We start from the raw sequence: 56,698 nt of genomic DNA, 5'->3' as shown, positions 1-56,698 counted from the left end.
TGATCTCCTCCACCGGCACGATATCCTTGAGCCCGCCGAGCTTGGCGAGATCAAGCGAAAGCTGCACGGCGGGGGGCACGTTCGCGGCACCCATGTTGCCGTCGGTCTCCAGCTTCAGAATCGTGTTCTCATATTCCAGCGCGGCGATCTCGGCCGGCATCTCGTAAAGCTCGGCGATCAGCTTCACCGTTGTGTCGCGGTTGGCGCGCATGAATTGCAGCGCGCCGTAGAGCGCGTTGACGGCCTTCTGCACCACCTCGGGCTTGGCATCGGCATATTTGTCGAGCACGATCCAGCCGGCGCTCAGATTCGGCGGCACTTCCTTGGCGTAGTCGAGGATGGTGCGGGCCTCGCCCGACTTCGCAATCTGGAAGCTGAGCGGCGAATAGACCACGGCGGCATCGACATTGCCCGCGAGCAGGTTCGGCACCAGGCCGCCACCGCCGACCGGCACGCGGGTGAATTCGAGCTTCTTGTCCTGCGCCGTCCACAGCGCGAGCAGGTCGGAGCCGGAGCCGGCCGAGGTGATCGCGACCTTCTTGCCGTTCAGATCCTTCACCTCGAGCGTCGACTTGACCGGCACCATCAGTTGCCAGCCGAAGCTGCCCATCGCGGCATTGGCGACGAGCTTCGACATCACGCCCTTCTTGCGCCCGGCCGACACCAGGGACGGCGGATCGAGAATGATGTCGGCAGCACCTGCCGCCATCGCCTCGAAGGTCTCGGCGCCGCCGCGGTAGATGGTCAGCTCGGCATTGATGCCTTCCTTTTCGAACAGCTTCTGCCGCACGGCGGTCTCGGCGATCGTCGTCGGCCAATAGGTCTTGGTCGGCAGCCCGACGCGAATCGTCTCGGCCGCGGAGGCGGCGATGGGCGCTGCGAGCACGGTGACGGCGACGAGCGACGCCAGGGCATGGCGGCGGGACATGGGCATAGTTCTGTTTCCTCCAGGATGGCTGTTTGTTTCCGGGAACTGCTCCCGGCTTTCAGTTCGTGCCGCTCACCTCCGAGATCCGGGGCGCGGCGAACTCGACGAATTCCATGGTGATCGTGAAGTGCTTGGACAGCGCGATGACGGCGGCATCCGCATCGCGCCTGCGTACGGCTTCGACGATCGCGGCATGCTCGGCTCCGACATCGCGCGGCTTGCCGACCTCGCGTCGGATCGACAGCCGGCGATAGCGCTCGCTCTGCTCGTGCAGTTCGTCGCGAAAGCCGAGCAGCCATCGCGAGCCGCAGGCATTGACGAGCGCGCGATGAAAGACGCGGTGGCGCACCACCCATTCCTCGTAGTGCACGCCCGGCTGATCGGGATAGCGGTAGGGCACCGCCTTGAGCGCCTCCCAGGCGGCCTCGACGGCGGCGAGCCAGGCTGCGTCGCCGCGTTCGATCGAACGCCGCAGCGCCAATCCTTCGATGTCGATCCGCGTCTGCGTGACGTCGGCGAGATCGGCGAGCGAGACCGGGCTGACGCGAAAGCCGCGCTGGTCGGAGGCCTGCACCAACCCGTCCGCCACCAGTCGCGACAGTGCCTCGCGCACCGCGGCGAGGCTGACGGAAAACTGTTTGGCCAGCCCCGCGATGTGGAGCTTCTGCCCGGGCAAGAGCCGGGTCGAAAGGATGTCCGAGCGCAGCCGCTCCTGCACCGCAGACGTGAGGCTTCGCGGCCGTTCGTCGCCAAATCCCTCACGAAAACTCAACTCGATGCCGTTCATGGCGGCGGAGATTGACGGGCCCGACCACTGCCGTCAATCGAAAATCGATTTTTCCTTTTCTCGAGTTCCGCGATGCGACGAGTGCCTCGCGGTGTTCGAGGTGACTGGCCCTGGTATCGCGGATGCCATTTCGCAGTCGCAAAAAATCTGACCGCCTGAAGATGGAGCAGGGCGACGCAGTGCGGAGGAGCAAGTCGAAACGGTTCGGCGTCTAGTCTAGGCCGCGTGGATCGAGCGCTGCATCTTGTCGAGCAGAGCAGGGATCTGTTCGGCCGGAACCGGGCGGCCAATGAAATAGCCCTGGGCCTCGTCGCAATTGGTCTGGCGCAGATATTCAAGCTGGTCAGCCGTTTCCACGCCTTCCGCCACCACGCCGATGCGCAGCTCCTGCGCAAGCCCGATCACGGACTTGACGATCGCAGCGCAGTCGGGCTGCACCAGCATGTCGCGGATGAAGGATTGGTCGATCTTGATGCGGCTAAAGGGCAGTTTGCGCAAGTATGTCAGCGACGAGAAACCGGTGCCGAAATCGTCAAGCGCAACCGTCACCCCCAAATCCAACAGCGAGTTCAGGATCGACAAGGCTGATCCATACTTTGCGATCAGCATCGATTCCGTGATCTCGATCTCGAGCCGTTCGGGGCGCACGCCGGCTCGCGCAAGCGCCTGCACGATCGTCTGCAGGATGCCGGCATTGTTGAACTGCACCGCGGAGAAGTTCACGGCCACGCGGATGTCGTCGGGCCATTCCGCAAGCGCCAGGCAGGCGCGGTCGACCACCCATTCGCCGATCTGGTGAATCAGCCCGGTCTCTTCCGCGATCGGGATGAAGTCACCAGGCGACCCAGCCCACGCTCGGGATGCTGCCAGCGCAGCAGCGCTTCAAACCCGGTGATGCGGTTTTCGCCGATCTCGATGAACGGCTGATAGACCAGGAACAACTCGTTCCGCTCGATTGCCCCTTCCAGATCCCGCCGCAATGCCAGGCGATCGCGCGCCGACTTGTCGTCGCCGGGTTCGAAGAAACAGATCGTGCCGGGTCCCGTCTTCTTGGCGCGATACAGCGCGATGTCGACGTGTTTCATGAGGTCGTGGGGCGTGTTGCCGTCGCGCGGCGCCAGCACGATGCCGACGCTGGTTGTCCCGAACGCTTCGCGTCCATCGATCACCAACGGATCGTCGAAGGAGGCAACGAAACACTCGGCGATCTCGAAGGCCTCTTTCGGCCTGGTCAGATTGGCCATGATCAGCGCGAACTCGTCGCCACCGATGCGCGCGACGTGTTCGGTGGCGCGGGTGCAGCGCTGCAATCGCGCAGCCGCCTGGATCAGAAACTCGTCGCCGGCGGGATGGCCGAACTTGTCGTTCACTTCCTTGAAGCGGTCGAGATCGAGCAGCAGGACGGCAAACTCCTCGCCGGTGCGTGCCAGCCGGTCAAGCGCGGCTTCCAGGTTTTCGTTGAAGGCTATGCGGTTCGGCAGCCCCGTCAGCAGATCGCGCCGCACGGTCCGCTCCGCCTCAAGCTGGGTGATGATGCGCCGTGTGAATTCGAAGGAATTGACGAACACGGCGCGGAGCAGCACGGAGCCATAGATCGCGAGCAGGATTGCAACCAGCAGGTAGACGAAGTCGCCAATCCTGTACAGGCAGATCGTGGAGCCGATGAAGATCGGCGTGGTGAAGGCGATGGCGGCGATCGGGATGGTGGCGAAGGCGAGCGCACCGCCCGCAAGCATTCCGGCGCAAAGACAGGTGATCACCAGTTGGCCGCCATTCGAGGCGTTAGCAAAGAACGCCACCGGAACGATCGCCCACGCGGACCCTAGAACGACTGCATTTAGCACCAATCGATGCATGGTGCGGCGAGAGACGAATTGCGGCTTCGCGATCCGTCGCGACGAGCGTGACTGCCATCCGAGCCATGCTGCGCCGCCGGCCACGGCCGCGGTCCAGATGCTGGCACGAAGCCAGTCCGCCGAGTGCCAGAGCGCGATCGCAAGTATGATCGCATTGCAGATGTTGGCCAGCATGAAGCCGACGGCATGGCCGAGCACAAGCGACATCTGCTCGGAGCGGATATAGCCGGCGCGGGTCTCGTCGGTTGCCGGTCCGCCGAAAGCGGCGAGATCGCCGGCGAACAGTTTTGAGAGATATGAGCTCAGATATGTCCGCATCCCTCGCCCTGCAGGCCTGGCCCCAAGGCGGGCGCCGATTGCGGAACCTCGCTGCAAAGCTTTGACAAACTATGAATTATGGATCGGGCGGACATTGCAACAAGACGTTGTGATAACCGTGTGCGCGTGCATCGCTAACAAATCGATACAAATGCGCTTGACCGCGATTGAGCGCGGCGCCGGCGGAGCCGCCAATTGAGCGTGGCAGTCAGGGCTCTCAGGCGAAGGCGCATGGCCATAAGTCTTTTCAAATTGTAGCTTTGTCTGTACGACCACGGAAAATAAAAACCTGGGGGAAACAAAATGAACAATAACAATGACAGCTTGGAATTTGATTACGTCATCGTCGGCGCCGGTTCCGCCGGTTGCGTGCTCGCCAATCGCTTGAGCGCCGACGGCAAGAACTCGGTGCTGCTGCTCGAAGCGGGACCCAGGGACACCAACGTCTGGATCCATGTACCGCTCGGCTACGGCAAGCTGTTCAAGGAAAAAACCGTCAACTGGATGTACCAGACCGAGCCCGAGCCGGAACTGCACGGGCGCCAGGTCTTTCAGCCACGCGGAAAAGTGCTGGGCGGTTCGAGCTCGATCAATGGTCTGCTCTATGTGCGCGGCCAGCACGAGGATTACGACCGCTGGCGTCAGCACGGCAATGCCGGTTGGGGCTATGACGACGTGCTGCCTTATTTCAAGCGGGCGGAAGACCAGCAGCGCGGCGCGAATAAGTATCACGGCGCCGGCGGTCCGCTGCCGGTCTCGGACTGGCGGCATCACGATCCGCTGTCGGAAGCCTTCGTGAAGGCGGCGGCCGAGGTCGGCATTCCCACCAATCCCGATTTCAATGGCGCGACGCAGGAAGGCGCCGGCTTCTTCCAGACCACGACGCGGCGCGGGCGCCGCGCCAGCAGCGCGTTCTCCTATCTGCGCCCGGCGATGAAGCGCGGCAATCTGCATGTCGAGACCTCGGCGCTGGCGCAGCGCATCGTCTTCGAAGGCCGCCGCGCTCGTGCGGTCGAATTCAAGCAGGAGGGGCGGGTCCGCACGGCGCGTGCGCGGCGCGAGATCCTGGTCGCCAGCGGCGCCTACAACTCACCGCAACTGCTGCAGCTCTCCGGCGTCGGTCCGGCGGCGCTCTTGAAGAAGCACGGCATCGAGGTTGTGCTCGACCAGGCGGGCGTCGGCAATGATCTGCAGGATCATCTGCAGGTGCGGCTGATCACGCGCTGCCTGCAGCGCGTCACGCTCAACGACGTCGTCAATCATCCGCTGCGACGCCTTTGGGCGGGCGCGCATTATGCGGCCTTGCGGCGCGGCCCGCTGACGATCGCCGCCGGCACTTCGGGCGCATTCTTCAAGACCGATCCGCGACTGGCGACGCCTGACATCCAGATCCACTTCATCCCGTTCTCGACCGACAAGATGGGCGAGAACCTGCACACGTTTTCAGGCTTCACCGCCTCCGTCTGTCAGCTCCGCCCCGAAAGCCGCGGCTCGCTCCGCATCAAAAGTGCGGACGCTTCCGTGCCGCCGGAAATCCGCATCAATTATCTGTCGACCGAAACCGACCGTCGCGCCTTCATCGACGGCCTCCGCATCCTGCGCAAGATCCTCGCAGCGCCGGCGCTGAAGACCTATTGCGCGGAAGAGATCGAGCCGGGTCCGAAGACGATCAGCGATGAGGACCTGCTCGATTTCTGCCGCCGCACCGGCTCAACGGTCTATCACCCGACCTCGACCTGCCGCATGGGCAACGACGCGCTGGCCGTCGTCGACCAACGGCTCAAGGTGCGCGGCATCGGAGGTTTGCGCGTGGTCGATGCTTCGATCATGCCCGACCTGATGTCAGGCAACACCAACGCGCCGACGATCATGATCGCGGAAAAGGCGTCGGACATGATTTTGGAGGATGCGCGCTGATCGCCTCTCCCCGCCTGCGGGGAGAGGCCGGATCGCATCGCAAGATGCGATCCGGGTGAGGGGGAGTCTCCGCGAATCCGTCTGCCACCAATATACGCGGCGAGAGCCCCTCACCCCAACCCTCTCCCCGTAAGAACGGGGAGAGGGAGAAATAGCTAACCCCGATACGACCGCACCCGCTGCACCATCTGCTCGACATGGGCGATCGGCGTCTCCGGCTGGATGCCGTGGCCGAGATTGAAGATCAGCCGGCCCTTGCCGTAATTCTCCAGCACATCGTCGACCGCGCGATCGAGCGCGTCGCCGCCGGCGATCAGCGCGAGCGGATCGAGATTGCCCTGCACCGCGACGCGGCTCTGTACCCGTTCGCAGATCATCGCCGGCTCCGCCGTCCAGTCGATGCTGACGGCGTTGACGCCGGTCGCTTCGACATAGGCTGGCAGCATGCCGGCTGCGCCACGGGGAAAGCCGATGATCTTGGCGCCCGGCACCCGCCTCCGCACGCCCTCGACGATGCGCCGCGCCGGCTCGATCGACCAGCGCTCGAATTCGCGCGGCGGCAGCACGCCCGCCCAGGTGTCGAATAGCTGCAGGCAGTCGGCACCTGCCTTCAACTGGCCGACGAGATAGTGGATCGAATTCTCCACCAGCACGTCGATGATCTTTTCGAATGCCGCGGGCTGTCGATAGGCCATCATCCGCGCCGGCGCCTGATCGGGCGTGCCCTGGCCCGCGACCATATAGGTTGCGACCGTCCATGGCGCGCCGCAGAAGCCGATCAGCGCGATCCTGTCGTCGAGCTCGCGCCGCACGCGGCGCAGCGCTTCATAGACCGGCTCGAGCTTTGTGAAGTCTGCATGCGCGGCAAGCGTCTTCACTTTTTCGGGCGTATCGAGCGGATCAAGCCGTGGGCCTTCGCCGGCCTCGAACCGCACCGAGCGTCCCAGTGCATAGGGAATGACGAGGATGTCGGAGAAGATGATCGCCGCATCGAAGTTGAAGCGGCGGATCGGCTGCAGCGTGACTTCGGCGGCATAGTCCGGTGTGAAGCACAGATCGAGGAAGCTGCCGGCCTTGGCCCGCAATTCGCGATATTCGGGCAGATAGCGGCCGGCCTGCCGCATCATCCAGATCGGCGGGATCGGCTGGCGATTGCCGGCAAGCACATCAAGGAGCGCCTTGGGAGAATCTTGGGACAAGAAAGGTTCCTGCTGAAGCGGCTGACATTTTGACGCTTCTGTACACGGCGCGCCGCGTCCGGCCAAGGCAGAACTGGAACCGTCGGAGAGCACGGTGCGTTGATCCCGCGCAAATGGAGGGAGCATATGGCTGAGAAATTCAATCCGGCGCCACATGACAAGCATGCCGATGACCCGCGCGAGGCGCTCGCCGCCGATCGCGAGACGCACGAGAAGCTCGAGGCCGGCCTGGAGCACACCTTCCCGGCCTCCGATCCCGTGAGCGCGGCCCAACCCTCGCCGACCAAGGACAAGGGCGAGCACGAAGACGCGTCGCTCTGGGAAAAAGTGAAGGCGGTGTTCCGCTAGCCGTCGTCGCGAACCAGCCTCCGTCGTCCTCGCGAAAGCGAGGACCCATAACCACAGGATCTGGTATTGGACTCGGAACGGCGTCCTGAGTTTTCTTCGAGCACCGGTGGTTATGGGTCTCGGCTCAAGGCCGGGACGACGGCTACGTTTTCAATAATGTTCAATAATGCGGCGGCCGCTCGTTGATCGGAGCGGCCCTGTTGCTTTCGGCTTCCTGCAACCGCTCGCGCAATTCCCCCATTTGCCGCGTTAGCGCATCGATCTGCTTCCATTGCGCGGTGATGGTCTCGTTCAGCGTCTCGATCGTGTCGTCCTGATAGGCGATCCGCGTTTCCAGCGCATCGATGCGCTCGGCGAGCGTCTTCACATCAGACGTCTTGGCGTCAATCATGGGCGGTCTCTTTTCCGCGCTCGCGCAAGCCGTGGCCGAGCGCGACCCGTTCGTCGAATACGAAACATTCGCCGCGCCAGCGGCTCTCCTGCTTCGGCATCTCTTCCAGATATTTCAGGATGCCGCCCTTGAGGTGGTACACTTCGCCGAAGCCGCGCGCGAGCAAAAAGCTGCTCGCCTTCTCGCAGCGGATGCCGCCGGTGCAGAACATCGCGATCTTCCTGTGCCTGGCCGGATCGAGCTCGCGCGCGGCAAAGTCCTTGAACTGTCCGAAACTCTTGATGCCGGGATCGACCGCGCCCTCGAACGTGCCCAGCGCGACCTCGAAGGCGTTGCGGGTGTCGATCACAAGCGTGTCAGGATCGGCGATCAGCGCATTCCACTCGGCGGGATCGACATAGATCCCGACCTGCCGCGTCGGATCGACGGAGGCATCGCCGAGCGTGACGATCTCCTTCTTCAGCCGCACTTTCAGCCGCTGGAACGGCATTGCCGCAGCGTCCGAGAATTTCAGCTCCAGCCTGTCGAGCCGGCCACCGAACAGCGCGCCGTCTCGCAGTTCCGAAATAAAACCGTCAACCGCCTCGGCTCGTCCCGCGACCGTGCCATTGACGCCTTCGCTCGCCAGCAGGATGCTGCCCCTCAACCCGAGACCCGCGGAGATTGCGTGCAGGGGATCGCGCAGCTCCCGGTAATCGGGCAGGCTGGCGAATTGGTAGAAGGCGGCGACTTTCAGCGGCATGGCGCGGATTTATCAGGCGGTTGGGCCAGCGAAAACCCCTAGTCGGATGTCCCGGCGCAACGCAGCTCTGGCATGCCAGCCATTGCCGAGAACGGCACGAATATGTCATGTAGCTCCCGCCCCGCCGGGAACTCCATGAACAACCAAGTGAGCTACCTTTAATGAGAAACTTCCATTTCGCCGGCCGCTCCACCGTCCACTCGCTCAACGGCATGGTGGCGACGTCGCACCCGGAGGCCGCGCTGGCGGCGATCGACGTGATGCGCGAGGGCGGCACGGCAGTGGATGCGGCGATCGCTGCGTCCGCGCTGCTGGCGGTGATCGAGCCGCAATCGACCGGCATCGGCGGGGACTGCTTTGCGCTGGTGCAGCCGCGAGGCGAGGGCAAGATCACGGCCTATAACGGCTCGGGCCGCGCCGCGATGGCGGCGACCTGCGAGTGGTATCTCGAGCGCAAGATCCATTCGGTGCCGCTCACCTCGGCGCATGCGGTGAGCATTCCCGGCGCCATCGATGCCTGGCAGACGATCCTGAACGATCACGGCAAGTTCGGCCTCGACAGACTGCTGCAGCCGGCGATCAAGGCCGCGGAAGAGGGCTATGTCGTCGCGCCCCGCATCGCCTTCGACTGGAAGAACCAGTTCGAGAAACTGAAGAACGGCACCAACACCGCGCGCTATCTGTTGCCGCACGGCAAGCCCGCGGTCGCGGGCGACGTGATCCGCCAGCCCGAGCTCGGCAAGACGCTGCGTGCGATCGCAAAGGACGGCCCGAAGGCCTTCTACACCGGTGAGATCGCCGAGGACATGGTCGCGACGCTGCGCAGCATCGGCGGCCTGCACACGCTGGACGATTTCGCTGATCATTCGACCGAGGTCACCGCGCCGATCGGCACCATCTACAAGGGCTATGACGTCTGGCAGTGCCCACCGAACGGCCCGGGCATCACGATGCTGGTGATGCTCAACATCCTCTCGCGTTTCGATCTGACCAAGTTCCCCGCGCTCAGCGTCGAACGTTTCCATCTCGAGGCGGAGGCCGCGCGCATCGCCTACATGATGCGCGAGCAGCATATAGGCGATCCCCGGCACGTGCATGTGGATGTCGCCGGCATCCTGGCCAAGGAATTCGCCGACGAATACATCAAGAACATCCGGATGGACCGGCTGCTCGAGCTGCCGAATGTCGCCCCGCCGATGAATCCGTCGACGGTCTACATCACCGTGGTCGACAAGGACCGCAACGTCTGCTCCTTCATCAATTCGATCGCGCACTCCTTCGGCTCGGCGATCGTCTCCAACAAGACCGGCATCCTCCTGCAGAACCGCGCCGGAGGCTTCCGCATCCAACCCGGCCATCCCAACTGCATCGCGCCGGGCAAGCGTCCCCTGCATACGATCATCCCAAGCCTTGCGACGAAGAACGGCCGCGCAATCATGCCGTTCGGCGTGATGGGCGGGCAGTACCAGCCGGTCGGCCAGACCCGTGTGCTGACCAACATCCTCGACTATGGCTGCGACGTGCAGGAAGCGATCGATATGCCGCGCGGCCTGCATTACGAGGGCGTCTATCAGCTCGAGGACAGCGTGCCGGCCGCGATCGTCGAGGGCCTGAAGAAGATAGGGCACAAGACCACCAGCGTGGTTGCTCCGCTCGGTGGCGGGCAGGCGATCTGGATCGACTGGGACAAGGGCACGCTGACCGGCGGTTCCGATCCGCGCAAGGACGGCTGCGCGCTCGGTTACTAGAGCATTTTCTCGGTTCTGATTGAATCAGAACCCAGGCTCTAGATTCTCCTCTCGACGCGTTTTCTTCACGCGAACCGGTATCCACTTCGCTCGAAAACGCTCCAAGCGCGTCTTCAGCATCCTGGAACTGGCGCTGCTTCACAGCGCTGTGCTTCGTCATCTCCGGAACAACGCCCCACCGCCTTTGTTAGGGCGGTGAGGCGCAGGCGTGCGCCGCAATTCCTTTCGCAAGCGGAGCCCGTCATGGATGACAAGACAAATCCGCAATCTCGTTCCAGCTTCAATCGGCGTTCGTTCCTTGCGGGAGCTGCCGGCGGCGCGATGTTCCCGCTGACGGCACGCGCGGCTGGACCGGCGACGACCACGATCCCCTCGGCACAGGATCCCACGCTTCCCGTTCCCGTGACGCTGCGCGTCAACGGCCAGGACAATTCCCTCAACATCGATGCGCGCACCACGGTGCTCGACGCGCTGCGCGAGCATATAGGGCTCACCGGCAGCAAGAAGGGCTGCGACCACGGCCAGTGTGGCGCCTGCACTGTGCTGATTGAGGGACGTCGCGTGCTGTCCTGCCTGACGCTGGCGCTGTCGGCGCAGGGTCACGAGATCACCACGATCGAAGGTCTCTCCAACGGCGTGCGGCTGCATCCGATGCAGCAGGCCTTCATCGACCAGGATGCCTTCCAGTGCGGTTATTGCACGCCAGGCCAGATCATGTCGGCGATCGCCTGCGTGAAGGAAGGCCGCGCCGGCAGCGACGAGGACATCCGCGAATATATGAGCGGCAACATCTGCCGCTGCGCCGCCTATCCGAACATCGTGGCCGCCGTGAAGCAGGCTGCGCCCGAAATCCTCTCTGGCTAGCAAGGGCATACCCATGCGATCTTTTGCCTATCAAAGAGCCGCCGATCCCTCTGCGGCCATCCAGGCGCTGGCGGCGGCAAGCGCCAGCAATAATCCCCTCACCGAAGCCGAAATCCAGCCGCTTGCCGGCGGCACCACGCTGCTCGACCTGATGAAACTCGACGTGATGCGCCCGCGCGCAATCGTCGACATCAATCCGCTGTCGCCGACGTGGGCCACGGTCAGCCTGGAGAACGGCGATCTGCGCCTCGGCGCGATGGCGCGGATGGCCGACGTCGCGGCCAATCCCGAGATTCAGCAGAACTATCCCGTCGTCGCCGACTCGCTGAAGCTTGCCGCGAGCGCGCAGCTTCGCAACATGGCCACCCTCGGCGGCAACGTGCTGCAGCGGACCCGCTGCACCTATTTCCGCGACGTCAGCTATGAGGCCTGCAACAAGCGCAATCCGGGCTCGGGCTGCGCCGCGATGGACGGCTTCAACCGCAGCCACGCGGTGCTCGGCACCTCCGACAAATGCATCGCAACCTATCCCGGCGATTTCGCGCAGGCCCTGATCGCGCTCGATGGGAGCGTGGACATCACCGGCAAGTCCGGCACCCGGACTATTCCCTTTGCGCAATTGCACAAGGCGCCTGGCGACACGCCGCAGCTCGAGACCACGCTCGAGCCGGGTGAACTGATCTCCGGTTTCACCATCCACGGCCGCTGGCCGCGCTCGGCCTATCTCAAGGTGCGGGACCGCCAGTCCTACGAATTCGCCTTGGCATCGGCTGCGATCGCGCTCGATGTTCAGGACGGCACGGTGCGAGATGCGCGCATCGCACTTGGCGGTGTCGCAACGCTGCCATGGCGGGCGCGCGACGCCGAAGCTGAGCTCAAAGGCCGGAAGTTCGACGATGCACTGGCAGAACGTGTGGCTGAAATCGCCTTCGAAGGCGCATCCGCGCGTAGCCATAATGAATTCAAGATCGAGCTCGGCAAGCGCGTCGTCGCCCGCGCGCTGCATCAGGCCATGACCATGGAGATCTGACGATGACGACAGCCGCTCCCGCTCCCAAGGCCAATATGGGCCAGCCGATCCCGCGCTATGATGCCGTCGCCAAGGTGACCGGGACGGCGCAATATGCTGCCGACATGCCACTGCGCGATCCGGCCTATGCCTATCTCGTCACCTGCGCGATCGCGAAGGGCCGTGTCGATAATTTCGACCTGTCCGAAGCGCAGAAGGTGCGCGGCGTTGTCGATATCGTGACGCATGAGAATGCGGAGCACCTCGAGCCCGCAAAGTTCTTCAGCAATGGCGGCTATGCGTCCACGACCAATCAGCCGCTGCGATCTCCTGACATTGCCGAGGAGGGCCAGATCATCGCGGTCGTGCTCGCGGATACCTATGAGGCGGCGCGCGAGGCTGCGCATCGGGTCAAGGTGAGCTATACGGCGGCGACGCCGACTGCGAGCTTTCATTCGCCCGGCACGGTTGCGGCCCGCGCCAAGGGCCAGCTTGCGATGTTCAAGGACGACCCGAAGGTCGGCGATTTCGACAAGGCGTTCGAGGAGGCGGAGGTGCAGATTTCCGCCGAGTATGAAACGCCGCCGCAGCACCACAATCCGATGGAGCTGTTCGCCACCAGCGTCGCCTGGAATGGCGACAGCCTGACCATCTACGAACCAAGCCAGTTCGTCCACGGCCTGAAGAACGGAGTTGCCACCCAGCTCGGCATTGATCCGGACCGCGTGCATGTGGTCAATCCCTATGTCGGCGGCGCCTTCGGCTCGAAGGGCTCGATGACCCCGCGCACCGCGATCATGGCAAGCATTTCCCGTCGCCTGCGTCGGCCGGTGAAACTCGTCGCGACTCGAGACCAGGGTTTCAACGTCGCGACCTACCGCGCCGAGACGCGCCACCGCGTCGAACTCGGCGCGACGAGTGACGGCAAGCTGACGGCGTTGCGGCACGAGGGCTGGGAAATTTCATCGCGCGCGGACGCCTATTGCGTCGGCGGCACCAAGACCACGACACGGCTCTATGACTGCCCGAATGTCGACAGCCTGGTCTGGATCGTGCGTGCCGACCGCAACACGCCGGGCTTCATGCGCTCGCCGCCGGAAGTGCCCTACCTCTTCGCGCTGGAAAGCGCGATGGACGAATTGGCGTATCAGTTGAAGATGGACCCGATCGAGCTGCGGCGCGTCAACGACACGAACCGGGAGCCGATCGGCGGCAAGCCTTACACGTCTCGCTCGCTGATGGCCTGTTTCGATGAGGGGGCCAAGGCGTTCGGCTGGGCGGAGCGCAACCGCGAGCCCCGATCGATGGCGGACGGCGAGTGGCTGATCGGCTATGGCTGCGCCACCACCTGCTATCCGACCCAGATGGCGCCGGCCGCGGCCCGCGTGCGGCTGCGGCGCGATGGGCGCGTGCGCGTCGAGATCGCCGGTCACGAGATCGGCAATGGCGCCTACACCGTCATCGCGCAGGCGGCCGCCACGAGGCTCGAGGTTCCCGTCGAGAAGGTCACCGTCGTGATCGGCGACAGCGACTTGCCGCCGGCGCCGGTGGCCGGCGGCTCGAACTCGACCGCGAGCACCTGCTCCACCGTGATGATGGTGTGCGACCAGGTCAGGCAGCGGCTGCTCAAGGCCCTGATGCCGAACGAAGGGCAGACCGTCGGCCAGACGCCGTCAGGCGGAGCCTCGCGCAGTGACCAGCGGCTCGATCTCGATCGTGAGGCAGCGTTCGACGCGCTCGGCGTCAGCGTGATCGAGGAGTATGGCGAGTGGAAACCCGACGGCGCGCCGGCGGACTCATTCCGCGCCATGCATAACGGCCAGGTGCGCATGGTCGGCGGCCCGGAGTTCGGCGGCAGGATCGCCTACGCTTTCGGCGCCGACTTCGTCGAGGTGCGCGTCAACCGCTTCTCGCATGAGATCCGGGTGCCGCGCGTGCTCGGCGCCTTTGCCGCCGGCCACATCATGAACCCGCGCACCGCGCGCAGCCAGCTGATGGGCGGCCTGATCTGGGGCGTGGCCTCCGCGCTGCATGAGGCGACCGAGCTCGACGAGCGCTATGCGCGCTACGTCAATGACAATCTCGCCGACTATCTCGTGCCGGTGAACGCCGATATTCCTGACGTTGAGGTGATCCTGCTCTCGGAGGAGGACACGCAGATCAATCCGGCCGGCGTGAAGGGGCTTGGCGAGCTCGGCAATGTCGGCACCAACGCGGCCGTCTGCAACGCGATCTTTCACGCCACCGGTCAGCGCATCCGGAGATTGCCGGTGCGTTTGGAAAAGATCGAGGCATAGCGCGTCGAAAAAGAGCTAGGGAATTCGCCTGCCTTGCGTTAGAGACGTGCCGCCCTACGTAAAGAAGGTAGTTGCGATGCGCTCCAGCCGACGTACCATCGTCAAGACCATCGCTGCCGTCGCGGCCGCGATCTCCGTTCCCGCCATGTCGAAGATGGCATTGGCCCAACCAGCAGGAAAGACCGTGACGACACCTTCAGGACTGCAGATCATCGATACCAAGGAGGGCACCGGTGCTTTCCCGAAACCCGGCCAGATTTGCATCATGCACTACACCGGCTGGCTCTACGAGAACGGCCAGAAGGGCAAGAAATTCGACTCGTCGGTGGATCGCAACGAGCCGTTCGAATTTCCGATCGGCCAGCGCAAGGTAATCACCGGCTGGGACGAGGGCGTCGCCACGATGAAGGTCGGCGGCAAGCGCACCCTCATCATCCCGCCCAATCTGGGCTACGGCGCGCGCGGCGCCGGCGGCGTGATCCCGCCGAATGCAACGCTGATGTTCGACGTCGAATTGCTGGCCGTGAAGTAGAGGCCGGGTTCTCTCTCCGTCATGCCCGGGCTCGTCCCGGGCATCCACGCGCTTTCGACCCGACTAGCCAAGACGTGGATGGCCGGGTCAAGCCCGGCCATGACGAGCAGAGGTGTCTGGTTTCATCTGGCCTGCGACCGCGTTTTTCTGTAGCGTTACCGCGATAGTCTTTTTGAAGGCAGCAGAGATGAGCGGCACCCACGACCACTCGCATTCCCACGATCACGACGAACGCTGGAAGCATGACGGCGTTCGCGTCATTCCCGGCAACCAGCTCGATCCGAACGTGCCGTCGACAGCCGGCATGGACCGCAAGGCCGCGATCAACTTTGCCCGCGTCGGCGCGCAAAAACTTTGGGCCGGCACCGTCACCATCAAGCCCGACGCCAAGACCGGCGCGCACCATCACGGCCATCTCGAAAGCATCATCTATGTCGTGAAAGGCAAGGCGCGGATGCGCTGGGGTGAACACCTGCAATTCACGGCGGAAGCCGGCCCCGGCGATTTCATCTTCGTGCCGCCCTATGTGCCGCATCAGGAGATCAACGCCAGCCCGGACGAAGTGCTCGAATGCGTGCTGGTCCGCAGCGACGGCGAGGCGGTCGCGATCAACCTCGACATCGAGCCGGTGGAGAAGCCGGAGACGGTGCTGTGGGTCGATCCGGTGCACCGGCATCCGGATGAGAAGAAGTGACGGAGCGGTACTCTAGAATTGCCGCGATCGATACTGCTCGTACTCCCGCCGGCACGCTTTGCTGAACCCATGCAGGAGGTCGATGGTGTGGTCTTTGACCATGCCTCGCATCTCGACGAAGCTCTTGTCGGGCTGGGCATAGGTATCGAGGATTCTCTGCGCAACCCGTTCGGCCTCGTCAACGATCTCGGCGGATGACAACACCCGCATCCGCGAGATCTTGGCATAAAGCCCGACCAGATCCGGAACGTCGGGATTCTCATGCTGGAGCGCGTCGATGTAGCATTTTGACGCGATCTCGATGAATTCGCGATAGATGTCCTGCCGGCGCAGATTTTCGCCGGCAGACCATTGCGAATGCACCATGGCGCGCTGGGTGAACCAGGCGGCCGTTGCCGACGTCAGGCCTCCGATGGCAGCACCGGCGAGTGCCGCAAAACCCGAGATCAGCGATGCATCGATCATTCGACGATCATAGCTGGACGGCGTGGTTTGAAAAGTCCAGCCTATCATTGCTGACGGCTCGGTCGGCTCAAGAAGTCCAGGAGGCGCTGATCTTCGGCGCCGCGGCGGGGCCAGTGTCAAGCCCGGTCTTCCAATGCAGGCATTTGGTGGTTCGCCCGATCCCGGGATTGAACGCATTGCAGGGGTCCAGCGCCTTGTAGTGCTCTACCAGCGCAGGCTTTGCGTGATAGAGATGGCCGACATTGTGCTCGGCCGGATATTCGGCGCCGCGCAGGTCGAGCAATTTCCACATCTGCTCCTCGATCACCTGACAATCATGGCCTTTCGCGACGATGTAGTCCTGGTGGAAGACGTGGCAGAAGAAGTGGCCGTAATAGAGCTTGTGCAGAAGCTTTGCGTCGATGTCGGGCGGCAGGCTTTCACACCACTGCTCGTCGTTGCGGCGGAGCGCGACGTCCAGGGCAACGATGTCCTCGACCTCGCGGCCGTGGACAGCGCGATAGCGCACCGCAGCGCCTGCGGCGGCGAAGCGGTGGAGCATCGCCTTGGCGCCCTCGTCGTCGGTACAGGTGAAGAAGTCGCCGTTCTCTGAGGGAAAGATCGATTTCAAATATTGAGCGGCTTCCTCGATGCCGTCATCACCCATTTGCAGGATCAGGTGATGCTCGAAGCGATTGCGATACTCCATCATCCGTTTCGGGAGGTGACGGGGAAACAGCGAGCTTGCGAATTGCATGATGCGGTCGCTGAGGTGGCTCGGCAGGAAGGACAGGCGTTCGCAGATGCCGTCAAAGCGTCCCTTGATCGCGAACAGCATCGGCAGCCGGGCGGTGCCGAGATAGTTGATCGCGAGAAAAGTGTCCTTGCCGTATTTTTCCGCGATGTCGAAGGCCGTGCGGTGCAGATATTCGCCGGAAATCGGGAGCGAGTTGAAGTTGGCCAGGATGTGCCGGCGGATCGTCTCGAGTTCGGAAGGATCGTTGGAGCCAATATAGAAGGCGCCGGTTCGCGCGGTCTTGGCGAAGGTATCGAGCCGCACCGCCATCAGCATGACCTTGCCGGCGCTGCCCGATGCCTCGAACAGCCGGTGCGGATCGGCATTGAAGCGAGCAGCGGTCGGCGCCTCGATGTCGCGGACATGCGTCGCATAATCATGGTCGGACGCCAGCCGGTTCGGATCGTTTGCGACGTCGGCTTCCGTGAAGGCTCCCTTCTCCAGCCTTTCCAGCATCGCCTCGGGATCATTGCCGAGATCGATGCCGAGATGGTTGACGAGATGAACGTCGCCGGCCTCATCCAGCCGGGCGAACAGGGCGAGCTGCGTGAAGGCGGGGCCACGATGGATCAGCGCGCCGCCTGAATTGTTGCAGATGCCGCCGAACACGGAGGCACCGATGCAGGACGAGCCGATCACGGAATGAGGGTCCCGCCCCAGCGGCCGCAACCGGTTCTCGAGCTGGTAGAGCGTCGCACCGGGCAGGCACACCACCTGCTTGCCTTCGTTGACAAGATGGATGCCGGTGATCCGCATGGTGTTGATCAACACGATGCCGCGGTCATAGTCGTCGCCGTCAGGCGTCGAACCGCCGGTGAGACCGGTATTGGCGGCCTGCATGATCACGATCTTGTTGGCGGCGGCGCAGGCCTTCAACACCCGCCACTGCTCGACGAGGGTGCCGGGACGGACCACCGCGACTACCGAACCATGTCCAAAACGGAAGCCGGTGCAGAATCTGCGGGTGCTCTCCATGCCGGTCAGCACATGGGATCTTCCGACGATACCGGAAAGACGCTTAAGGAGGGCGGCGTCATCCGTGACGCTTGCTTCGCCGTCCCTGGTCGGGCTAGGCGACAGTCGAGCAGCAGACTCCATGGCTGAAGGCTCCGGTTATTGTAACGCAGCCGCTGCCTCTATTCGTAAAGCCGCCTTTTCCTGAATGTCAAAAACCAGGGGCGGGATTCTGCGCCCATGACGCAGGTGTGATGCAAGACGACCGTGCGAACCGAAAAGGCGTGGCGGAAATGCCTAACGAATAGCCGCCGGATCAGCAGCGCAGCACTACGTTGCGCGGCGCTGCTGAGCCGCAAAGCCTACGCAAACACGCGGTGGTCAATCGTCCCGTTCGGCACCACGTAGCCGTAGCGCATGTTCGATGGTTCTACGCCGGCCTTTTCGTACTCGGCTCGCATCATCGCGAAGCGGTCGCCCTTCAATTCCAGCATCGCGCGCTTGGGCTGGATGTCGTAGAGCCGGGCATTGTTGTCGCCGAAGATCGCGCGCTTCACCGGTCCGTCCGCAGGCCCGAGCGGCGCATAGCCGAACTTCTTCTGCATCGCCTCGGGGATCTCGAGCCTTCTGAGGCCCTCGATCTGCCATTGCGGCGCGCCGGTCCAGAGCGAGTCCGTGCCCCAGCAGACGTGGTCGACGCCGAGCCCCTTGACCAGCGTGCCCATCAGCGCAGCGCAGACATTCGGCTCCGCCACCAGCGTGGTGGCAAACAATTGTCCGACATCGCCATAGACATTGTTGACGCCATACTGCGCGGGGATGTCGGCGAGGTCGCTTGTCCAGGCGATGCGGCCGGTGCGCTCGAACTCGGCGAGCGCTACTTTCGGGTCGCCGCCGACATGGCGATAGGCGGAGTGATAGATGATGAAGTTGAGCTGCGGCCAGTCTTTCGCGGCTTGCCCGACATCGGCGACGTCGGCGAAGCCGCGCAGGTTCGGATATTGCTTCTCGATACCCGGCGGGAACAGTCCCTTGTGCACGCAGACATTCTTGATGCCCGCCTTCAACATCTTCTCGTAACCCTTGTAGGCGACCTTCTCGTCGTCCATCCGCCACGGATAGCGGCTGATCTCCTTGTGGGTGTTGTCGCCGATCGTGTAGCCCTTGCAGGACTCCGGCTTCAGCGCCAGCGCCGCATCGAGCTTGTCGAGCCAGCCGGGCTGGCCGGGCGTGAAGATCGCGTGACAGAACACCCGACGCGAGCCGGCCTCGTCGTTGATCTTCTTGCGCGCGTCCGCCATCTGCTCGTTGGTCAGGAACCAGTCCTGCTCGATGTCCGATGGCGCCGACGAGATCAGCGCGATCTTGGTGTCGGAATCGAGAAACATCTCCTTCTTGTAGTTGTTGAACTTCAGATCCTCGATGGTCTGCTCGTGGTCGCTGAGCTGCTTGTTCCAGCCGGCCTTGCCGACCGCCTTGCGCATCTCGACAAAGCCCATGATGCGGGTGTCGTCACGCAGGAAATGCGTGTGCATGTCCATGATGAACTGGTCTTTCAGCGCGTCCGCGCGTTCCTGCGCCATCGCCGGCGTCGCGGCTTCGGCCCTGCTCACCGCGAACAGCGGTCCATAGACCTCGTTCATCGCCACGAAGGAGGCCGCCATGCCCGCTGCGGTCTGGAAGAATCTCCGGCGGTCCATGCCTTGCTTGATGCCGATCTCATCGGCCATCGCGAGCAGCCGCGCCTCGACCTCGCGCTGCCGTTCGTTCTGCGGGTCGGGATAGAATTCGTCGCTGGAGACGATCTGGGTCGGGATCGGTGTCGGATATTGGCAAAGTTCCGACGGCATCAAAGCTGCAAGTTCTTCTTCGGTGAGATTGCTGCTCATGAAGTGCTCCCTGATTGCGCCGGGTTTTCTCCGGTCTGGCGGCGGCAAAGACTAGGCTCAGTTTTGCAAAGCGTCCGCGACTTCTTCCCGCGGCAATGTTCACAAACGCGTGCGCCGAGTTTTGCAACGCGTGCGTACAGCGCGATTATCTCCAGCTCTCTCGCAACGCCGCGCCAACGCTGCTAAAGTCGTGACCGACGATCGGACGGAGAATCCGAAACCACCGGGGAGGTGAGCGATGGCGCGTTCCGAACACAGGGTCCCACGGCGCACGATCATCAAGAGCATCGGCGCCGGCATTGCCACCGGTGCAATCGGCGCGCCGCCCGCGCAGGCGGAGTCGGCGGTTCCGTCGTCAGGCGAAGAGATCTGGAGCAGCGAATACTGGGCGAAGAAGGGCGATGTCCCGCTTTGGATGTACCGCAAGCGGATCGGCGCCCCGCAAGCCGGGGAGCCGTCGCGGCCGGTAGTGTTTTTCGTCCACGGCTCGTCGGTGACTTCGCGCGTGTTCGACGTCAGCGTGCCCGGCAAGGGCGAATACTCCGTGATGAATGAATTCGCCCGCTATGGTTTCGACTGCTGGACCATGGATCACGAGAATTACGGCAAGTCGGGTCGCACCTCGGGCAATTCCGATATCGCCAGCGGCGTCGAGGACCTGAAAGCCGCAGTCGAGGTCATCGCCGGTGCGACCGGCCGGCAGAAATACCATTTCGTCGGCGAGTCCTCGGGCGCGCTGCGCGCCGGCGCGTACGCCATGGCCGCGCCCGAGCGCATCGATCGGCTGGTGTTTGCGGCCTTCACCTACAAGGGCGAGGGATCGCCGACGCTGGCAAAGCGCGCCGAACAGCTCGACTATTTCCGCTCGCACAATATGCGCAAGCGCGACCGCGACATGATCCGCTCGATCGCGACCCGCGACAAGCCCGGCACCTCGGACCCCGCGGTGATGGAAGCGCTCGCGGATGCGGAATTGCAGTTCGGCGACCAGATCCCGACCGGCACCTATCTCGACATGACCGCCAACCTGCCGGTGGTGCATCCGGAAAAGGTGCTGGCGCCGGTGCTGCTGGTCCGCGGCGAATATGACGGCATTGCGACGGTCGCAGATCTCGAAGAATTCTTCAACCGGCTGCCGAACGGCGATCGCCAGTTCGTCATCCTCCCCGGGACCGCTCATTCGGTGGTGCTCGCGATCAACCGGCAGTTGTTCTGGCATGTGACGCGCTCGTTCCTGACCATGCCGACGCCGATCGCGACGTAATGACGCGACTTTCTCCACCGTCATTGCGAGGAGCGCAGCGACGAAGCAATCCATGTCTTCGCAGGTGGCGAAATGGATTGCTTCGCTGCGCTCGCAATGACGGGTGGGGTTCCTGCCGCAAAAAATTTTGCACCCCCCTTGTCGGACTCCCGCCCGCCCATCCGTCCTTGGGCCGAACCCCATGCAAAGGAGCCCTTGATGTCCAAAATGATCTTCGTGAACCTGCCGGTCAGCGACCTCGCCCGCGCGACCGCCTTCTACCAGGCGATCGGCGCCGCCAAGAACCCGCAGTTCTCCGACGATACCGCCTCCTGCATGGTGTTCTCCGACACCATTCACGTCATGCTGCTCACGCATGACAAATTCCGGCAGTTCACGCCGAAGAAGATCGCTGACGCAAAAACGTCGAGCGAGGTCCTGATCTGCCTTTCCGCCGACGGCCGCGACGCCGTCGACGACATGGTTGGCAAGGCCACCGGCGCCGGCGGCAGTGCCGACCCCGGGCCGAAGCAGGATTTCGGCTTCATGTACGGCCGCAGCTTCGAGGATCCGGACGGCCACATCTGGGAAGTGATGTGGATGGATCTCGAAGCGGCCGCCAAAGCCGCGACCGCTGGCGCTTGATCGTCGATCGCGTAGAGGAGTTTCTCATGTCCAAGATTACCCCTTGCCTGTGGTTCGACGGCGAAGCCGAGGAAGCCGCCAAGCTCTACGTTTCGCTGTTGCCGGATTCCCGGATCGAGACGGTCCAGAAGAACATCATCGATGGTCCCGCCGGCAAAGCCGGTACAGTGCTGTTGGTGGAGTTCACATTGGCTGGTCAGCGCTTCATGGCGCTGAACGGCGGGATGAAAATGGAATACACTTACGCCGCCTCGTTCGTGATCGACTGCGCGGACCAGGCCGAGGTCGATCGGCTCTGGGACGCACTGCTCGCCAATGGCGGCAAGGCCGAGCAATGCGGCTGGCTCAGGGACCGCTTCGGCGTTCCCTGGCAGATCGTGCCGAGCGTCCTGCCCAAATATCTTAGCGGCCCGGACAAGGCCGGCGCAGCGCGCGCGATGCAAGCCATGCTCGGCATGGTCAAGCTCGATATCGAAGGCTTGCGCCGCGCCTATGAGGGCAAGTCAGCGGCATAATCCGCGCAGATGCGTAGGGTTGGGCAAAGCGCAGCGTGCCCACCTTTCTTGCACCGAACGTGGATGGTGGGCACGCTTCGCTTTGCCCGCCCTACGCGTCTCAGTCCTACAACGCCGTTTCCTGGTGACGATCGGCGCGAAATACGTTCAATGCGATGGACAGAAGAATCGGCGGCGCTCACAATTGACATCCTTGCTGCACCACGATCGCCGAAGACATCGTGCCAAAATCACCTTCCATTTCGTCCGCGCGCACCGTTCTCACTGCGCTCATCATCTTCATCGTCGCGCATCTTTTGCTCCTGATCGGCGTGACCGCGCCGGAAAAATTCTACTTCGACGAGGTGCATTACGTGCCGGCGGCGCGGCAAATGCTGGAGCCGGTGATACGAGAGCCGATGCTCAATCCGATGCATCCGCCGCTCGCCAAGCAGTTCATCGCGCTGTCGATCAGGACGTTCGGCGACAATCCGTTCGGCTGGCGCTATCCCGCCGCACTGTTCGGAGCGCTGGCGCTGGTTGGGGTCTATCTCGGCGGACTGGCCCTGTTCGCCCGGCAGTCGTCGGCGATCGCCGCAACGCTGCTCGCCGCATTCAACCAGATGCTGTTCGTGCAGTCGCGGATCGCGATGCTGGATATTTTCGCGCTCGCCTTCGGCCTGTTCGCGATTGCGGCGTTCGCCCACGGCTTCAGGCAGGCTCGGCCGCAGCTCTACTTTGCGCTTGCCGGGATCGCATCCGGCCTCTCTGCCGCCTGCAAATGGAGCGGCCTGTTCGTGCTCGCGACCTGCATCGCCATCGTCGCCGTGATTCGGCTGATGCAAGGCTGGCGCACGCGGTTCGCCGATCCCAAGCCGGAGGACTGGTACCAGCCCGACCTCTGGCCCGATTTTCGTGCCCATCACTTTGCCGCATGCTTCGCGCTGCTGCCCGCGATCGTCTATCTCGCGAGCTTTGTTCCGCTGTACGGATTTTCGTTTCCCGATATCCTGGAGGCGCAACGCCGCATCTTTGCCGACAACACTACGACCGCGATCGCCGGCCACACCTATATGAGCTCTTGGCCGTCCTGGCCGTTCCTGGTGCGTCCGGTCTGGTATCTCTTCGACAAGGTCGGCGACAACAGCATCGCCGCGGTGGTCCTGCTCGGCAATCCCCTGATTCTGTGGCCGGCGCTGGCCGCGCTCACTGTAGCCTTGCGCGACTGGATCGTGGTGCGGCGGGCGGACGCCTTCCTGGTGCTCGCGTTCTATTTCGGTCCCTATCTCGCCTGGGCATTGCTGCCGCGCACGCTCGGCTTCATCTATTACTACCTGCCGGCCGCGACCACCGCGAGTTTTGCCCTGGTCTACGCGCTGACCCGCGCCGGCACTCCGCGCTGGCTGCTATGGGCCTTCGTCGCCATCGGTGCGCTGGGCTTTGCGGTCATGCTGCCGATCTCGGCGGCCTTCGTCGGTACCTGGACGGCGGCCTTCAATCACCTGATGCTGTTCCGAAGCTGGATCTGAGATGTCGCGGCAGGCTTGACGGGCCGTAACGGCTCATGGATTTTTGCATGCAAAGGTAGGTCCATCGATTTGCGTCAAGGGCAGTGGAACGACCATCATGCTGGAGCGTCTCTTCGATTCGTCAACGCTTTCCCCGCACGGAATTTGCCTGCTGTGGGAGCCTGGGCTGATCTGGCTCCACGTCATCTCCGACGCGGTGATTGCGGCGGCCTATTTCTCCATCCCCATAGCGCTGGCCATCTTCGTGTCGAAGCGGCGCGACGTCGCGTTCGGCTGGGTCTTCTGGGCTTTTGCGCTTTTCATCCTGTTCTGCGGCTTCACTCATGTGCTGTCGATCGTCACGCTGTGGGTGCCGATCTACGGTATCGAGGGCATCGCCAAATTGTTGACGGCCGCCGCCTCCATCGTCACCGCCGCCATGCTGTGGCCGCTGCTGCCGAAGCTCTTGGCGCTGCCCTCGCCGTCGCAGCTCCGCGAGGCCGAGGACTTGCTGCGACAGTCGCAGCAGGTGACCGGCGGCGTGGCGCACGATTTCAACAATCTGTTGACGGTCATCAGCGGCAACCTCGAAATCGCCGCGCGCAGCGTGCAATCGGACGGCGGCGCCAAGCGCGACCGGCTGGCGCGCGTGATCGGCAATGCCTCCAACAGTGCACAGCGGGCGGCGGTGTTGACGCAGCAACTCCTCACCCATGCGCGGGGCGAGCCGCCCGATCTCAAACCCACCTACCAGCCGTCGGTTGCAACCGCCGCCCCAGTCGAAACGGACGCCGTCTCGGTCGTCGGCAGCGCCGGCAATGAGACGATCCTGGTGGTCGAGGACGAGGCCAGCGTGAGGTCCTTCCTCGTGGAGACCCTGCAGGACCTCAACTACAAAGTCCGCGAGGCCGCCGATGGCTCGGCCGCGCTGGCGCTGTTCAAGGGCGGGCGGTTCCATGTCGACCTGCTGCTCACCGACATCATCATGCCCGGCCTGAATGGCCGCGAATTGGCCGATGAACTGCACCGTATCCAGCCTGACCTGAAGGTGCTGTTCATGACCGGCTATGCGGGCAACGCCGTCGGCGGCGAGGATCGGCCCGACGACGACGTATCGCTGTTGCAGAAGCCGCTGACGCAGACCGTGCTCGCGGCAAGGATCAGGGAAATGCTCGACAAGCCCGTGACGTAGCCCGGATGCAGCGAAGCGTAATCCGGGTTCATCTCGCCACGCAGCGAGCATCCCCGGGTTGCGCTGCGCTTCACCCGGGCTACGGCGAATGGATTTCGAGGGCGATCTGCAGCTCGGTCGCGGCGAGCTCGGCAATCTCCTGGCTCGTAGCAAATCGGCTCACGACCGCGACCGCTGGTCGCAGTTCGCCTTTGCTTCATCCCACTGCAATACAGGAAAAATAGCTTTCCGCCGGAAACGCGGCCGCGAGCCAATGCGTGCTGTATTGGCCGGTGTCACGCCGGTTTCATTCCAAGGGAGATTTTTCCGATGCGACGATTGATCCTCGCTGCTGCGTTCTCGGCTGTTGCCTTTGCGCCTGCCTTGGCCAAGCCGGTGGCCTGCACCACGGAGAACATGGCCAAATCGACGGCCTCGATGAACACGATGCCAGAAGGGCCCGGCAAGGCGGCGATGGCCAAGAGCATCAGCAAGGCCAATAGCGAGATGAGCAAGGGCAACATGCGCGGCGCCTGCAAGCACTACCTGGAGGCCCAGGCGGCCAAGTAAACAAGACCGACCACCGAGCTTGGGCCGCGCCACCTGGCGCGGCCTTTTCCTTGCCTGCGTCCCGTGGGCGGGAATCCATGATCATCGTCTTCGCGCAAACGCTTGGTGTTGTCGGCGCGGAAATCCAGTGTCCACATTTCCCGATCATGCACTACATTGCGGGCAATGCCCCGCCCGATTCCATCCCATCCTCTGAGCAGGATCGACGCCCGCCGCATCTGGCTGCGCGCCCAACGGCTCGACACGCCCGTGCCGTTCGGCGATGGGCCGGCCGCCGTGGCCGCTGCGGTCGAGCATCTCGGCTATGTGCAGATCGACACAATCAACGTGATCGAGCGTGCCCACCATCACATCCTCTATAGCCGCATTCCCGACTACCGCCGCGCCGATCTCCGCCACGCGCAGAGCGTCGACAGGAGCGTGTTCGAATACTGGACCCATGCCCTCTCTTATGTGCCGGCCGGGGATATCAGCTTCTTCCTGCCGGCGATGCGGCAGCACAGGCGCGAGGGCCACAAATGGTTCAACTCGGTTACGCCCGCCGACATGCGCAAGGTGATGCGTCTGATCCGCCAGGGACCGCTCACCATCCGCGACATCGACGACGACGTGCTGGTGGAAAAGGAGCATCTCTGGCAGAGCCGCAAGCCGTCAAAGCGTGCGCTGCAGCTCGCCTTTTACACCGGTGCCCTCACGATCAGCGAGCGCAACGGCATGCTGAAGACCTACGATCTGATGGCGCGGCATTTCGGCTGGGACAAGCCGCCGAAGCCGGCCTCGGCGCGCGAGATCACCGCCTATCTGCTCGACCGCGCGCTGCGGTCGCAGGGCGTGGTCAGCCTGGATTCGATCTGCCATCTCGATGCGCCCAGCAAGAAGCCGGTGCGGCGCCTGATCGAGACCCGCCTGCGGCGAGGCGAACTAGTGCCGGTCGCGCTCGAAGGCGCCGGCAAGCAGGAGCATTGGGCGCGCCCTGAGGCACTGCAGCCGGCGGGTGAGGGCGATCCAACCCTGGTCCACATCCTCTCGCCCTTCGATCCGCTCATCATCCAGCGCAAGCGCAGCGAACTGTTCTTCGGTTACGGCCACCGTTTCGAGGCCTATGTGCCGAAGGAAAAGCGCCTGTTCGGTTATTTTGCGCTGCCGGTCCTGGTCGGCGACGAGATCGTCGCCGCCATCGACCTGAAGACCGACCGGGCGAACAAGAAGCTCCTGATGCAGAAATGGAGCTGGGTCGGCAGCGCCGCCAAGCGAGGCGCCCGCAAGGAGCTCAAGCCCCGCATCGAGGAAGAACTGCATAGATTCGAGCGCTTCCAACTCGCCAACTGAGGACGCGCAGAGCGATTGGCGCGCAATAACGGATGGAGTCCGTTCGCCACTTTCTCCGCTGTCATTCCGGGATGCGCCGCAAGGCGCAGGTCCGGAATCCATTGGGCCACGTGCGCCGGCGGAGCCATGGATTCCGGGCTCGATGCTGTGCATCGCCCCGGAATGACTACGGCGAGTAGCTAACCTAACTAACTAATCCGCCCTACATGGCTCCAAGTTTCGTCTCGGGAACCCGCGGCCTCCCGGCCGGTTAGTTTATTGCAACCAATTTCAGGGAGGCATTATGGGCAAGGATAAATCAATTCTCGACAAAATCACGGACACAGTGAAGGGCGTCGCCAGCACCGCCGGCGGCGCATTGAAGCCGGACGAAGAGGCCACGAAAGCTGACGAGCGCACGGCGGCCTACGTCCCGCTCGCCGCCGACGGCCTCGTTTCCGATCCGATGGTGCCGCCGATGGCAACGGCCCCGCCGCGCAAGCGGCGCGCCGCACCCAAGCCGGCGCCAGCGAGCGCAAGACGGACGGCGGCCGCGGCAAAGAAGGCCGCGAGGAAACGGTCGGCCAGCAAAGCCGGCAAGAAATCCGCCAAGAAGCGCTCGGCCAAGGCGGCCAAGAAGACCGCGAAGAAGACCAAGGCCGCAAAGAAGACTCGGAAAGCACGGCGGTAGCGGTCGGCCTCGCGCCAACTCTCCCCGTCATTCCGGGTTCGATGGTGCGCATCGCCCCGGAATGACGAGAGCGGTGGCGGCGGATTACGCTTCGCTAGTCCGCCCTACATAGCTTGATTGGCATCGCACAACGATCCAGCGCCACGCCGAGCAAAATCCCGGCGGCATAAGCGACGATATTCCATGCCGAGAAGATGCGGCCCAGCAACAGCGCGCCGGCCGTCGTCAGCCTGAAGGCATCGAGCCACGGCGTATGCACCAGCCGAAACAATTCCACGCCCACCGCAATCGCAAGCGCGATCAAGGGCACTGTGCGCCGCGCCCATCCCGGCGCGGCAATCGCGACCAGGAAGAACACCATCGTCCCCCACAATAGCGAGCCGCCATACTTCACGACGAATGCCGGGAGCCCCACGCCGAAGCCGAACCGGCGCAGCGCCAGCCCGGCGATGATGATCGAAAGACAAAATAGGATGCGGACAACCATGATCGGGAAAGCCTGGTGGGAGACGGAGCTAAAGCTCAGGTCCGCGCCCGGCGCAAGTTCGCACCCGAGGCCGTGCGCGCCGCACCCCGCGGAGATCCTTGTCACAATTCCGATTGACAGCGTGCGCCTGATGCTCAAAACCCCAAGGCAATAGCAATAACAGCCCTCGGGGGGACACCCATGAGCCAGACCACCACGCTTGCCACCGCCGCGAGTGCGAAGAGCGAGATCGAGACCTCGACCATCCGCGCCATCTCGGCGCGCCTGATCCCGTTCCTGGTGCTGGCCTACTTCTTCTCCTATCTCGACCGCGTCAATCTCAGCTTCGCCGCGCTGACCATGAACGCGGACCTGAAGTTCTCGCCGCTGGTCTTTGCCTGGGGCGCTGGCATCTTCTTCATCGGCTATTTCATCTTCGAGGTGCCGAGCAATCTCGCGCTGGAGAGATTCGGCGCCAGCCGCTGGATCGCCCGCATCATGGTGACCTGGGGCGTGATCTCGGCGTTGATGGCGACCGTCAGCGGCGAGACGAGTTTTCTTGTGCTGCGCTTCCTGCTCGGCGTGGCGGAAGCCGGCTTCTTCCCCGGCATCATCCTTTATCTGACCTATTGGTATCCGGCCGAATACCGCGCCCGCTTCATGGCCGCCTTTGCGGTCGCCGTTCCCGTGTCCACGGTGATCGGCGCTCCGATCTCCGGGCTTCTGCTCGGGCTTGACGGCGTGATGGGGCTGAGGGGCTGGCAGTGGCTGTTCATCATCGAGGGCATCCCCTCGGTCCTGCTCGGCATCGTCACCTGGTTCTATCTCACCGACAGGCCGGAGAAGGCGAACTGGCTGACCGCGGAGCAGAAGGCATGGCTCAAGGCAAAGCTTGACGCCGAGGCCGCGGCCAAGCAGGCGGTGCGGCATTTCACGCTCGGCGAGGCGCTGTCCTCGCCCAAGGTGATCACGTTGAGCCTGATCTATTTCGGCTTCGTCGGCGCGCTTTATGGCATGCAGTTCTGGCTGCCGCAGATCGTGAAAGCCTTCGGCCTCACCAACGCGCAGACCGGCTTCGTCACCGCGATCCCCTATCTCTTTGGCACCATCGCGATGGTGCTATGGGCGCGGCACTCCGACGCCAGGCGGGAGCGCGTCGCCCATGTCGGCGGGCCGCTGTTGCTCACGGCACTCGCGCTCGGCGTCTCCAGCTACCTCACCGATCCCACCATCACTATGGTCGTGCTGACGATCGCGGCGATCGGGATCTTCTGCACCTTCGCGGTGTTCTGGACATTGCCGACCGCCTGGCTCTCCGGCACCGCGGCGGCCGGCGCCATCGCGCTGATCAATTCGATCGGCAATCTCGCCGGCTTCGGCGGGCCCTATCTGATCGGCTGGGTCAAGGACGCCACCGGCAACACTTCGACCGGCCTGCTTGTGCTGTCGCTGTTGCCGCTCGCCGCCGGCCTCCTCACGTTCCTCGGCGGCCACGAGACCAAGACCGAATTCGCCAGCGCGAAGTAGCGCAGCTTCGCCGTCGGACATGCCGTAGCCCGGATGGAGCGCAGCGCAATCCGGGGCCGGTCTATCCATACGGCCAGAACCCCGGATTGCGCTGCGCTCCATCCGGGCTACCCGCCATCGCAACCCCTTTGCTCGCAGTCAATCGGCCATGCCGAAACTCACGATTTAGTGTTGATCACTGACGATTATTGACATTCGTCAGTGCTCAATCAATACTCTTCATCAGACATCAGCCCGATGGAGAGACCGATGTTCTCCCGTTCCATTTTCGCAAATTATTACAAGCTTTTAGCTGGCGCGCTGCTGGCGGCGGCGGCGATTTCGCTGGCCGGGTGCGACGAGACGGTCGCCGAGAAAGCCGATCCCGGGCGTCCGGTCCTGGTCTCCATGGTGCATTATGAGGCCGAGACCCCCGAGCGCAGCTTTGTCGGCACGGTCAAGCCGCGCATCGAAAGCGACATGGGCTTCCGGGTCGCTGGCAAGGTCGCAAAGCGCCTCGTCGAAGTCGGCCAGACCGTCGATATCGGCCAGCCGCTCGCCACCCTCGATGAAGTCGATCTGAAGCTGCAGGCCGAGCAGGCTGAAGCCGAACTGCGCGCCGCCACCGGCGTGCTGGCGCAGGCGGCGGCCGCCGAGAAGCGCGCCAAGGACCTGCGGGCCAAGGGCTGGACTACGGACGCGCAGTTGGACCAGAGCAGCGCCGCGGCGGATGAGGCCCGCGCCCGCCTCAACCGCGCCGAACGTTCGGTCGAACTGACCAGGAACTCTCTTTCCTATGCGACGCTCGTCGCCGACACCCGCGGTGTCGTCACCTCGACCCTGATTGAACCCGGCCAGGTCGTGGCCGCCGGCCAGACCTCGATCCGCGTCGCGCGGCTCGGCGAGAAGGAGGCGGTGGTCGCGATTCCCGAGACCTTGCTCGGTCGCGCCAAGACCGGCGTCGCCACCGTGACGCTGTGGTCCGAGGCCAACAAGAAGTACGCAGCCAAGCTGCGCGAGGTCGCGCCCTCGGCCGATCCCGCCACCCGCACCTATCTCGCCAAGTTCTCGCTGCCGGAAGCCGGCGACGACGTCTCGCTCGGCATGACGGCGACGCTGACGCTCGCCGATGCCGAGACCGAGCGCGTGGCGAAGCTGCCGCTGTCGGCGCTGTACAGCCAGGGCGGCGAGCCCTCGCTCTATGTCGTGGGCGACGCCGGCGAGATCACGCTGAAGCCGGTCAAGGTGAAGGCCTATGAGAGCAATTGCGTCGCGATCGCAGGCGGCGTGGAGGAGGGCGCGAAAGTGGTGGCGCTCGGGGTGCAGAAGCTCGACCCGGCCCAGAAGGTCCGTGTCGTGGCGTCGCTGTCGTTCTGATCCGTCGGCCGTAAACGGTTTTGGATATTGGAGGGTGACATGAAGCGCTTCAACCTGTCGGGCTGGGCGGTGAGCCATCCGACCCTGATCCTGTTCCTGATGATCGCGCTCGCCGCCGCCGGCTACTTCTCCTATCAGAAGCTTGGCCGCGCCGAGGATCCGTTCTTCACGGTGAAAGTGGTCAACGTCTCCGTGATGTGGCCGGGCGCCACTGCGAACGAGATGCAGACCCAGGTCGCCGATCCCATCGAGAAGAAGCTGCAGGAACTGCCGTATTTCGAGAAGGTGCAGACCTATTCCAAGCCGGCGTTCGTGGCGATGCAGGTGACGTTCCGCGATTCGACGCCGCCGAAGGACGTGCCCTATCTCTTCTATCTCCTGCGCAAGAAGCTGGTCGACGTGCAGGGCCAGTTGCCGCAGGGAATCCTCGGTCCCGTCGTCAATGACGAGTTCTCCGACGTCGATTCCATCCTCTATATGATGACCGGCGACGGCGCCGATTACGCGCAGTTGAAAAAGGCGGCCGAAGGCTTCCGCCAGCGGCTGCTGCGCGTGCCGGGGGTGACCAAGGTCGACTTCTACGGCACCCAGGACGAGCGCATCTATGTCGAGTTCTCCCACGCCAAGCTCGCTACGCTCGGCATCACCCCGCAGGCGCTGTTCGACTCGCTCGCCAAGCAGAACAATGTCACCCCGGCCGGCACGGTCGAGACGTCCTCGCAGCGCGTGCCGCTGCGCGTCACCGGCGCGCTCGACGGCGCCAAGGCGGTGGCTGAGACCCCGGTCGAGAGCAACGGCCGCGTGTTCCGGTTGGGCGATATCGCAACCGTCACCCACGGCTTCGTCGATCCGCCGACCTTCACCGTGCGCCAGGAAGGCAAGCCCGCGATCGGCATCGGCATCGTCACCGCCAAGGGCGCCAACATCCTCGAGCTCGGCAAGGACGTCGAGAAGGCGACCGCCGAATTCATGAAGGCGGTGCCGCAGGGCATCGAGGTCGAGCAGATCGCTGACCAGCCGAAGGTGGTCGAGCATGCGGTCAGCGAGTTCGTGCACTCCTTCGTCGAAGCGCTCGCGATCGTGCTGTTCGTCTCCTTCCTCGCGCTCGGCTGGCGCACCGGCATTGTGGTGGCGCTGTCGGTGCCCTTGGTGCTCGCGATCGTCTTCATCGTCATGAACGCGATGTCGCTCGACCTGCACCGCATCACCTTGGGCGCGCTGATCATCGCACTCGGCCTCCTGGTCGACGATGCCATCATCGCGGTCGAAATGATGGTGGTGAAGATGGAGCAGGGCTGGGACCGCATGCGCGCCGCATCGTTCGCCTGGGAATCCACGGCGTTTCCGATGCTGACGGGCACGCTGGTCACCGCGGCCGGCTTCCTGCCGATCGGCTTTGCCAATTCGGCGGTCGGCGAATATGCCGGCGGCATCTTCTGGATCGTTGCGATCGCGCTGGTCGCCTCCTGGTTCGTCGCGGTGATCTTCACGCCCTATATCGGCGTCAAGCTGCTGCCCAACATCAAGGTTCACCATAACCACGATCCGCACGCGATCTACGAGACCCGGCTTTACCGCGGTTTGCGCGCGGTGGTGCAGTGGTGTGTCAATCACCGCATCACGGTGGTGGCGTCCACGGTCGGCGTGTTCGTCGCCTCGATCGTTGCCTTCGGCCACGTCCAGCAGCAGTTCTTCCCGCTCTCCGAGCGCCCCGAATTGTTCCTGCAGCTCCGCCTGCCGGAAGGCACCGCCTTCAACGTGACCGAGAAGGCCGTCAAGAAGGCCGAGGACCTGTTGAAGGGCGACAAGGATATTGCGACCTACACCGCCTATGTCGGTCAGGGCTCGCCGCGCTTCTGGCTCGGCCTCAACCCGCAACTGCCGAACGAGGCCTTTGCCGAGATCGTAATCCTGTCCAAGGACGTCGAGGCGCGCGAGCGCATCAAGGCCAAGATCGAGAATGCGGCGGCCAATGGCGCGCTGAACGAGGCGCGCGTGCGCGTCGACCGCTTCAATTTCGGCCCGCCGGTCGGCTTCCCCGTTCAGTTCCGCGTGATCGGTCCCGACGCCCAGAAGGTGCGCGATATCGCCTATCAGGTGCGCGACATCATGCGGCAGAACCCGAACGTCAAGGACGTGCAGCTCGACTGGAACGAGCAGTCGCCCTACCTGAAGCTCGTCGTCGACCAGGACCGTGCCCGCGCGCTGGGCCTCACCCCGCAGGAGGTCTCGCAGGCGCTGTCGATGCTGATCTCGGGCGCGCCGGTCACGACCATCCGCGACGGCATCGAGAAGGTCGGCGTGGTCGCCCGTGCCGTGCCGTCCGAGCGGCTCGATCTGGGGCGCGTCGGCGATCTCACGATCACCTCACGCAATGGTGTCGCGGTGCCGCTGCAGCAGATTGCCAAAATCGAATATGCTCATGAGGAGCCAATCCTGTGGCGGCGTAACCGCGACATGGCGATCACCGTGCGCTCCGACGTCGTCGACGGCGTACAGGCACCCGATGTCACCAACCAGATCTCGCCCAAGCTCAAGGAGATCCAGAACCATCTCGAGCCGGCCTACCGGATCGAGCCGGGCGGCGCGTTCGAGGAATCGGCCAAGGGCAATGCCTCGATCTTCGTGCTCTTCCCGATGATGGTGCTGGTGATGCTGACGCTGCTGATGATCCAGCTCCAGAGCTTCTCGCGCCTGATCCTGGTGTTCCTGACGGCGCCGCTCGGCATCGTCGGCGCTTCGCTGGGCCTGAACGTCGCCAACCAGCCGTTCGGCTTCGTGGCGCTGCTCGGCCTGATCGCGCTCGCCGGCATGATCATGCGCAACACCGTGATCCTGGTCGATCAGATCGAGACCGATGTTGCCCACGGCCTGACCCGCAAGGAGGCGATCGTGGAGGCCACGGTCCGCCGCGCCCGCCCGGTGGTGTTGACCGCACTGGCCGCGATCCTGGCGATGATCCCGCTGTCGCGGTCGGCGTTCTGGGGCCCGATGGCGATCACCATCATGGGCGGCCTGTTCGTCGCGACCTTCCTGACGCTCTTGTACCTGCCGGGCCTTTATGCCCTATGGTTCCGCAAGAGCCTGGAGGAGAGCGGCGCGGGCGAGGAAGCCGCTTCGGCGGCGCAGCATGACGGCAATGCACGCCCGGCAATTCCGCTTGCTGAAGCCGCTGAATAGTTGAACAGTGAACACATAATTGAGTCCTCACAGATGACGCTGGTTTCGGAGCATATCGAGAGTGACACCCGGGAGCGGATTCTCGTGGTGGCCGAACGGCTGTTCCGTCAGATCGGCTATCAGAAGACCACGGTCGCCGACATCGCCAAGGAGCTCCGGATGAGCCCCGCCAACGTGTATCGCTTCTTCGATTCGAAGAAGGCGATCCACGAGGGCGTGGCGCGGACGCTGATGGGCGAGGTCGAAATCGAGGCGCAGCGGATCGCGCAGGCACAGGGCCCGGCGGCTACACGCCTGCGCGACCTGATGAAGACCGTCAACCGCATGAACACCGAGCGCTATGTTGGCGACTCCAAGCTGCACGAGATGGTCGAGATCGCGATGCAGGAGGACTGGGGCGTCTGCGTGGCCCATATGGAAATGATCGCCTCCACCATCGGCCTGGTGATCGGGCAGGGAGCGGCTTCCGGCGAGTTCGAGGCTCCGGACGTGCAGCTCGCCTCGCTGTGCGCCTGCACCGCGATGATACGCTTCTTCCACCCGCAGATGATCGCCCAATGCGCCACCAAGCCAGGCCCGACCATCGACCAGATGATCGATTTTGTGATCGCGGGCCTCTCGCCGCGTGGTAAGTAAGCTGGGCTACGAACAACAGAGAGAGCCCAGCGTGACCGCGAAAGACCTGCATTATTACGAGCCGAAGAAGGGCCACGGCCTCAAGCACGATCCCTTCAACGCCATCATCGCCCCGCGCCCGATCGGCTGGATCTCCTCGCGCGACACCAAGGGCCACGTCAATCTCGCGCCCTACAGCTTCTTCAACGGCTTCTGCTACGTCCCGCCGATCATCGGCTTTTCCTCGACGTCCTGGAAGGACAGCGTTGCCAACATCCAGGAGACCAAGGAGTTCGTCTGGAATCTCGCCACTATGGATTTGGCGAAGCAGATGAACGAGACCGCCGCCCACGTCGCCCGTGATGTCAGCGAGTTCACGATCGCCGGCTTGGCAGCGGCGCCCAGCAAGATCGTCAACGTGCCGCGGGTGGCGGAGAGTCCCGTGTCCTTCGAGTGCAAGCTGACCCAGATCGTCCAGCTTGAGGGCGCCAATGGCGAGAAGGCGCAGGCCTGGCTCACGCTCGGCGAAGTCGTCGCCGTCCACATCGACAAGGCCATGATCAAGGACGGCGTCTACCAGACCGCCGCCGCGCGCCCCATCGTCCGCGCCGGCCGGCGCGGCGACTATTTCGAGATCCGGCCTGAGGCCATGTTCGAGATGGTCCGCCCGGATTAGGTGGGACGCGTAGATGCGTAGTCCGGGTGAAGCGCAGCGCAACCCGGGATAATCGAATCCGTTTGCGAGATAACCCCGGATTGCGCTGCGCTCCATCCGGGCTACGAAGCTCATCCCGGGAACTGGCGCCGCGCTTCGGTCGTTATATCGACCGCGTCAATTCGCGCCAATTTGCCAGCGAAGTGTTCACTTCTGTCGGCCACTTTCCGCTAAAATATGCTGGAACGCGCCGCCGATCATGAGGATACCGCCATGAGTTTCCGTCGCGACTTCGTCACCAAGCCGATCTTTGGGTTCGCCCGCGGCGTGATGCCGACCATGTCGGACACCGAGCGCGAGGCGCTGGAAGCCGGCGACGTCTGGTGGGATGCCGACCTCTTCAGTGGCAATCCCGATTGGTCGAAGCTGCTCGCCTATCCCCAAGCCGAACTCACGGACGAGGAAAAGGCCTTCTTGAGCGGCCCCGTCAACGAGCTCTGCTGGATGCTCGACGAATGGAAGATCTTCTGGGAGTGGCGCGACCTGCCGCGCGAAGTCTGGGACTTCATCAAGCGCGAGAAATTTTTCGGCATGATCATCCCGAAGGAATTCGGCGGCCTCGGCTTCTCGCCTTATGCGCATTCCGAGGTGGTGCGAAAACTCTCCTCGCGCTCGCTGACCGCCGCCGTCACCGTGATGGTGCCGAACTCGCTCGGCCCCGGCGAGCTGCTGATGCGCTTTGGCACCAAAGAGCAGCAGGAGAAATGGCTGCCGCGTCTGGCCTCCGGCCACGACATTCCTTGCTTCGGCCTCACCAGCCCGGAAGCAGGATCGGATGCGGCCTCGATGGTTGACACCGGCATCATCTGCAAAGGCAATTTCGAGGGCGTTGAGGTGATCGGCCTGCGCCTCAACTGGCACAAGCGCTACATCACGCTCGGACCCATTGCGACGCTGCTCGGTCTTGCTTTCAAGGCTTACGATCCCGATCATCTCCTCAGTGACCAGGAAGAGCTCGGCATCACGGTCGCGCTGATCCCGACCCATCTGCCCGGCGTTACGATCGGCCACCGCCATCTGCCGGCGATGCAGGTGTTTCAGAACGGCCCGAACCGGGGCCACGACGTTTTCATCCCGCTCGACTACATCATCGGCGGCAAGGAGCGCCTTGGACAAGGCTGGAAGATGCTGATGACGGCGCTCGCCGCCGGCCGCGGCATCTCGCTGCCGTCATTGTCGGCTGCCGGCGCCGCCTATGCCGCGCGCACCACCGGCGCCTATGCCCGCATCCGCGAACAGTTCGGCATCTCAATCTCCAAGTTCGAAGGCGTCGAGGAGCCGCTCGCCCGCATCGTCGGCACCGCCTACCTGCTCGATGCCGCGCGGCGATTGACCTGCGCCGCGCTGAACGCGGGCCATCATCCCGCGGTCATCTCCGGCATCATGAAACTGCACGCCACCGAGCGGATGCGGATCGCGATCGACGACGCCATGGACATCCATGGCGGCAAGGCCGTGATTGACGGGCCGCAAAACTATCTCGGCAATCTGCATCGCGCGGTGCCGGTCGGCATCACCGTGGAAGGCGCCAATATCCTCACCCGCAATCTGATCGTGTTCGGCCAGGGCGCGATCCGCGCCCATCCTTATCTGCTCGAGGAGATGACCGCGCTTGGCGAAGCCGACCGTGCCAAGGGCCTGGACGCCTTCGACAAGGCGGTATGGAAGCATATCGGCCACACCTTCAAGACCATGTTCCGCGCGATGGGGCGAAGCTGGACCTTCGGCCTGTTCGCACCGGCGCCCGATGCGGGCGACGCCACGAAATTCTACCGCCAGCTCTCGCGCTACTCTTCGGCCTTTGCGATTTGCGCCGACATGGCGCTGCTCACGCTCGGCGGCGCGCTCAAGCGCAAGGAGATGCTCTCGGCCCGTTTCGGCGACATCCTCTCCGAGCTCTATCTGCTCTCCGCCGCGCTCAAGCGCTGGCAGGATGAAGGCCGACAGAAGGAAGATTTCGCCGCGCTCGAATGGTGCATGGCGAGCGGCTTCAAGACCATCGAGAACCGTTTTGCGGAGATCCTCGCCAACCTGCCGAACCGCCTCATTGCAGGCTTCCTGAAGCTCTTGATCCAGCCGTTCGGGGCGCGCGTGCTCGGGCCTTCCGACCGCGTCGCGCATCAATGCGCCGCGCTGGTGCTGGAGCCGTCGGCCGCGCGCGATCGCATCACGCCCGATCTGGCCTTCATCGAAGACGACGGCGGTGTGGCGCGGCTGGAGAAGGCCTTCCGCCTGTTCACCGCGACCGAGGATATCGCCAGGCACATGCGCGCCGCGCGTCTGCGCGATCCACACGAAGCGGTGAGGAAGGGCGTCATCACCCAATCCGATGCCGACAAGCTCATAGCCGCCCGCGCGGCGGTCGCCGCGGTGATCGAGGTCGACGATTTCGCGCCCGAGGCGCTGTCGCCGATTTACAGGAAGGGCGCCGACGTGCATCAGTTCTTCCAGGAATTGGGAGAGCAGAGGGCTGCGAGCTGATGGCGCGACCGGTCTTTATTGTTGACGGCAGCCGCACGCCGTTCCTGAAGGCGCGCTCCGGTCCAGGACCGTTCACGCCTGTCGACCTTGCCGTGCAATGCGGCCGGCCGCTATTGGCGCGGCAGCCGTTCGCGCCCGATGTCTTCGATCAGGTGATCCTCGGCTGCGTCAATGTCATTGCCGACGAGATGAACCCGGCGCGTGTCGCCGCGCTCCGGCTCGGCATGGGCGAGAAGATGGTCGCCTTCACCGTGCAGATCAATTGCGGCTCCGGCATGCAGTCGATCGACACCGGTTATCGCTACATCCGCGAAGGCACAGCCGATCTCATCCTTGCCGGCGGGGCTGAGGCGCTTAGCCACGCGCCATTGGTATGGCCCAATGCCGGCGTGCGCTGGTTCGCTGGCCTCGCCGGCGCCAAGGGCATGGGTGCGAAGATCGCCGCCTTCTTCAAGCTCCGCCCCGGCTATTTCAAGCCGATCATCGGCCTGGAGCGCGGTCTCACCGATCCCATCACCGAGCTCAACATGGGTCAGACCGCCGAGGTCGTCGGGCATCTCTTCGGCATCACCCGCGCACAATCGGATGCCTACGCCGCAGAGAGTCACCGCCGTCTGGCGAAAGCGCAAGCCGAAGGCTGGCTGAAGGGCGAAGTCGAGACCTCGTTCTCGCGCGACGGCAGGTTCTACGATCACGACGACGGCGTCCGCCCGGACTCGACGCCGGAGACCTTGGCAAAACTCAAGCCGGTGTTCGAGCGCCCATGGGGCCAGGTCACCGCGGGCAATTCCTCGCAGATCACCGACGGCGCTTCCTGGGTGATCCTCGCTTCCGAGGAGGCGGTGGCCAAGCACGGGCTGAAGCCTAAGGCCGTCATCCTCGACAGCCAGTGGGCCGCGCTTGATCCTAGCATCATGGGGCTCGGACCCGTGCTCTCGGTGACCGCGCTCTTGAAGCGCAATGACTTGAGCTTGCAGGACGTCGAGACCTGGGAGTTGAACGAGGCCTTTGCGACGCAGGTGCTCGGCTGCCTTGCGGCCTGGAACGATGAAAAATTCTGTCGCGAGATCCTCGGTCTCGACGGCGCGGCGGGCGAAATTGATCGTGCGAAGCTCAACGTCGATGGCGGCGCGATCAGCCTTGGCCATCCCGTCGGCACCAGCGGCAACCGCATCGTGCTGCATCTCGTCAACGCCATGAAGCGGCTCGGCACGCGGCGCGGCATCGCCACCGAATGCATCGGCGGCGGGCAGGGCGGCGCCATGCTGATAGAGACGGTGTGATCATGGATTCGCAGATCATGAACGTCCTTGCCGGCCGCGTGCTCGAACTCGGGCCCGCGCCGGAAGGTGGTCCCTACAAGCATTTCAAGCTGACGCGCGATGGCGACGGGATCGCCTGGCTCCTGTTCGACCGTGAAGGCGCCAGCGCCAACACGCTGAACGCCGAAGTGCTCGAGGAATTCGATGCGGTGCTGGCCGCGCTCGAAAGCCAGCGGCCGACCGGGCTCGTCATCCGCTCGGCGAAGACAAGCGGCTTCATCGCCGGCGCCGATGTCAACGAATTCCGCGGCGCCAGCGATGCGCGTCTGGTCCAGGCCGAGATCGGCCGAGCGCATGCGGTGATCGACCGGCTCGAAGCGCTGCGCGTGCCGACGGTCGCGGTGATCCACGGCTTCTGCCTCGGCGGCGGCTTAGAAGTCGCGCTGGCCTGCCAGTCGCGAATTGCCATCGATGGCGCGCGGTTCGGCTTTCCCGAGGTGATGCTCGGCCTGCACCCCGGCTTAGGTGGCACTGCGCGCTTCACGCAGCTCGTCAACCCGATGCAGGCGATGAGCCTGATGCTGACAGGCAAGACCATCGATGCGCGCCGGGCCAAATCGCTTGGCCTGGTCGATGCGGTAACGCAGGAGCGTCATGTCAGGAACGCGGTGAAGGACGCCGTGTTCGGCCGCCTGAAGCGCGCCAGGCCCGGGCCGGTCAACACGCTCCTGAACTTCGGCGCGGTGCGCGGCTTTCTCGCCTCCCGCATGCGCAGCGAGGCCGCCAAGGCCGCGCCGCAGGCGCATTATCCCGCGCCCTACGCGCTGATCGACCTCTGGGAGAAATACGGCAGCGAGAAGCAGGCGATGCTTGCGGCCGAGAAGCGTTCCTTTGCCGAATTGATAGTGACGCCGACCGCGCAGAACCTGATCCGGGTCTTCTTCCTGCGCGAGCAGATGAAGAAGCTTGCGGGAGGCGGCAACACGATCGCGCATGTTCACGTCATCGGCGCCGGCGCGATGGGCGGCGATATCGCCGCTTGGTGCGCCGGGCAGGATCTGCGCGTCACGCTGTCGGACATGAAGCCGGAGCCGATCGCAAGCGCGATCAAGCGCGCCTCCGATTTCTATGGGAAGATCATCCGCAAGCGCACGGAGGTGCGCGACGCGCTCGATCGGCTGATCCCGGACATGGACGGCGAGGGCGTGCGTAATGCCGATCTCATCATCGAGGCGGTGCCGGAAAAGCTCGAGCTGAAGCAGAAGGTCTATGCCGGCATCGAGCCGAAGATGAAACCGGGCGCCATTCTTGCGACCAACACCTCCAGCATCCCGCTGCAGGATCTGCGCGCGACGCTGGAGAAGCCCGCGCGCTTGCTCGGTCTGCACTTCTTCAATCCGGTCTCGCGATTGCAGCTCGTCGAGGTCGTCAGCCATGACGGCACCGACGCCGAGCTGCTCAAGCAGGCGCTCGCTTTCGTCGGCGCCATCGACCGACTGCCGCTGCCCGTGAAGAGCTCGCCGGGTTTCCTCGTCAACCGCGCGCTGACGCCCTACATGCTGGAAGCGATGCTGCTGCTGGACGAGAAGGTCGACAAATCAGTCATCGATGCGGCGGCGAAGAAGTTCGGCATGCCGATGGGGCCGATCGAGCTTGCAGACCAGGTCGGCCTCGATATCTGCCTCGATGTCGGCGACATGCTGCGCTCGAAATTCGGCGACCTCTTGCCGCCGACACCGGCGTGGCTGCGCGAGAAGGTCGCCAAGGGCGAGCTCGGCCGCAAGACCGGCAAGGGCTTTTACGTCTGGAAGGACGGCAAGCGGGAGCAAACAGCTCCGGCGTTAGCCACCGAACCGACACAGGAAATGATCGATCGTCTCGTGCTGCCGATGTCGAACGTCTGCGTCGCCTGCCTACGCGAGGGGATCGTGGATAATGCTGACGTCGTCGACGGCGCGATGATCTTCGGCACCGGCTATGCGCCGTTCCGCGGCGGTCCTTTGAATTACGCCCGCATGCGCGGTGTCGAGAATGTGGTGTCTGCCTTGCAGGCACTCGAGCAAAAATTCGGCGGCCGTTTTGCGCCCGACGCCGGCTGGGAGAGTTTCAAGTGACTGACACCAAAGTTCCGCTGGCACAAAACGAGCCGCAAGGCGATCTCTGCATCCGCACGCTGGCGATGCCTGCGGATACCAACGCCAATGGCGACATCTTCGGCGGCTGGCTGCTGAGCCAGATGGATCTCGGCGGCGGCGTGTTCGCCTCGAAGGTCGCGCGATCGCGCACCGTGACGGTCGCGATCGAGGCGATGAATTTTCGTAAAGCTGTCTATGTCGGCGATCTCGTCTCTGTTCACGCAAATCTCGTGCGCATCGGTCGCACCTCGATCACCGTCCATCTCGAAGCCTGGGTGCTGCGACGGAAAGAGCGGCAATCGATCCTGGTGACCGACGGCAATTTTACCTACGTCTCGATTGACGACCACGGCAATCCGCAGCCGATCCAGCGCGATGGCGCCACGCTTGCGACGTAGAGCATGGTCCGGAAAAGTGGCAGCCGGTTTTCCCTGCGACAAACGCGGAGCGTTTGCGCGGAGATCATGCTCAAACAAAGATAAGATCACGATCCGATCTCAAATCGGATTGTGATCTGGACGTCTCATCGCTTACACATGATTGTTATCAGCCGCTCGTATCCCACCTCTCGCGAAAGCAGGTGATTCGGTGCTCCGAGGGCCGAGCAAGTGCGGTCATTTCGTGGCGCCAAGCATCGGTTTTCGCATGACACGGCGGCGAGGCCTGAGGAACAATCAGGCTCTCTTCCCGTTATTGGCCCGCACTTCAATCGGGACTGGGAATGTCTGATACCTACATAATCGAAGTCGGCTCCAATCCGGCCGGAATCGTCGTACGCGATGAGCGTGGCTATCGCTTCTTCGCAGCCAGTCATCAGTTCAACCGGCTCGAAGGCCAGGTCTTCCGCAACGCCCGCGAAGCCGAACGCGCCGCCCGCCGCCTCGCCGACGGCGAGCTGAAGCTGGCATCATAGATTCCGGGACGGTCTCTCCGTCTTCCCTTGCGAAAGCAGGGACCCATAACCACAATCGTGTGTTGTGGCATGAGCAAGTAGTTGCAGCGGAGCACACTACATAGGCCTGTGGTTATGGGTCCCGGCTCCCGGCTTCGCCAAGGCTTCGCCGCGGCGCGCAAGGCCGGGACGACGCCTGGAGACAATGACGCCTTAATCGGCGACGTCTCCTGCGTTGACCTTGGCGCCAAACCGCCGCAGCATGCGGCTTTCGATGCCGCAAGGTGCCGCCGTGCCCGTATTGACCCATCGCCAGACCGAAATCCTCAACCTCGCGCGCGCCTTTGGCCGCGTGATGGTGGAGGACTTGGCAAAACGTTTCGAAGTCTCCGCGCAGACCATCCGCAAGGACCTCAACGATCTCTGCGACCGCCGTTCGCTGACGCGCATCCATGGCGGCGCGATCATCGCGTCCGGCGTGGAAAATCTTGCCTATGAGGCGCGGCGCTTCGTCGCCGCCGAGGAGAAGAAGGCGATCGGGGCAGCGGCTGCGGCGCGCATTCCGAACGGCTGCTCGCTCTTCATCAACATCGGCACCACGACGGAGGAGGTCGCGAGCGCGCTGACCTCGCATGAGGGTCTGCTCGTCATCACCAACAACCTCAATGTCGCGATGCTGCTCTATCGCCATCCCCGCATCGAGGTAGTGGTGGCAGGCGGCACCGTGCGCCGCGCCGACGGCGCCGTGGTCGGCTCCACCGCGACGCAACTGATCGGCCAGTTCAAGGTCGACTACGCGATCATCGGCGCGTCGGCGATCGACGAGGAGGGTGCGCTTTTGGATTTCGACTATCGCGAAGTCCAGGTCGCCCAGGCCATCATCGCCAACGCCCGCAACGTGATGCTGGTAGCGGACTCAACAAAACTCCGCCGCAGTGCCCCGGTCCGCATCGCCCATATCAGCCAGATCCAGACTTTTATTACCGACACCGAGCTGCCGGCGGGACTGGCGAACATCTGCCACACACGCGGCATCGAAGTCGTCGTGGCGATGGACAAGCCCGCAGCCGATATCGACGACACCGCACCCGAGCCCACCCCGGTGACGCTGCGGAGTGTGTAGCGCCGCCGACTGCCGTTGTTCCTCATCCTGAGAAGCGCGGAACGCGCGTCTCGGAGGACGAGGCTCTGCTGCCGAACAATCCCCTACCTACCTCATCCCCAAGTCGTAGATCTCGGTTCCCCATTTTCGGTTTGCTTTCGCTTTTCGTTGTGATCTAATCCAATCCGAAAGCGAAATCGCCGAAAGCGAACGCGAGCGGCCGGGGAAGCGTCTGTTGGATCGGATTTTCGACCTCGCAATCATTGGGGGCGGCATTAACGGCTGCGGCATCGCGCGCGATGCGGCGGGGCGGGGAAACTCTGTTTTCCTTTGCGAAATGAATGACTTGGCGAGCGGGACGTCGTCCTGGTCGACCAAGCTCGTGCATGGCGGGCTGCGCTATCTCGAATATTACGAGTTCCGCCTGGTCCGCGAAGCCCTGATCGAGCGCGAGATTCTCTGGCAGATCGCGCCCCACATCATCCGCCCCCTGCGTTTCGTTTTGCCGCACCACGCCGGCCTGCGCCCGGCCTGGCTGCTCCGGCTCGGGCTGTTCCTTTACGATCACATCGGCGGCCGGCACCTGCTGCCGCCGACCCGGACAGTGGACCTCACCCGCGACGAGGTCGGCAAGCCCCTGATCAAGAATCGCTACGTCAAAGGGTTCGAGTATTCGGACTGCTTCGTCGACGACGCGCGGCTGGTCGTGCTGACCGCGCGCGATGCGGCCGATCGCGGGGCAGAGATTTGCACGCGTACCCGCGCCGTCGAGATCAGGCAGGCCGACGGCCTCTGGAATGTCACGGTCGAGGACGACGGCAGCGGCGCGCGGCGGACGGTGCGGGCGCGTGCGCTGGTCAATGCCGGCGGTCCCTGGGTCGAGGAGGTGCTTGCTTCGGGCGCCGGTGTCAACGCGCGCGCAAAAGTGCGGCTGGTGCAGGGCTCTCATATCGTCGTGAAGAAGCTTTACGACCACGACCGCGCTTACATCTTCCAGAACGCGGATGGCCGCATCGTCTTCGTGATTCCTTACCAGGGTGAGTTCTCGCTGATCGGTACCACCGACCGCGACTACGACGGCGACCCCGCCAAGGTGAAGGCGACGGAGGAGGAGATCAGCTATCTCTGCGCCTCCGTCAGCGAGTATCTGGCGAGGCCAGTGAAGCCGGAGGATGTGGTCTGGACCTATTCCGGCGTGCGCCCGCTCTATGATGACGGCGCGAGCGAGGCAAAGGCCGCGACGCGCGACTACGTGTTCGAGCTCGATACGCCCGGCGGCGTGCCGCTGCTCTCGATCTATGGCGGCAAGATCACGACCTACCGGCGATTGGCCGAAGAAGCGCTGGAGCGGCTTGCGCCCTACTTGCCCAGTGCAAAAGCCAGTGAGGGCTGGACCGGCAAGGCGCCGCTGCCCGGTGGCGAGATGGATGTCTCCGCGGTCGACGCGCTCGCCGCGGAACTGGTGCGCGACTATCCGTTCCTGTCGGCGGCGCATGCGAGCCGGCTCGCGCATGCCTACGGCACGCGTGCGACAAAAGTACTCGGCAGCGCGGAATCGATCGGCGATCTCGGAAAGTCCTTCGGCGCCACCTTGACGGAAAGCGAAGTCAGGTACCTGATGGCGAACGAATGGGCGTTGACCGCCGAAGACATCGTCTGGCGCCGCTCCAAATTGGGTTTGAGGATGTCGGCCGCCGAGATTTCGGCGCTCGACGACTGGATCGCCGCTCATGGCCTGTCCGGCGAACGTCCGCTACGCGAAGCGGGAGGACGGCCATGAGCGTCTCGCTCGACCACGTCACGCGCACCGTGGACGGCATCCCGGCCATCCACGATGTCTCGCTGACGCTCGAGCGCGGCACGCTCAGCGTCCTGCTCGGCCCGACGCTATCAGGCAAGACCTCGATCATGCGGTTGCTCGCCGGCCTCGACAGGCCGACCACCGGCCGCGTGCTGGTCGACGGCAAGGACGTCACCGGCATCGACGTGCGCCAGCGCTCGGTCGCGATGGTCTATCAGCAGTTCATCAATTATCCCTCGCTGTCGGTCTATGAGAACATCGCCTCGCCCTTGCGCGTGCAGGGGCGGCCGCGCGAGGAGATCGACAAGCGCGTGGCGGATGCCGCAAAGCTGTTGCGGCTTGAGCCCTTTCTGAAGCGCACGCCGCTGCAATTGTCCGGCGGTCAGCAGCAGCGCACCGCGATTGCACGCGCACTGGTCAAGGGCGCGGACCTCGTGCTGCTTGACGAGCCGCTCGCCAATCTCGATTACAAGCTGCGCGAGGAATTGCGCACCGAACTGCCGCGCATCTTCGAGGCGTCAGGCGCGATCTTCGTCTACGCCACCACTGAGCCTTCGGAAGCGCTGCTACTCGGCGGCGACACCATCTGCATGTGGCAAGGCCGCGTGCTGCAGGCCGGCGCCAGCTCAAAAGTGTATCGGCAGCCCGAGACGCTGCGCGTCGCCCAAGTCTATTCCGATCCGCCGCTCAACATCGTCAATATCGAAAAGAAGAACGGCGCTGTGCACTATCCCGGCGGCATGCAGGCGCCGACCGCCGGACTCTATCTGGGCCTTGCCGATGGCGCCTATCGCGTCGGTTTCCGTGCGCACCAGCTCGAAGTCGGCCGCCACGCCACCGGCCGCCATACCTTCCGGGCGACCGTCACGGTGACCGAGATCACCGGCTCCGAAAGCTTTGTCCACCTGCAGCACGGTTCCGCCAACTGGGTCGCGGTGCTGCACGGCGTACATGAATATGAGCCCGGGCAGGCGCTCAACGCGGCGCTCAATCCGGACGATATCTTCGTGTTCGACTTGGCCGACCGCCTGGTCGCAGCCCCTGGCCGGAATTGAGGGAGATGGCGCATGGCCCGCATTGACCTCGTCGATCTCGCGCACTCCTACAGCGGCAATGACGCGCCGCCGGAATCCTTCGCGCTGAAGCCGGTGACGATGACCTGGCGGCAGGGCGGCGCCTATGCGCTGCTCGGCCCCTCCGGCTGCGGCAAGACCACGCTGCTCAATCTCATCTCAGGCATCGTGACGCCGTCGCGCGGACAGATCCTGTTCGACGGCAAGGACATCACGCCGCTTCCGACGCAGAAGCGCAACATCGCGCAGGTGTTCCAGTTCCCGGTCATCTACGACACCATGACGGTCGGCGAGAATCTGGCTTTTCCGCTGAAGAACCGCGGCGTGCCGAAGGCGGAGATATCAGCGCGCGTGAAGCGGATCGCCGAGCTGCTCGACCTTGCGCCCTACCTTAACCGCAAGGCGACGCGGCTCACCGCCGATGCCAAGCAGAAGATCTCGCTCGGCCGCGGATTGGTGCGATCCGACGTCGCCGCGATCCTGTTCGACGAGCCGCTGACCGTCATCGACCCCGAATTGAAATGGCAGTTGCGTTCGAAATTGAAGGCGCTGCACCGCGAGCTCGATCTCACGATGATCTATGTCACCCACGACCAGACCGAGGCGCTGACCTTCGCTGACACCGTCGTCGTCATGCATGACGGCCGCGTGGTGCAGAGCGGCTCGCCGGCCGAACTGTTCGATAAGCCCGCGCACACCTTTGTCGGCTATTTCATCGGCTCGCCCGGCATGAACATCGTGCCGGCTCACGTCGATGGACGCGAAGCGCGGATCGATGGCCACACCATCGGCCTGCACCGCAATTACGGCGTGCTGCCCGCGGACGCGAAAATCGAGATCGGGGTGCGGCCCGAATTCGTCGACATCGCGCCGCCCGCCTCCGGCCTGCTCGCGGCGACGATCGAGCGGATCGACGATCTCGGCCGCATCCGCTTTGCGCGGGTGCGCGTCGGCGATTCCAAATTCGCGGCACGTGTGCCGCCGGGATTTTCGGTGCCCGACAACAACGCTGGCCTCGTGTTCGATCCCGCGCATGTGCACGTCTATGCCGACAGCCGCCTGGTCGAGGGGGTTGCGTGATGGACAAGACGGTCAACCAGAAAGCCTGGTTCCTGGTTCTGCCGGTGTTCCTGGTGGTGGCGTTCTCCGCGATCATTCCGCTGATGACGGTCGTGAACTATTCGATGCAGGACACGTTCGGCAACAACCAGTTCTTCTGGAACGGCGTCGGCTGGTTCAAGGAATTGCTCGATCCCACGACCGACCTCGGCGAGCGCTTCTTCGCCTCGCTGTGGCGCAACCTGATCTTCTCCGCGATCATCCTCGCGATCGAGATCCCGCTTGGCATCGTGGTCGCGCTGTCGATGCCGCGCGAGGGCTGGACCGTCGCGGTCTGCCTCGTGATCCTGGCGCTGCCGCTGCTGATCCCGTTTAACGTGGTCGGCACCATCTGGCAGATCTTCGGCCGTCCCGACATCGGCCTGCTCGGCTACACGCTGAACAGCCTGGGTATCCCTTATAACTACGTTTCCAACGAGTTCGACGCCTGGGCGACCGTGATCGTGATGGACGTCTGGCACTGGACCAGCCTGGTGGCGCTGCTCTGCTACGCCGGCCTGAAGTCGATTCCCGATGCGTATTACCAGGCCGCCCAGATCGACGGCGCATCGCGCTGGGCAGTGTTCCGCGCGATCCAGTTGCCGAAGATGAACCGCGTGCTCCTGATCGCGGTGCTGCTCCGCTTCATGGACAGTTTCATGATCTATACCGAGCCGTTCGTCGTCACCGGCGGCGGGCCGGGCAATTCGACCACCTTCATCTCGATCGAGCTGGTCAAGATCGCGCTCGGCCAGTTCGATCTCGGCAAGGCCGCGGCGTTGTCGCTGGTCTACAACCTCATCATCCTGATCGTCTGCTGGGTATTCTACACCGTCATGACCAATGCCGGCGCCGAGCGCCCGCAAAAAGAGGGAGCTGTGTGATGGGCACGATTCCCGGGCGCCGCCTCATCATCTCGCTGTTCCTGATCTTCCTGTTGTTGCCGATCTACTGGCTCATCAACATGAGCTTCAAGACCAACAGCGAGATCGTCTCGACCATGACGCTGTGGCCGCACCAGCCGACGATCGAGAACTACATGCGCATCTTCACCGACGAAAGCTGGTATTCCGGCTACATCAACTCGCTGAAATATGTGATCATCAACACCGTGATCTCGATCTCGGTGGCGCTGCCCGCGGCTTACGCGTTCTCGCGCTATCGCTTCCTCGGCGACAAGCATCTGTTCTTCTGGCTGCTGTCGAACCGCATGGCGCCGGCCGCGGTCTTTGCGCTGCCGTTCTTCAATCTCTATTCGGCGATCGGCCTGTTCGATACGCCCTGGGCGGTGGCGCTGGCGCATTGCATCTTCAACGTTCCGCTCGCGGTCTGGATCCTCGAAGGCTTCGTCTCCAGCGTGCCGCGCGAGATCGACGAGACCGCGTTCCTCGACGGCTATTCCTTTCCGCGCTTCTTCATCAAGATCCTGGTGCCCTTGATCGCAAGCGGCATCGGCGTGGCCGCCTTCTTCTGCTTCATGTTCTCCTGGGTCGAGCTGCTGCTCGCGCGCACGCTTACCTCTGTCTATGCCAAGCCGATCTCCGCGGTGATGACGCGCACGGTTTCCGCTGCCGGCATGGATTGGGGCCTCTTGGCGGCCGCCGGCGCGCTCACCATCATCCCGGGCGCGCTCGTGATTTGGTTCGTCCGCAACTATATCGCGCGCGGCTTCGCGCTCGGCCGCGTGTAGGAGGCGCCCGATGGAAAGTATCGCATGGATGGCCTGGACGCTGCCGACGGCGATCTTCTTTGCGCTGCTCGGCATGACGCTGGCGCTGATGACCTGGCTCGCGGTCGCCTATCCCGAAGCCGAGCGCGTCGGCGTGCTCAGGATTCCGACCACGCGCGGCGATCGTCTCTTCATCTCGCTGGTGCTCGCCGCCGTCATCCATCTCGTCTGGATCGGGCTCGTCGGCGCCGACTTCATCACCACGCTGCCCATTGGGGAGGAGGGCGTCGAGGTTTCGAGCCTGTGGCTCGCCACACTGATTTCGCTTGCCACGGCCGTTGTGATTTTCCGCACCGTCTGAGGAAGTGAAGAAGAGCAGATCCGGGATCAACCCGGACCTGGATTTTAATTTGTCGCCATAACCGGAGGAACCGCCATGCGACACTTGAGAGGAAGGAACCTGACCAGGAGCCGTTGGCTCGCGATGACCAGCGCCGCCGCGCTGCTCGTGGCTGCCGCGGGCGTTGCCGCACCGGCGCGCGCCGACGACGCCGTCAACCAGAAATGGATCGACAGCGAATTCCAGCCTTCGACGATCTCGAAGGAAGACCAGATGAAGGAGCTGCAGTGGTTCGCCAAGGCGGCCGAGCCCTTCAAGGGCATGGAAATCAACATCGTGTCGGAAACCATTACGACGCATGAATATGAGGCGAAGACGCTCGCCAAGGCATTCAGCGAGATCACGGGCATCAAGCTCAAGCACGACACCATCCAGGAAGGCGACGTGGTCGAGAAGCTGCAGACCCAGATGCAGTCCGGCAAGAACGTCTATGACGGCTGGATCAACGACAGCGACCTGATCGGCACGCATTTCCGCTACGGCCAGACCATCGTGCTGTCGGACTACATGACCGGCGAGGGCAAGGACGTCACCGATCCCTATCTCGACGTCAACGACTTCATCGGCAAGTCGTTCACGACGGCGCCGGACGGCAAGCTCTATCAGTTGCCCGACCAGCAGTTCGCCAACGTCTATTGGTTCCGCTACGACTGGTTCACCAACCCCGACTACAAGGCCAAGTTCAAAGCCAAGTATGGCTACGAGCTCGGCGTGCCCGTGAACTGGTCGGCGTATGAAGATATCGCCGAGTTCTTCACCAACGACATCAAGGAGATCAACGGCGTCAAGGTCTACGGCCATATGGACTATGGCAAGAAGGACCCCTCGCTCGGCTGGCGCTTCACCGACGCCTGGCTGTCGATGGCGGGCAATGGCGACAGGGGCATCCCGAACGGTCTGCCGGTCGACGAGTGGGGCATCCGCATGGAAGGCTGCCGCCCCGTTGGTTCGTCGGTCGAGCGCGGCGGCGACACCAATGGTCCGGCCGCCGTCTACTCGATCACCAAATATCTCGAGTGGCTCAAGAAGTATGCCCCGCCGCAGGCGCAGGGCATGACCTTCTCCGAATCGGGCCCGGTGCCGGCGCAGGGCAACATCGCCCAGCAGATCTTCTGGTACACCGCGTTCACCGCCGACATGGTGAAGCCCGGCATTCCCGTCATGAACGCAGACGGCACGCCGAAATGGCGCATGGCCCCGTCGCCGCACGGCTCGTACTGGAAGGAGGGCATGAAGCTCGGCTATCAGGATGCCGGCTCGCTGACGCTGTTGAAGTCGACGCCGGCGGACCGCCGCAAGGCAGCCTGGCTCTATCTGCAGTTCATCGTCTCCAAGACGGTGTCGTTGAAGAAGAGCCATGTCGGTCTCACCTTCATCCGCGAGTCCGATATCTGGGACAAGTCGTTCACCGAGCGCGCGCCCCAGCTCGGCGGCCTGATCGAGTTCTACCGTTCGCCCGCGCGCGTGCAGTGGACCCCGACCGGCAACAACGTGCCTGACTATCCGAAGCTCGCCCAGCTCTGGTGGCAGAACATCGGCGATGCGTCGTCGGGTGCGAAGACGCCGCAACAGGCGATGGACGCGCTCGCCGCGGCGCAGGACTCGGTGATGGAGCGGCTCGAGAAATCAGGCGTGCAGGGCGCCTGCGGCCCGAAGCTGAACAAGAAGGAGAAGCCGGAATACTGGTTCGCCAAGGCCGAGAAGGATGGCACCATCGCGCCGCAGCGCAAGCTCGCCAATGAGAAGCCGAAGGGCGAGACGGTCGACTACGACACGCTGATCAAGTCCTGGCCCGCCACCCCGCCGAAGCGCGCCGAAGCGAAGTGATCTCTTGCAACGCCGTCATGGCCGGGCTTGTCCCGGCCATCCACGCGTCGCCGCGCGTGTGGAAAGACGTGGATGCCCGGGACAAGCCCGGGCATGACGGAGAGAGACAAAAGGCCGGGAGCAATCCCGGCCTTTTTTTCTTACCTCGCCCCGCTTAGGGGAGAGGTCGGCGCGAAGCGTCGGGTGAGGGGGACTCTCCGCAAGTCCCGCCTGTGGAGGCAGCCCCTCACCCCAACCCTCTCCCCGCGAAGAGCGGGGCGAGGGAGCGTACTGCGCTTGCTTTACTGCGCCGCTTCCGCGGCCTCCAGCGTCGGATAGTCCGTGTATCCCTTCGCGCCGCCGCCGTAGAACGTGGCCTTGTCCCATTCGTTCAGCGCTGCGCCACTCTTCAGGCGCTCGACCAGGTCGGGATTGGAGATGAACAGCTTGCCGAACGCGATCAGGTCGGCGGCACCGGATTCCAGCACCTTGTTCGCCAGCGCGAAATCATAGCCGTTGTTCGCCACATATGCCTGCTTGAAGCGCTTGCGCAGCGACGCGTAGTCGAACGGCGCGACATCGCGCGGCCCACCGGTCGCGCCTTCGATGACGTGGATATAGACCAGCTTCAGCGCGTTGAGCCCATCGACGATGTAATCGAACAGCGGCTGCGGATTGGAGTCGGAGACGTCATTGGCTGGCGTCACCGGCGAGATGCGGATGCCGGTGCGCTCGGCGCCGACTTCCGCGGCAACTGCCTTGGAGACTTCCAGCATCAGCCGCGCGCGGTTCTCGATCGATCCGCCATAGGCGTCGGTGCGCTTGTTGGCGCCATCCTTGGCGAACTGGTCGAGCAGATAGCCGTTGGCGCCGTGGATCTCGACGCCGTCAAAACCGGCTTCGATCGCATTCGCCGCGCCGCGCCGGAAGTCTTCGATGATCCCAGGAATTTCGGCGAGCTCGAGCGCGCGGGGCTCGGACACGTCGGTAAAGCTGCCATTGACGAAGGTTTTGGTCTTGGCGCGGATCGCGGATGGCGCAACCGGCGCGCCGCCGTTCGGCTGTAGCAGGGTGTGGGAGATGCGGCCGACATGCCAGAGCTGGATGACAATGCGTCCGCCGCGCGCGTGCACGGCATCGGTAACCTTGCGCCATCCCGCAATCTGTTCCTTCGAATAGATGCCGGGCGTGTCCTGGTAGCCCTGGCCCTGCTGCGAGACCTGGCTCGCCTCGGTAATCAGAAGGCCGGCGGAGGCGCGCTGCGCGTAATAGTCGACCGCAAGCGGGCTCGGAACGAAGCTCGACGGTGCCGCCCGGTTGCGTGTCAACGGCGCCATCACCGCCCGATTGGGCAGCGTCAGCGGACCAAGCTTGAAGGGCTCGAACAGTTTGGAGGATTGGCTCATGGGGGCTTTCCGGAAATGAACGATACCCAACACTTGTGCATTGCGGCGATGGGCGCAATGCCCCAGTAGGATTTGTTCCAAATCAGGATGTGAGCAGCAAGAACGACCTCTTGAGCAGGTCCGTCACAGAGGCGGCATTTCCCGAAGCGGACTTACGTCCTAACGAACGGCCGGCATCGCCGCTTCCGTCGGCTGGATGCGCCCGCGCATCCGCGCCAGCAGGTCCGCGGTCGGCCAGGAATCCGCCGGCAGTCCATATTTGATCTGCATCGCCTTCACGGCGCTACGGCTCGCCTGTCCGAGCACGCCGTCGACCTTGCCGACATTGAAGCCGGCGCGCACCAGGAGCTGCTGCAATTCCTTGATCTCGTTGAACGGCAATTGCGCCACGGGACCCGAAGGCCGCAGCATCGGCGGGCTGCCTGCGATGCGGGACGCCAGATAGCCTGCGGTGGTCGAATAGATCAGCGAATTATTCCATTCGGTGTAGGCGGCGAAATTGGCATAGGCCAGGAACGCCGGCCCATTTCGTCCCATCGGTAACAGCAGCGATGCGGGCATGTCGTCATTCGCTAGTGGACGTCCATCTGGATAGGTCACGCCGAGCTGCGCCCATTTTGAACGCGACAGCTTGTTCGTGAGATCGGCCTGGTCCCACGGAAAGTTGGAAGCGGTCACGCGCACTTCCTGCAGCCACGGCTCGCCGCGCCGCCACTTCAATCCGTTGGCGATATAGTTCGCAGTCGATCCGATCACGTCGGGTCCGCTGCTCAGGAGGTTGCGATGGCCATCGCCGTCGTAGTCGACGGCATAGTTGAAATAGTGCGTCGGCAGGAATTGCGTCTGCCCGAGCTCGCCGGCCCAGGAGCCGACCATCTCATCGGCCGAAAGGTCGCCGCGGTCGATGATCTTCAAGGCTGCGATGGTCTCGTTCTGGAACATCTCCGAGCGCCGGCAATCATAGGCAAGCGACACCAGCGAAGGCAGCGTCGGCAGATTGCCCATGTTGGCGCCGAAGTCGCTCTCCAGTCCCCAGAACGCCGCGATCACCGCCGGCGGCACGCCGTACTCCTTCTCCGCGCGCGCGAACGCCGCTGCATAGGTCTTGATGCGCTGCTGTCCCTGCTGCATCCGATAGGGCGCGGCCATTCGCCCCGCGAACTCGGTGAAGATCTGCCCGAACACGCGCTGCCCGCGGTCGCGGTTGACGATGCCCTGGTTGTAGACGAGGTAGGGCGAGGCTTCCGCGATCGCCTGCTGCGACACGCCTTCGGACACTGCGCGCTGCTTGAGATCGGCAAGGAAGCGCTCGAAGCTCTGGCCATTGTGGCAAGCCGCCGCGCGTGAGGAGGGCACCGCCGCAGGCCGCGCAGCCGCCGGTGCCTGACGTGTGGGTGCCGGCAACAATTGCTGCGCGGAGGCCGCAGATGCCGCAATCATCGCGACGGCCGCGATCGCAAATCGGGTCTTGAACATCAGAACTCGCCGGTAGGGGATGGGCTTACGAAAGATAGTAATGATCTTACGTGAAGCTTTGTGCTCGGGCTATCCCTCACTCCACCGTCGTCCCGGGCTTGGCCCGGGACCCATAACCACAAACGTGCATTGTTGTGCTAGGGTGCGGCTGCTTGCGCGCGCCACAACGACCATTTGGGGCTATGGGTCCCGGCCTTCGCCGGGACGACGTGGGAGGAAGCCTGCTTGTTTCCGCCCGCCCGCGTCGCCCCGACGCACCTTTCGCCACTTGCGGCGGCGATGGGCAAGTTCCTAACTAAGGTGCGCCTGCAACAGTGGTTTTTCCGCAAGGACGCAGGGGAAACGACGATGAACTATTTCAAGACAGCTCTTCTGCTGGCCGGTCTCACCGCCCTGTTCATGGGGATCGGCTATCTCATCGGCGGCGCCAGCGGCGCGATGATCGCGCTGGTGGTTGCGGCCGCGACCAATCTATTCACCTACTGGAATTCCGACCGCATGGTGCTCAGGATGTACGGCGCCCATGAGGTCGATGCGCGCACCGCGCCCGAGCTTGTCGGCCTTGTCGCCGAGCTCGCGAGCCGCGCCGGCCTGCCGATGCCGCGCGTGTTCGTGATGGACGAGGCGCAACCCAACGCTTTTGCCACCGGCCGCAACTCGCAGAATGCCGCGGTCGCCGTCACCGCCGGCATCATGCAGCAGCTCAGCCGAGAGGAGCTCGCCGGCGTGATCGCGCACGAGCTTGCGCATATCAAGAACCACGACACGCTCTTGATGACGATCACCGCCACCATCGCCGGCGCGATCTCGATGCTGGCGCAATTCGGCATGTTCTTCGGCGGCCACCGCAACAGCAACAGCGGTCCAGGCGTCGTCGGCTCGATCGCGCTGATGATCCTGGGGCCGCTCGGAGCCATGCTGGTGCAGACGGCGATCAGCCGCACCCGGGAATATGCCGCCGACAATCTCGGCGCGCGTATAGTCGGCCAGCCGATGTGGCTCGCTTCCGCGCTGATGAAGATCGAGAATGCCGCGCACCAGGTGCCGAACTTCGAGGCCGAGCGCAATCCGGCGACCGCGCATATGTTCATCATCAATCCGTTGTCGGGCCATGGCGTCGACAATCTCTTCTCCACCCACCCGTCGACCGAGAACCGCGTCGCGGCGCTGCAGCAGCTCGCCGCCGAGCTCGGCGGCGGTGCTGCACCTACCGCCGGCGCGCGCTATCCTTCCCGCAGCCCATGGGGCGGCGCATCCACCTCGCGTGGACCGTGGGGCTAGTCGAGAATTTGTAGGGCAGGTTAGCGAAGCGTAACCTGCCATCGCGTAGCGCGCCGGCGCAAGACGTAACCCGCCCTACGAATTGGAGGTGCCGGATGCAGCGCGCGCTGATCATCCTCGGACTCCTGCTCCTCGCCGCCGGGCTGCTGTGGCCGGTGATCGGCAAGCTTGGGCTCGGCCGGTTGCCTGGTGACATCCATGTCGAGGGATCAAACTATTCGTTCTATTTTCCACTGATGACGTCGCTATTGCTCAGCGTCGTGCTGAGCGTGATCATCTGGCTCGTCAATCGCTAGAGCGTTTTCGAGCGAAGTGGACACCGGTTCGCGTTAAGAAAACGCGTCAAAACAAGAATCTAGAGCGGCGGTTCCCTTGGATCCTGCCGCCCACGGCCCCGTTTCTGCCGAAAATACGGCGGATTGGCGCAGTGCAATCGGCCGCGCTGGTGCTACACTCGTAAAAGCAGAGGATCACGCTGGAAACAAGCATGGCCTTGTTTGGTTGGGGCAGAGAGGTGCCGTCAGAAGAGGTCCTGGACGCCAGGGCCGGCGCGGATGCCTTGTTGCAGGCGCTGGACAAGGTGGTCGCGACATATCTCGAAAAGGCCGATCACGGCGATCTCGTCTATCCCGCCTGTAAGCGCAAATCGAATGATGCGAGCGCCAGCCCGCGCGAAATCTGGCGCCACACGCGGCTGGAAGGGATGCGCTATCTGACCATGATTCCGGGACGCGACTCCGCGCTGCTGACGGAGCCATCGCGCCAGGCCGAGATGATCGACGGCTTCCTGCGCCAGCAGCCGCACGAGGACACGGTGATCGATTTCACCGGACGCGCGGTCGACGATGTCGCGATTGCGATCGTCGCCGGGCTGAACTGGCTGAACCATTGCGCGCAGCTCGCCAAGGTCGATCGCGCGAAGTCGTCGGGCACCTTGCGCAACTTCCGCAAAGTCGTGACGGTCGCCCAGCAATGGTGGGGCATGGAAGGCGCCGAGGCCCGCTGCAGGAACATGCAGCAGGCGCGCGAACTGCCGCCCTTGATGCTCAATCTGGTCTGGCTCGAATGCACCCATCTCGCCAAGGACATCACCGCCGCTGCGGTGTTTGGTGCGGCCGGCGAAGCAAGCGATGCATCGACGCGCTTCGAGGCTGCACTCGATCCGGATGAACCGGTCAGGTGAGGCGCATTACTCTCTCCGTCACTCCGGGGCGCGCGAAGCGCGAGCCCGGAATCCATTTCTCCGCCAGCGCATGCCGCCCGATGGATTCCGGGCTCGTCCTTCGGACGCCCCGGAATGACTGAGGGGACGCATTGCGCAACCCTCTCCTCCGTCATGGCCGGGCTTGACCCGGCCATCCACGTTGTCTCGGGCGCGAAGGACGTGGATGCCCGGGACCCGGCTACGCCGAGCACTCTAATGTCAGTCCGGCGAAGCGATAGCGAAGAGGGGCAAGCCCCGGGCATGACGGCGTCGTATCATTCGCGCGATTTTCCTTAATCCAATCAACGTGATTTGCCTCGTCCAGCCCAGCAACGAAAAACATTCCGCTTCCGCCGTCGGGCAAATCAGTGATTTAACTCCGCGCGTCTCACGGCAGATGAGGGGCGGGT

At 63.7% G+C, this 56,698-nt stretch carries 49 protein-coding genes and 1 pseudogene (1 of these 50 cut by a window edge); 38 read left to right on the top strand and 12 right to left on the bottom strand.

The window, feature by feature from the left end; genetic code table 11:
• From AC5ZG1_RS26220 to AC5ZG1_RS26210, 3 genes and pseudogenes are all read right to left on the bottom strand, one after another.
• Window positions 1–934: the 5' portion of an ABC transporter substrate-binding protein gene (locus AC5ZG1_RS26220; RefSeq protein ID WP_496134496.1), read on the bottom strand. Its footprint begins 38 nt before the window's first position; only the first 934 of its 972 coding nucleotides appear in the window; the start codon lies at window positions 932–934; the stop codon falls past the left edge of the window.
• A 52-nt stretch (window positions 935–986) separates the two neighbouring features.
• On the bottom strand, window positions 987–1,715 hold the full coding sequence (locus AC5ZG1_RS26215; protein ID WP_496134495.1) for a GntR family transcriptional regulator: 729 nt from the start codon (window positions 1,713–1,715) through the stop codon (window positions 987–989).
• Window positions 1,716–1,931: 216 nt separating this feature from the next.
• Window positions 1,932–3,889: pseudogene (locus AC5ZG1_RS26210) on the bottom strand (putative bifunctional diguanylate cyclase/phosphodiesterase).
• A 303-nt stretch (window positions 3,890–4,192) separates the two neighbouring features.
• Between AC5ZG1_RS26210 and AC5ZG1_RS26205 the strand changes: the two are divergent.
• Complete coding sequence (locus AC5ZG1_RS26205; RefSeq protein WP_496134494.1) at window positions 4,193–5,806, top strand: GMC family oxidoreductase; 1,614 nt, start codon at window positions 4,193–4,195, stop codon at window positions 5,804–5,806.
• 155 nt (window positions 5,807–5,961) lie between these two features.
• On the opposite strand, the gene hemE is transcribed toward AC5ZG1_RS26205, so the two are convergent.
• Complete coding sequence (gene hemE, locus AC5ZG1_RS26200; RefSeq protein ID WP_496134493.1) at window positions 5,962–7,005, bottom strand: uroporphyrinogen decarboxylase; 1,044 nt, start codon at window positions 7,003–7,005, stop codon at window positions 5,962–5,964.
• A 126-nt stretch (window positions 7,006–7,131) separates the two neighbouring features.
• Here hemE and AC5ZG1_RS26195 point away from each other — a divergent pair, with 126 nt between their 5' ends.
• Window positions 7,132–7,353: a hypothetical protein gene (locus AC5ZG1_RS26195; RefSeq protein ID WP_208821554.1), complete on the top strand. Its 222-nt coding sequence runs from the start codon at window positions 7,132–7,134 to the stop codon at window positions 7,351–7,353.
• Between the two features lie 160 nt (window positions 7,354–7,513).
• Here AC5ZG1_RS26195 and AC5ZG1_RS26190 read toward each other — a convergent pair whose 3' ends face one another.
• Window positions 7,514–7,744: a SlyX family protein gene (locus tag AC5ZG1_RS26190; RefSeq protein WP_496134492.1), complete on the bottom strand. Its 231-nt coding sequence runs from the start codon at window positions 7,742–7,744 to the stop codon at window positions 7,514–7,516.
• Window positions 7,737–8,486, bottom strand: coding sequence for an oxygen-dependent tRNA uridine(34) hydroxylase TrhO (trhO, locus tag AC5ZG1_RS26185; RefSeq protein WP_496134491.1), 750 nt, complete (start codon window positions 8,484–8,486; stop codon window positions 7,737–7,739). The genes AC5ZG1_RS26190 and trhO overlap by 8 nt, the downstream gene beginning before the upstream one ends.
• A gap of 161 nt (window positions 8,487–8,647) precedes the next feature.
• Here trhO and ggt point away from each other — a divergent pair, with 161 nt between their 5' ends.
• From ggt to AC5ZG1_RS26155, 6 genes are all read left to right on the top strand, one after another.
• Window positions 8,648–10,234: a gamma-glutamyltransferase gene (ggt, locus tag AC5ZG1_RS26180; RefSeq protein ID WP_496134490.1), complete on the top strand. Its 1,587-nt coding sequence runs from the start codon at window positions 8,648–8,650 to the stop codon at window positions 10,232–10,234.
• Window positions 10,235–10,477: 243 nt separating this feature from the next.
• Window positions 10,478–11,098: a (2Fe-2S)-binding protein gene (locus AC5ZG1_RS26175; protein WP_496134489.1), complete on the top strand. Its 621-nt coding sequence runs from the start codon at window positions 10,478–10,480 to the stop codon at window positions 11,096–11,098.
• A gap of 13 nt (window positions 11,099–11,111) precedes the next feature.
• Window positions 11,112–12,128: an FAD binding domain-containing protein gene (locus AC5ZG1_RS26170; protein WP_496134488.1), complete on the top strand. Its 1,017-nt coding sequence runs from the start codon at window positions 11,112–11,114 to the stop codon at window positions 12,126–12,128.
• A 2-nt stretch (window positions 12,129–12,130) separates the two neighbouring features.
• Window positions 12,131–14,404, top strand: coding sequence for a xanthine dehydrogenase family protein molybdopterin-binding subunit (locus AC5ZG1_RS26165; protein WP_496134487.1), 2,274 nt, complete (start codon window positions 12,131–12,133; stop codon window positions 14,402–14,404).
• A 145-nt stretch (window positions 14,405–14,549) separates the two neighbouring features.
• Window positions 14,550–14,936, top strand: coding sequence for an FKBP-type peptidyl-prolyl cis-trans isomerase (locus tag AC5ZG1_RS26160; protein ID WP_496134552.1), 387 nt, complete (start codon window positions 14,550–14,552; stop codon window positions 14,934–14,936).
• Between the two features lie 187 nt (window positions 14,937–15,123).
• Entirely contained in the window at window positions 15,124–15,630 is a 507-nt protein-coding gene (locus AC5ZG1_RS26155) for a cupin domain-containing protein (RefSeq protein ID WP_028162586.1), read from the top strand.
• 12 nt (window positions 15,631–15,642) lie between these two features.
• Here the strand turns inward: AC5ZG1_RS26155 and AC5ZG1_RS26150 are convergent, their stop codons facing one another.
• The 3 genes from AC5ZG1_RS26150 to AC5ZG1_RS26140 all read right to left on the bottom strand — a co-directional run bounded on the left by AC5ZG1_RS26150 (window position 15,643) and on the right by AC5ZG1_RS26140 (window position 19,713).
• Window positions 15,643–16,095 (bottom strand): hypothetical protein, encoded by a 453-nt coding sequence (locus AC5ZG1_RS26150; protein ID WP_496134486.1) that lies wholly within the window; start codon window positions 16,093–16,095, stop codon window positions 15,643–15,645.
• A gap of 67 nt (window positions 16,096–16,162) precedes the next feature.
• Complete coding sequence (gene dld / locus AC5ZG1_RS26145; protein ID WP_496134485.1) at window positions 16,163–17,968, bottom strand: D-lactate dehydrogenase; 1,806 nt, start codon at window positions 17,966–17,968, stop codon at window positions 16,163–16,165.
• A gap of 218 nt (window positions 17,969–18,186) precedes the next feature.
• The gene (locus tag AC5ZG1_RS26140) at window positions 18,187–19,713 is read right to left on the bottom strand and encodes an amidohydrolase family protein (protein ID WP_496134484.1); all 1,527 of its coding nucleotides are present in this window, start codon (window positions 19,711–19,713) and stop codon (window positions 18,187–18,189) included.
• Window positions 19,714–19,951: 238 nt separating this feature from the next.
• Between AC5ZG1_RS26140 and AC5ZG1_RS26135 the strand changes: the two genes are divergently transcribed.
• The 9 genes from AC5ZG1_RS26135 (at window position 19,952) to AC5ZG1_RS26095 (ending at window position 27,343) form a co-directional block, all read left to right on the top strand.
• Entirely contained in the window at window positions 19,952–20,977 is a 1,026-nt protein-coding gene (locus tag AC5ZG1_RS26135; protein ID WP_496134483.1) for an alpha/beta hydrolase, read from the top strand.
• 198 nt (window positions 20,978–21,175) lie between these two features.
• Window positions 21,176–21,601, top strand: coding sequence for a VOC family protein (locus AC5ZG1_RS26130; protein ID WP_496134482.1), 426 nt, complete (start codon window positions 21,176–21,178; stop codon window positions 21,599–21,601).
• A 26-nt stretch (window positions 21,602–21,627) separates the two neighbouring features.
• Window positions 21,628–22,116, top strand: coding sequence for a VOC family protein (locus AC5ZG1_RS26125; protein WP_456642637.1), 489 nt, complete (start codon window positions 21,628–21,630; stop codon window positions 22,114–22,116).
• Window positions 22,117–22,337: 221 nt separating this feature from the next.
• Entirely contained in the window at window positions 22,338–23,624 is a 1,287-nt protein-coding gene (locus AC5ZG1_RS26120) for a phospholipid carrier-dependent glycosyltransferase (protein ID WP_496134481.1), read from the top strand.
• A gap of 97 nt (window positions 23,625–23,721) precedes the next feature.
• A complete protein-coding gene (locus AC5ZG1_RS26115) occupies window positions 23,722–24,795 on the top strand; it encodes a response regulator (protein WP_496134480.1) in 1,074 nt (357 codons plus the stop codon).
• Between the two features lie 88 nt (window positions 24,796–24,883).
• The gene (locus AC5ZG1_RS26110) at window positions 24,884–25,117 is read left to right on the top strand and encodes a hypothetical protein (protein WP_130224957.1); all 234 of its coding nucleotides are present in this window, start codon (window positions 24,884–24,886) and stop codon (window positions 25,115–25,117) included.
• Window positions 25,105–25,344 (top strand): hypothetical protein, encoded by a 240-nt coding sequence (locus AC5ZG1_RS26105; protein WP_028162577.1) that lies wholly within the window; start codon window positions 25,105–25,107, stop codon window positions 25,342–25,344. Before AC5ZG1_RS26110 ends, AC5ZG1_RS26105 begins: the two co-directional genes overlap by 13 nt.
• Before the next feature lie 165 nt (window positions 25,345–25,509).
• Window positions 25,510–26,673, top strand: a complete 1,164-nt coding sequence (locus tag AC5ZG1_RS26100) for a winged helix-turn-helix domain-containing protein (RefSeq protein WP_496134479.1) — start codon at window positions 25,510–25,512, stop codon at window positions 26,671–26,673.
• A 283-nt stretch (window positions 26,674–26,956) separates the two neighbouring features.
• Entirely contained in the window at window positions 26,957–27,343 is a 387-nt protein-coding gene (locus tag AC5ZG1_RS26095) for a hypothetical protein (RefSeq protein ID WP_496134478.1), read from the top strand.
• A gap of 94 nt (window positions 27,344–27,437) precedes the next feature.
• Here AC5ZG1_RS26095 and AC5ZG1_RS26090 read toward each other — a convergent pair whose 3' ends face one another.
• Entirely contained in the window at window positions 27,438–27,830 is a 393-nt protein-coding gene (locus AC5ZG1_RS26090; RefSeq protein ID WP_496134477.1) for a ribosomal maturation YjgA family protein, read from the bottom strand.
• Window positions 27,831–28,010: 180 nt separating this feature from the next.
• On the opposite strand from AC5ZG1_RS26090, the gene AC5ZG1_RS26085 reads away from it, so the two are divergent.
• The 18 genes from AC5ZG1_RS26085 (at window position 28,011) to AC5ZG1_RS26000 (ending at window position 50,942) form a co-directional block, all read left to right on the top strand.
• The gene (locus AC5ZG1_RS26085; RefSeq protein ID WP_028162574.1) at window positions 28,011–29,336 is read left to right on the top strand and encodes an MFS transporter; all 1,326 of its coding nucleotides are present in this window, start codon (window positions 28,011–28,013) and stop codon (window positions 29,334–29,336) included.
• Between the two features lie 249 nt (window positions 29,337–29,585).
• On the top strand, window positions 29,586–30,692 hold the full coding sequence (locus tag AC5ZG1_RS26080) for an efflux RND transporter periplasmic adaptor subunit (RefSeq protein ID WP_496134476.1): 1,107 nt from the start codon (window positions 29,586–29,588) through the stop codon (window positions 30,690–30,692).
• Window positions 30,693–30,731: 39 nt separating this feature from the next.
• Window positions 30,732–33,872 (top strand): efflux RND transporter permease subunit, encoded by a 3,141-nt coding sequence (locus tag AC5ZG1_RS26075; protein WP_130224952.1) that lies wholly within the window; start codon window positions 30,732–30,734, stop codon window positions 33,870–33,872.
• Window positions 33,873–33,905: 33 nt separating this feature from the next.
• On the top strand, window positions 33,906–34,508 hold the full coding sequence (locus AC5ZG1_RS26070) for a TetR/AcrR family transcriptional regulator (RefSeq protein WP_130224951.1): 603 nt from the start codon (window positions 33,906–33,908) through the stop codon (window positions 34,506–34,508).
• A gap of 31 nt (window positions 34,509–34,539) precedes the next feature.
• A complete protein-coding gene (locus AC5ZG1_RS26065) occupies window positions 34,540–35,163 on the top strand; it encodes a flavin reductase family protein (protein ID WP_496134475.1) in 624 nt (207 codons plus the stop codon).
• Window positions 35,164–35,415: 252 nt separating this feature from the next.
• Window positions 35,416–37,683 (top strand): acyl-CoA dehydrogenase, encoded by a 2,268-nt coding sequence (locus AC5ZG1_RS26060; protein WP_496134474.1) that lies wholly within the window; start codon window positions 35,416–35,418, stop codon window positions 37,681–37,683.
• Window positions 37,683–38,966, top strand: a complete 1,284-nt coding sequence (locus AC5ZG1_RS26055; RefSeq protein WP_496134473.1) for an acetyl-CoA C-acetyltransferase — start codon at window positions 37,683–37,685, stop codon at window positions 38,964–38,966. Before AC5ZG1_RS26060 ends, AC5ZG1_RS26055 begins: the two co-directional genes overlap by 1 nt.
• A gap of 2 nt (window positions 38,967–38,968) precedes the next feature.
• Entirely contained in the window at window positions 38,969–41,059 is a 2,091-nt protein-coding gene (locus AC5ZG1_RS26050) for a 3-hydroxyacyl-CoA dehydrogenase NAD-binding domain-containing protein (protein ID WP_496134472.1), read from the top strand.
• A 65-nt stretch (window positions 41,060–41,124) separates the two neighbouring features.
• Window positions 41,125–41,478 (top strand): acyl-CoA thioesterase, encoded by a 354-nt coding sequence (locus tag AC5ZG1_RS26045; protein WP_196237233.1) that lies wholly within the window; start codon window positions 41,125–41,127, stop codon window positions 41,476–41,478.
• A gap of 323 nt (window positions 41,479–41,801) precedes the next feature.
• On the top strand, window positions 41,802–41,993 hold the full coding sequence (locus AC5ZG1_RS26040; protein ID WP_130224945.1) for a hypothetical protein: 192 nt from the start codon (window positions 41,802–41,804) through the stop codon (window positions 41,991–41,993).
• 253 nt (window positions 41,994–42,246) lie between these two features.
• Entirely contained in the window at window positions 42,247–43,095 is an 849-nt protein-coding gene (locus AC5ZG1_RS26035; RefSeq protein WP_496134471.1) for a DeoR/GlpR family DNA-binding transcription regulator, read from the top strand.
• 214 nt (window positions 43,096–43,309) lie between these two features.
• The gene (glpD, locus tag AC5ZG1_RS26030) at window positions 43,310–44,854 is read left to right on the top strand and encodes a glycerol-3-phosphate dehydrogenase (protein WP_496134470.1); all 1,545 of its coding nucleotides are present in this window, start codon (window positions 43,310–43,312) and stop codon (window positions 44,852–44,854) included.
• Window positions 44,851–45,930, top strand: coding sequence for an ABC transporter ATP-binding protein (locus tag AC5ZG1_RS26025; protein WP_496134469.1), 1,080 nt, complete (start codon window positions 44,851–44,853; stop codon window positions 45,928–45,930). Before glpD ends, AC5ZG1_RS26025 begins: the two co-directional genes overlap by 4 nt.
• 12 nt (window positions 45,931–45,942) lie before the next feature.
• Entirely contained in the window at window positions 45,943–47,028 is a 1,086-nt protein-coding gene (locus AC5ZG1_RS26020) for an ABC transporter ATP-binding protein (protein WP_496134468.1), read from the top strand.
• Window positions 47,028–47,930 (top strand): carbohydrate ABC transporter permease, encoded by a 903-nt coding sequence (locus AC5ZG1_RS26015; protein WP_208821636.1) that lies wholly within the window; start codon window positions 47,028–47,030, stop codon window positions 47,928–47,930. Before AC5ZG1_RS26020 ends, AC5ZG1_RS26015 begins: the two co-directional genes overlap by 1 nt.
• Complete coding sequence (locus tag AC5ZG1_RS26010) at window positions 47,930–48,736, top strand: carbohydrate ABC transporter permease (protein WP_028162560.1); 807 nt, start codon at window positions 47,930–47,932, stop codon at window positions 48,734–48,736. The genes AC5ZG1_RS26015 and AC5ZG1_RS26010 overlap by 1 nt, the downstream gene beginning before the upstream one ends.
• Before the next feature lie 10 nt (window positions 48,737–48,746).
• Window positions 48,747–49,076: a DUF2160 domain-containing protein gene (locus AC5ZG1_RS26005; protein ID WP_496134467.1), complete on the top strand. Its 330-nt coding sequence runs from the start codon at window positions 48,747–48,749 to the stop codon at window positions 49,074–49,076.
• Between the two features lie 123 nt (window positions 49,077–49,199).
• The gene (locus tag AC5ZG1_RS26000; protein ID WP_496134551.1) at window positions 49,200–50,942 is read left to right on the top strand and encodes an ABC transporter substrate-binding protein; all 1,743 of its coding nucleotides are present in this window, start codon (window positions 49,200–49,202) and stop codon (window positions 50,940–50,942) included.
• Between the two features lie 281 nt (window positions 50,943–51,223).
• On the opposite strand, the gene AC5ZG1_RS25995 is transcribed toward AC5ZG1_RS26000, so the two are convergent.
• Together AC5ZG1_RS25995 and AC5ZG1_RS25990 are read right to left on the bottom strand one after the other, a co-directional pair.
• Window positions 51,224–52,327, bottom strand: a complete 1,104-nt coding sequence (locus AC5ZG1_RS25995) for an alkene reductase (protein WP_496134466.1) — start codon at window positions 52,325–52,327, stop codon at window positions 51,224–51,226.
• Window positions 52,328–52,486: 159 nt separating this feature from the next.
• Window positions 52,487–53,803 (bottom strand): lytic murein transglycosylase, encoded by a 1,317-nt coding sequence (locus AC5ZG1_RS25990; RefSeq protein WP_496134465.1) that lies wholly within the window; start codon window positions 53,801–53,803, stop codon window positions 52,487–52,489.
• A gap of 348 nt (window positions 53,804–54,151) precedes the next feature.
• Between AC5ZG1_RS25990 and htpX the strand changes: the two genes are divergently transcribed.
• The 3 genes from htpX to AC5ZG1_RS25975 all read left to right on the top strand — a co-directional run bounded on the left by htpX (window position 54,152) and on the right by AC5ZG1_RS25975 (window position 56,267).
• Window positions 54,152–55,084 (top strand): zinc metalloprotease HtpX, encoded by a 933-nt coding sequence (gene htpX, locus AC5ZG1_RS25985; protein ID WP_496134550.1) that lies wholly within the window; start codon window positions 54,152–54,154, stop codon window positions 55,082–55,084.
• Window positions 55,085–55,179: 95 nt separating this feature from the next.
• Window positions 55,180–55,380, top strand: a complete 201-nt coding sequence (locus tag AC5ZG1_RS25980) for a DUF2905 domain-containing protein (RefSeq protein ID WP_130224927.1) — start codon at window positions 55,180–55,182, stop codon at window positions 55,378–55,380.
• 191 nt (window positions 55,381–55,571) lie between these two features.
• The gene (locus AC5ZG1_RS25975; protein WP_496134464.1) at window positions 55,572–56,267 is read left to right on the top strand and encodes a hypothetical protein; all 696 of its coding nucleotides are present in this window, start codon (window positions 55,572–55,574) and stop codon (window positions 56,265–56,267) included.
• The last annotated feature ends 431 nt before the right edge of the window (window positions 56,268–56,698 follow it).

Source organism: Bradyrhizobium sp. Leo78, assembly GCF_059512425.1.
Note: the sequence above shows the minus strand (reverse complement) of the source record. Positions and strands in the feature narration are given on the sequence as shown.

Excerpts from the sequence above, each read along its gene's own strand:
- AC5ZG1_RS26215 (WP_496134495.1), bottom strand. The coding sequence starts at position 1,715 with ATGAACGGCATCGAGTTGAGTTTTCGTGAGGGATTTGGCGACGAACGG.
- AC5ZG1_RS26205 (WP_496134494.1), top strand. The coding sequence starts at position 4,193 with ATGAACAATAACAATGACAGCTTGGAATTTGATTACGTCATCGTCGGC.
- AC5ZG1_RS26195 (WP_208821554.1), top strand. The coding sequence starts at position 7,132 with ATGGCTGAGAAATTCAATCCGGCGCCACATGACAAGCATGCCGATGAC.
- AC5ZG1_RS26190 (WP_496134492.1), bottom strand. The coding sequence starts at position 7,744 with ATGATTGACGCCAAGACGTCTGATGTGAAGACGCTCGCCGAGCGCATC.
- trhO (WP_496134491.1), bottom strand. The coding sequence starts at position 8,486 with ATGCCGCTGAAAGTCGCCGCCTTCTACCAATTCGCCAGCCTGCCCGAT.
- ggt (WP_496134490.1), top strand. The coding sequence starts at position 8,648 with ATGAGAAACTTCCATTTCGCCGGCCGCTCCACCGTCCACTCGCTCAAC.
- AC5ZG1_RS26175 (WP_496134489.1), top strand. The coding sequence starts at position 10,478 with ATGGATGACAAGACAAATCCGCAATCTCGTTCCAGCTTCAATCGGCGT.
- AC5ZG1_RS26170 (WP_496134488.1), top strand. The coding sequence starts at position 11,112 with ATGCGATCTTTTGCCTATCAAAGAGCCGCCGATCCCTCTGCGGCCATC.
- AC5ZG1_RS26165 (WP_496134487.1), top strand. The coding sequence starts at position 12,131 with ATGACGACAGCCGCTCCCGCTCCCAAGGCCAATATGGGCCAGCCGATC.
- AC5ZG1_RS26160 (WP_496134552.1), top strand. The coding sequence starts at position 14,550 with ATGTCGAAGATGGCATTGGCCCAACCAGCAGGAAAGACCGTGACGACA.
- AC5ZG1_RS26155 (WP_028162586.1), top strand. The coding sequence starts at position 15,124 with ATGAGCGGCACCCACGACCACTCGCATTCCCACGATCACGACGAACGC.
- AC5ZG1_RS26150 (WP_496134486.1), bottom strand. The coding sequence starts at position 16,095 with ATGATCGATGCATCGCTGATCTCGGGTTTTGCGGCACTCGCCGGTGCT.
- dld (WP_496134485.1), bottom strand. The coding sequence starts at position 17,968 with ATGGAGTCTGCTGCTCGACTGTCGCCTAGCCCGACCAGGGACGGCGAA.
- AC5ZG1_RS26140 (WP_496134484.1), bottom strand. The coding sequence starts at position 19,713 with ATGAGCAGCAATCTCACCGAAGAAGAACTTGCAGCTTTGATGCCGTCG.
- AC5ZG1_RS26135 (WP_496134483.1), top strand. The coding sequence starts at position 19,952 with ATGGCGCGTTCCGAACACAGGGTCCCACGGCGCACGATCATCAAGAGC.
- AC5ZG1_RS26130 (WP_496134482.1), top strand. The coding sequence starts at position 21,176 with ATGTCCAAAATGATCTTCGTGAACCTGCCGGTCAGCGACCTCGCCCGC.
- AC5ZG1_RS26125 (WP_456642637.1), top strand. The coding sequence starts at position 21,628 with ATGTCCAAGATTACCCCTTGCCTGTGGTTCGACGGCGAAGCCGAGGAA.
- AC5ZG1_RS26115 (WP_496134480.1), top strand. The coding sequence starts at position 23,722 with ATGCTGGAGCGTCTCTTCGATTCGTCAACGCTTTCCCCGCACGGAATT.
- AC5ZG1_RS26110 (WP_130224957.1), top strand. The coding sequence starts at position 24,884 with ATGGATTTCGAGGGCGATCTGCAGCTCGGTCGCGGCGAGCTCGGCAAT.
- AC5ZG1_RS26105 (WP_028162577.1), top strand. The coding sequence starts at position 25,105 with ATGCGACGATTGATCCTCGCTGCTGCGTTCTCGGCTGTTGCCTTTGCG.
- AC5ZG1_RS26100 (WP_496134479.1), top strand. The coding sequence starts at position 25,510 with ATGCCCCGCCCGATTCCATCCCATCCTCTGAGCAGGATCGACGCCCGC.
- AC5ZG1_RS26095 (WP_496134478.1), top strand. The coding sequence starts at position 26,957 with ATGGGCAAGGATAAATCAATTCTCGACAAAATCACGGACACAGTGAAG.
- AC5ZG1_RS26090 (WP_496134477.1), bottom strand. The coding sequence starts at position 27,830 with ATGGTTGTCCGCATCCTATTTTGTCTTTCGATCATCATCGCCGGGCTG.
- AC5ZG1_RS26085 (WP_028162574.1), top strand. The coding sequence starts at position 28,011 with ATGAGCCAGACCACCACGCTTGCCACCGCCGCGAGTGCGAAGAGCGAG.
- AC5ZG1_RS26080 (WP_496134476.1), top strand. The coding sequence starts at position 29,586 with ATGTTCTCCCGTTCCATTTTCGCAAATTATTACAAGCTTTTAGCTGGC.
- AC5ZG1_RS26075 (WP_130224952.1), top strand. The coding sequence starts at position 30,732 with ATGAAGCGCTTCAACCTGTCGGGCTGGGCGGTGAGCCATCCGACCCTG.
- AC5ZG1_RS26070 (WP_130224951.1), top strand. The coding sequence starts at position 33,906 with ATGACGCTGGTTTCGGAGCATATCGAGAGTGACACCCGGGAGCGGATT.
- AC5ZG1_RS26060 (WP_496134474.1), top strand. The coding sequence starts at position 35,416 with ATGAGTTTCCGTCGCGACTTCGTCACCAAGCCGATCTTTGGGTTCGCC.
- AC5ZG1_RS26055 (WP_496134473.1), top strand. The coding sequence starts at position 37,683 with ATGGCGCGACCGGTCTTTATTGTTGACGGCAGCCGCACGCCGTTCCTG.
- AC5ZG1_RS26050 (WP_496134472.1), top strand. The coding sequence starts at position 38,969 with ATGGATTCGCAGATCATGAACGTCCTTGCCGGCCGCGTGCTCGAACTC.
- AC5ZG1_RS26045 (WP_196237233.1), top strand. The coding sequence starts at position 41,125 with ATGCCTGCGGATACCAACGCCAATGGCGACATCTTCGGCGGCTGGCTG.
- AC5ZG1_RS26040 (WP_130224945.1), top strand. The coding sequence starts at position 41,802 with ATGTCTGATACCTACATAATCGAAGTCGGCTCCAATCCGGCCGGAATC.
- AC5ZG1_RS26035 (WP_496134471.1), top strand. The coding sequence starts at position 42,247 with ATGCCGCAAGGTGCCGCCGTGCCCGTATTGACCCATCGCCAGACCGAA.
- AC5ZG1_RS26025 (WP_496134469.1), top strand. The coding sequence starts at position 44,851 with ATGAGCGTCTCGCTCGACCACGTCACGCGCACCGTGGACGGCATCCCG.
- AC5ZG1_RS26020 (WP_496134468.1), top strand. The coding sequence starts at position 45,943 with ATGGCCCGCATTGACCTCGTCGATCTCGCGCACTCCTACAGCGGCAAT.
- AC5ZG1_RS26015 (WP_208821636.1), top strand. The coding sequence starts at position 47,028 with ATGGACAAGACGGTCAACCAGAAAGCCTGGTTCCTGGTTCTGCCGGTG.
- AC5ZG1_RS26010 (WP_028162560.1), top strand. The coding sequence starts at position 47,930 with ATGGGCACGATTCCCGGGCGCCGCCTCATCATCTCGCTGTTCCTGATC.
- AC5ZG1_RS26005 (WP_496134467.1), top strand. The coding sequence starts at position 48,747 with ATGGAAAGTATCGCATGGATGGCCTGGACGCTGCCGACGGCGATCTTC.
- AC5ZG1_RS26000 (WP_496134551.1), top strand. The coding sequence starts at position 49,200 with ATGACCAGCGCCGCCGCGCTGCTCGTGGCTGCCGCGGGCGTTGCCGCA.
- AC5ZG1_RS25995 (WP_496134466.1), bottom strand. The coding sequence starts at position 52,327 with ATGAGCCAATCCTCCAAACTGTTCGAGCCCTTCAAGCTTGGTCCGCTG.
- AC5ZG1_RS25990 (WP_496134465.1), bottom strand. The coding sequence starts at position 53,803 with ATGTTCAAGACCCGATTTGCGATCGCGGCCGTCGCGATGATTGCGGCA.
- htpX (WP_496134550.1), top strand. The coding sequence starts at position 54,152 with ATGAACTATTTCAAGACAGCTCTTCTGCTGGCCGGTCTCACCGCCCTG.
- AC5ZG1_RS25980 (WP_130224927.1), top strand. The coding sequence starts at position 55,180 with ATGCAGCGCGCGCTGATCATCCTCGGACTCCTGCTCCTCGCCGCCGGG.
- AC5ZG1_RS25975 (WP_496134464.1), top strand. The coding sequence starts at position 55,572 with ATGGCCTTGTTTGGTTGGGGCAGAGAGGTGCCGTCAGAAGAGGTCCTG.